Annotated in this window: 48 protein-coding genes and 4 pseudogenes; 27 read left to right on the top strand and 25 right to left on the bottom strand. The window is 58.1% G+C overall.

Going from position 1 to position 57,671, the window contains the following annotated elements; translation table 11 throughout:
- The first annotated feature begins 8 nt into the window (after window positions 1-8).
- The gene (locus AC1DVF_RS13475) at window positions 9-476 is read left to right on the top strand and encodes an anti-virulence regulator CigR family protein (protein WP_175559608.1); all 468 of its coding nucleotides are present in this window, start codon (window positions 9-11) and stop codon (window positions 474-476) included.
- 34 nt (window positions 477-510) lie between these two features.
- Here the strand turns inward: AC1DVF_RS13475 and AC1DVF_RS13470 are convergent, their stop codons facing one another.
- The 5 genes from AC1DVF_RS13470 to AC1DVF_RS13450 form a co-directional block, all read right to left on the bottom strand.
- Entirely contained in the window at window positions 511-2,052 is a 1,542-nt protein-coding gene (locus AC1DVF_RS13470; RefSeq protein WP_477782595.1) for a methyltransferase regulatory domain-containing protein, read from the bottom strand.
- Between the two features lie 36 nt (window positions 2,053-2,088).
- Window positions 2,089-2,799: a phytanoyl-CoA dioxygenase family protein gene (locus AC1DVF_RS13465; RefSeq protein ID WP_477782594.1), complete on the bottom strand. Its 711-nt coding sequence runs from the start codon at window positions 2,797-2,799 to the stop codon at window positions 2,089-2,091.
- 19 nt (window positions 2,800-2,818) lie between these two features.
- Entirely contained in the window at window positions 2,819-3,301 is a 483-nt protein-coding gene (locus AC1DVF_RS13460) for a GNAT family N-acetyltransferase (protein WP_477782593.1), read from the bottom strand.
- Between the two features lie 64 nt (window positions 3,302-3,365).
- Window positions 3,366-4,427 (bottom strand): NAD(P)/FAD-dependent oxidoreductase, encoded by a 1,062-nt coding sequence (locus tag AC1DVF_RS13455; protein WP_477782592.1) that lies wholly within the window; start codon window positions 4,425-4,427, stop codon window positions 3,366-3,368.
- Window positions 4,428-4,531: 104 nt separating this feature from the next.
- The gene (locus tag AC1DVF_RS13450; RefSeq protein WP_477782591.1) at window positions 4,532-5,008 is read right to left on the bottom strand and encodes a hemerythrin domain-containing protein; all 477 of its coding nucleotides are present in this window, start codon (window positions 5,006-5,008) and stop codon (window positions 4,532-4,534) included.
- A 328-nt stretch (window positions 5,009-5,336) separates the two neighbouring features.
- Between AC1DVF_RS13450 and AC1DVF_RS13445 the strand changes: the two genes are divergently transcribed.
- From AC1DVF_RS13445 to AC1DVF_RS13435, 3 genes are all read left to right on the top strand, one after another.
- A complete protein-coding gene (locus AC1DVF_RS13445) occupies window positions 5,337-6,734 on the top strand; it encodes a cytochrome ubiquinol oxidase subunit I (RefSeq protein WP_477782590.1) in 1,398 nt (465 codons plus the stop codon).
- Window positions 6,724-7,734, top strand: coding sequence for a cytochrome d ubiquinol oxidase subunit II (cydB, locus tag AC1DVF_RS13440; RefSeq protein WP_477782589.1), 1,011 nt, complete (start codon window positions 6,724-6,726; stop codon window positions 7,732-7,734). Before AC1DVF_RS13445 ends, cydB begins: the two co-directional genes overlap by 11 nt.
- Window positions 7,735-7,828: 94 nt before the next feature.
- Entirely contained in the window at window positions 7,829-9,055 is a 1,227-nt protein-coding gene (locus AC1DVF_RS13435; RefSeq protein WP_477782588.1) for a zinc-dependent alcohol dehydrogenase, read from the top strand.
- Window positions 9,056-9,117: 62 nt separating this feature from the next.
- Here AC1DVF_RS13435 and AC1DVF_RS13430 read toward each other — a convergent pair whose 3' ends face one another.
- Entirely contained in the window at window positions 9,118-9,321 is a 204-nt protein-coding gene (locus AC1DVF_RS13430) for a PLD nuclease N-terminal domain-containing protein (protein WP_007916127.1), read from the bottom strand.
- Between the two features lie 180 nt (window positions 9,322-9,501).
- A pseudogene (locus AC1DVF_RS13425) lies at window positions 9,502-9,765 on the bottom strand (LysR substrate-binding domain-containing protein); the annotation flags it as partial.
- Between the two features lie 11 nt (window positions 9,766-9,776).
- Here AC1DVF_RS13425 and AC1DVF_RS13420 point away from each other — a divergent pair.
- The 3 genes and pseudogenes from AC1DVF_RS13420 to AC1DVF_RS13410 all read left to right on the top strand — a co-directional run.
- A pseudogene (locus AC1DVF_RS13420) lies at window positions 9,777-10,004 on the top strand (hypothetical protein); the annotation flags it as partial.
- A gap of 175 nt (window positions 10,005-10,179) precedes the next feature.
- Entirely contained in the window at window positions 10,180-11,307 is a 1,128-nt protein-coding gene (locus AC1DVF_RS13415; protein ID WP_477782587.1) for a saccharopine dehydrogenase family protein, read from the top strand.
- A gap of 1 nt (window position 11,308) precedes the next feature.
- Window positions 11,309-11,800, top strand: a complete 492-nt coding sequence (locus tag AC1DVF_RS13410; RefSeq protein WP_477782586.1) for a DUF2269 family protein — start codon at window positions 11,309-11,311, stop codon at window positions 11,798-11,800.
- Here AC1DVF_RS13410 and AC1DVF_RS13405 read toward each other — a convergent pair.
- Window positions 11,784-12,245 (bottom strand): thiol-disulfide oxidoreductase DCC family protein, encoded by a 462-nt coding sequence (locus AC1DVF_RS13405; protein WP_093433359.1) that lies wholly within the window; start codon window positions 12,243-12,245, stop codon window positions 11,784-11,786. The genes AC1DVF_RS13410 and AC1DVF_RS13405 overlap by 17 nt on opposite strands.
- 135 nt (window positions 12,246-12,380) lie before the next feature.
- Window positions 12,381-13,382 carry an acyltransferase family protein gene (locus tag AC1DVF_RS13400; RefSeq protein WP_460128393.1) on the bottom strand — a complete coding sequence of 334 codons (1,002 nt, stop codon included), beginning with the start codon at window positions 13,380-13,382 and terminating at the stop codon, window positions 12,381-12,383.
- Window positions 13,383-13,575: 193 nt separating this feature from the next.
- On the opposite strand from AC1DVF_RS13400, the pseudogene AC1DVF_RS13395 reads away from it, so the two are divergent.
- Window positions 13,576-13,722: pseudogene (locus AC1DVF_RS13395) on the top strand (MFS transporter); the annotation flags it as partial.
- Window positions 13,723-13,901: 179 nt separating this feature from the next.
- On the opposite strand, the gene AC1DVF_RS13390 reads toward AC1DVF_RS13395, so the two are convergent.
- Window positions 13,902-14,639 (bottom strand): GntR family transcriptional regulator, encoded by a 738-nt coding sequence (locus AC1DVF_RS13390; protein ID WP_093433356.1) that lies wholly within the window; start codon window positions 14,637-14,639, stop codon window positions 13,902-13,904.
- A gap of 213 nt (window positions 14,640-14,852) precedes the next feature.
- Between AC1DVF_RS13390 and AC1DVF_RS13385 the strand changes: the two genes are divergently transcribed.
- From AC1DVF_RS13385 to AC1DVF_RS13370, 4 genes are all read left to right on the top strand, one after another.
- Window positions 14,853-15,686, top strand: coding sequence for an amidohydrolase family protein (locus AC1DVF_RS13385; RefSeq protein WP_093433353.1), 834 nt, complete (start codon window positions 14,853-14,855; stop codon window positions 15,684-15,686).
- Window positions 15,687-15,716: 30 nt separating this feature from the next.
- Complete coding sequence (locus AC1DVF_RS13380; RefSeq protein ID WP_460128395.1) at window positions 15,717-17,015, top strand: SLC13 family permease; 1,299 nt, start codon at window positions 15,717-15,719, stop codon at window positions 17,013-17,015.
- A 366-nt stretch (window positions 17,016-17,381) separates the two neighbouring features.
- Complete coding sequence (locus AC1DVF_RS13375) at window positions 17,382-18,539, top strand: HD-GYP domain-containing protein (protein ID WP_477782585.1); 1,158 nt, start codon at window positions 17,382-17,384, stop codon at window positions 18,537-18,539.
- Between the two features lie 43 nt (window positions 18,540-18,582).
- On the top strand, window positions 18,583-22,956 hold the full coding sequence (locus AC1DVF_RS13370) for a response regulator (protein WP_477782584.1): 4,374 nt from the start codon (window positions 18,583-18,585) through the stop codon (window positions 22,954-22,956).
- 132 nt (window positions 22,957-23,088) lie between these two features.
- Here AC1DVF_RS13370 and AC1DVF_RS13365 read toward each other — a convergent pair whose 3' ends face one another.
- Window positions 23,089-23,451: a DUF6124 family protein gene (locus AC1DVF_RS13365; protein WP_320414364.1), complete on the bottom strand. Its 363-nt coding sequence runs from the start codon at window positions 23,449-23,451 to the stop codon at window positions 23,089-23,091.
- A 491-nt stretch (window positions 23,452-23,942) separates the two neighbouring features.
- Between AC1DVF_RS13365 and AC1DVF_RS13360 the strand changes: the two genes are divergently transcribed.
- Window positions 23,943-24,950: an NAD(P)-dependent oxidoreductase gene (locus AC1DVF_RS13360; RefSeq protein WP_477782583.1), complete on the top strand. Its 1,008-nt coding sequence runs from the start codon at window positions 23,943-23,945 to the stop codon at window positions 24,948-24,950.
- A gap of 155 nt (window positions 24,951-25,105) precedes the next feature.
- Here the strand turns inward: AC1DVF_RS13360 and AC1DVF_RS13355 are convergent, their stop codons facing one another.
- Window positions 25,106-25,354: a DUF6555 family protein gene (locus AC1DVF_RS13355; protein WP_077572547.1), complete on the bottom strand. Its 249-nt coding sequence runs from the start codon at window positions 25,352-25,354 to the stop codon at window positions 25,106-25,108.
- Window positions 25,355-25,549: 195 nt separating this feature from the next.
- Between AC1DVF_RS13355 and AC1DVF_RS13350 the strand changes: the two genes are divergently transcribed.
- Entirely contained in the window at window positions 25,550-25,984 is a 435-nt protein-coding gene (locus tag AC1DVF_RS13350; protein WP_099758936.1) for an HhH-GDP family DNA glycosylase, read from the top strand.
- 43 nt (window positions 25,985-26,027) lie between these two features.
- Here the strand turns inward: AC1DVF_RS13350 and AC1DVF_RS13345 are convergent, their stop codons facing one another.
- From AC1DVF_RS13345 to AC1DVF_RS13325, 5 genes are all read right to left on the bottom strand, one after another.
- Window positions 26,028-26,501: a short chain dehydrogenase gene (locus AC1DVF_RS13345; protein WP_477782582.1), complete on the bottom strand. Its 474-nt coding sequence runs from the start codon at window positions 26,499-26,501 to the stop codon at window positions 26,028-26,030.
- A gap of 159 nt (window positions 26,502-26,660) precedes the next feature.
- On the bottom strand, window positions 26,661-27,590 hold the full coding sequence (locus AC1DVF_RS13340) for an MBL fold metallo-hydrolase (RefSeq protein ID WP_477782581.1): 930 nt from the start codon (window positions 27,588-27,590) through the stop codon (window positions 26,661-26,663).
- 54 nt (window positions 27,591-27,644) lie between these two features.
- Complete coding sequence (locus AC1DVF_RS13335) at window positions 27,645-28,847, bottom strand: NAD(P)/FAD-dependent oxidoreductase (protein ID WP_460090719.1); 1,203 nt, start codon at window positions 28,845-28,847, stop codon at window positions 27,645-27,647.
- A 217-nt stretch (window positions 28,848-29,064) separates the two neighbouring features.
- Complete coding sequence (locus AC1DVF_RS13330) at window positions 29,065-29,430, bottom strand: response regulator transcription factor (protein WP_093433326.1); 366 nt, start codon at window positions 29,428-29,430, stop codon at window positions 29,065-29,067.
- 130 nt (window positions 29,431-29,560) lie between these two features.
- Complete coding sequence (locus AC1DVF_RS13325) at window positions 29,561-30,568, bottom strand: GlxA family transcriptional regulator (RefSeq protein ID WP_186624206.1); 1,008 nt, start codon at window positions 30,566-30,568, stop codon at window positions 29,561-29,563.
- Between the two features lie 202 nt (window positions 30,569-30,770).
- Between AC1DVF_RS13325 and AC1DVF_RS13320 the strand changes: the two genes are divergently transcribed.
- The 7 genes from AC1DVF_RS13320 (at window position 30,771) to AC1DVF_RS13290 (ending at window position 43,205) form a co-directional block, all read left to right on the top strand.
- A complete protein-coding gene (locus tag AC1DVF_RS13320; RefSeq protein WP_258709754.1) occupies window positions 30,771-31,442 on the top strand; it encodes a response regulator transcription factor in 672 nt (223 codons plus the stop codon).
- 48 nt (window positions 31,443-31,490) lie between these two features.
- Complete coding sequence (locus AC1DVF_RS13315; RefSeq protein WP_477782580.1) at window positions 31,491-36,959, top strand: trifunctional serine/threonine-protein kinase/ATP-binding protein/sensor histidine kinase; 5,469 nt, start codon at window positions 31,491-31,493, stop codon at window positions 36,957-36,959.
- Window positions 36,960-37,259: 300 nt separating this feature from the next.
- Window positions 37,260-38,660, top strand: a complete 1,401-nt coding sequence (gabP, locus tag AC1DVF_RS13310) for a GABA permease (protein ID WP_477782579.1) — start codon at window positions 37,260-37,262, stop codon at window positions 38,658-38,660.
- 87 nt (window positions 38,661-38,747) lie between these two features.
- Window positions 38,748-39,848 (top strand): choline metabolism transcriptional regulator GbdR, encoded by a 1,101-nt coding sequence (gene gbdR, locus AC1DVF_RS13305; RefSeq protein ID WP_477782578.1) that lies wholly within the window; start codon window positions 38,748-38,750, stop codon window positions 39,846-39,848.
- Between the two features lie 134 nt (window positions 39,849-39,982).
- The gene (locus AC1DVF_RS13300) at window positions 39,983-40,396 is read left to right on the top strand and encodes a PaaI family thioesterase (RefSeq protein WP_095049916.1); all 414 of its coding nucleotides are present in this window, start codon (window positions 39,983-39,985) and stop codon (window positions 40,394-40,396) included.
- A gap of 341 nt (window positions 40,397-40,737) precedes the next feature.
- Window positions 40,738-42,393: an AAA family ATPase gene (locus AC1DVF_RS13295; protein ID WP_477782577.1), complete on the top strand. Its 1,656-nt coding sequence runs from the start codon at window positions 40,738-40,740 to the stop codon at window positions 42,391-42,393.
- A 2-nt stretch (window positions 42,394-42,395) separates the two neighbouring features.
- Window positions 42,396-43,205: a hypothetical protein gene (locus tag AC1DVF_RS13290; RefSeq protein ID WP_477782576.1), complete on the top strand. Its 810-nt coding sequence runs from the start codon at window positions 42,396-42,398 to the stop codon at window positions 43,203-43,205.
- A gap of 197 nt (window positions 43,206-43,402) precedes the next feature.
- Here AC1DVF_RS13290 and AC1DVF_RS13285 read toward each other — a convergent pair whose 3' ends face one another.
- The gene (locus AC1DVF_RS13285) at window positions 43,403-43,921 is read right to left on the bottom strand and encodes a hypothetical protein (protein ID WP_477782575.1); all 519 of its coding nucleotides are present in this window, start codon (window positions 43,919-43,921) and stop codon (window positions 43,403-43,405) included.
- Window positions 43,922-44,081: 160 nt separating this feature from the next.
- On the opposite strand from AC1DVF_RS13285, the gene AC1DVF_RS13280 reads away from it, so the two are divergent.
- A complete protein-coding gene (locus AC1DVF_RS13280) occupies window positions 44,082-44,618 on the top strand; it encodes a DUF6680 family protein (protein ID WP_477782574.1) in 537 nt (178 codons plus the stop codon).
- 149 nt (window positions 44,619-44,767) lie between these two features.
- Here the strand turns inward: AC1DVF_RS13280 and AC1DVF_RS13275 are convergent, their stop codons facing one another.
- The 3 genes and pseudogenes from AC1DVF_RS13275 to AC1DVF_RS13265 form a co-directional block, all read right to left on the bottom strand.
- Entirely contained in the window at window positions 44,768-45,637 is an 870-nt protein-coding gene (locus AC1DVF_RS13275) for a serine protease family protein (RefSeq protein ID WP_477782573.1), read from the bottom strand.
- A gap of 291 nt (window positions 45,638-45,928) precedes the next feature.
- A complete protein-coding gene (locus AC1DVF_RS13270; protein WP_477782572.1) occupies window positions 45,929-46,297 on the bottom strand; it encodes a hypothetical protein in 369 nt (122 codons plus the stop codon).
- Between the two features lie 162 nt (window positions 46,298-46,459).
- A pseudogene (locus AC1DVF_RS13265) lies at window positions 46,460-47,080 on the bottom strand (tyrosine-type recombinase/integrase).
- Window positions 47,081-47,566: 486 nt separating this feature from the next.
- Here AC1DVF_RS13265 and AC1DVF_RS13260 point away from each other — a divergent pair.
- Window positions 47,567-49,000 carry an SEFIR domain-containing protein gene (locus AC1DVF_RS13260; protein ID WP_477782571.1) on the top strand — a complete coding sequence of 478 codons (1,434 nt, stop codon included), beginning with the start codon at window positions 47,567-47,569 and terminating at the stop codon, window positions 48,998-49,000.
- Window positions 49,001-49,124: 124 nt separating this feature from the next.
- Here the strand turns inward: AC1DVF_RS13260 and AC1DVF_RS13255 are convergent, their stop codons facing one another.
- Window positions 49,125-50,984 carry an ABC transporter ATP-binding protein gene (locus tag AC1DVF_RS13255; RefSeq protein ID WP_116255724.1) on the bottom strand — a complete coding sequence of 620 codons (1,860 nt, stop codon included), beginning with the start codon at window positions 50,982-50,984 and terminating at the stop codon, window positions 49,125-49,127.
- Between the two features lie 235 nt (window positions 50,985-51,219).
- On the opposite strand from AC1DVF_RS13255, the gene AC1DVF_RS13250 reads away from it, so the two are divergent.
- Complete coding sequence (locus AC1DVF_RS13250) at window positions 51,220-51,414, top strand: hypothetical protein (protein ID WP_093433302.1); 195 nt, start codon at window positions 51,220-51,222, stop codon at window positions 51,412-51,414.
- A gap of 39 nt (window positions 51,415-51,453) precedes the next feature.
- Entirely contained in the window at window positions 51,454-51,762 is a 309-nt protein-coding gene (locus AC1DVF_RS13245) for a hypothetical protein (RefSeq protein ID WP_477782570.1), read from the top strand.
- Here the strand turns inward: AC1DVF_RS13245 and AC1DVF_RS13240 are convergent.
- Together AC1DVF_RS13240 and tspO are read right to left on the bottom strand one after the other, a co-directional pair.
- Entirely contained in the window at window positions 51,734-52,732 is a 999-nt protein-coding gene (locus tag AC1DVF_RS13240) for an alpha/beta hydrolase (RefSeq protein ID WP_477782569.1), read from the bottom strand. The two genes, AC1DVF_RS13245 and AC1DVF_RS13240, sit on opposite strands and share 29 nt — an antisense overlap.
- Window positions 52,732-53,172 carry a tryptophan-rich sensory protein TspO gene (gene tspO / locus AC1DVF_RS13235; protein WP_007916213.1) on the bottom strand — a complete coding sequence of 147 codons (441 nt, stop codon included), beginning with the start codon at window positions 53,170-53,172 and terminating at the stop codon, window positions 52,732-52,734. The genes AC1DVF_RS13240 and tspO overlap by 1 nt, the downstream gene beginning before the upstream one ends.
- Before the next feature lie 142 nt (window positions 53,173-53,314).
- Here tspO and AC1DVF_RS13230 point away from each other — a divergent pair, with 142 nt between their 5' ends.
- A complete protein-coding gene (locus tag AC1DVF_RS13230; protein WP_477782568.1) occupies window positions 53,315-53,581 on the top strand; it encodes a hypothetical protein in 267 nt (88 codons plus the stop codon).
- Window positions 53,582-53,644: 63 nt separating this feature from the next.
- On the opposite strand, the gene AC1DVF_RS13225 is transcribed toward AC1DVF_RS13230, so the two are convergent.
- Entirely contained in the window at window positions 53,645-55,228 is a 1,584-nt protein-coding gene (locus AC1DVF_RS13225) for an EAL domain-containing protein (protein ID WP_477782567.1), read from the bottom strand.
- Between the two features lie 425 nt (window positions 55,229-55,653).
- Here AC1DVF_RS13225 and AC1DVF_RS13220 point away from each other — a divergent pair, with 425 nt between their 5' ends.
- Window positions 55,654-57,573, top strand: a complete 1,920-nt coding sequence (locus tag AC1DVF_RS13220) for a tyrosine-protein phosphatase (RefSeq protein ID WP_477782566.1) — start codon at window positions 55,654-55,656, stop codon at window positions 57,571-57,573.
- Window positions 57,574-57,671: the final 98 nt, after the last annotated feature.

Here is a 57,671-nt window from a genome sequence, read left to right as displayed (position 1 = left end):
CGCGCCGCATGAACAAGTCACGCACGTTGATTGCAACGATTTCCTCTCTTGCGCTGGTTTTCAGCTCGGCGATGGCATTGGCTGATCCCGGTAATGGCAAGGGCCAGGGCAATGGCAAAGGTAATTCGCAGAATGTGCAGGGCCACGGTAACCAGAAAGGTAACGGCAACAAGGGCAACAACTCGGGTGGTGACTGGAGTCATGGCCCAAATATCGATCGCGGCAATGTGCTCGGGATTGTTGGTGGCTACCGCGACTACTGGAGTCCGGGGCCTGCGCTACCACCGGGCATTCAAAAGAATCTTGCACGCGGCAAGCCATTGCCGCCCGGTATCGCGAAAAAGCTCGATGGGCGTTTGGCCGGTCATCTGCCGCATTACGATGGCTACGAATGGCAGCAGGCGGGCACGGATCTGATATTGGTTGCGCTGGCCACCGGCCTGATTTACGAGGTGCTCAACGGGGCGTTTGATTAAGATTTCCTGCCGCGCTGCGCACCACCTACCCCGATCAGACGATTTTCAAAGCGCTCAGCACGATCAGCGATTGCTCGGCAAACACCTGGGCTTGCTCGGTCAGTGCGGCGATGTTGGCTTCGGCGGTGGTCAGCGTTTTGCCGTCCTTGACCAACACTTCGTTTTGTTCAGCGATGATGCTCCACGCCAGTTGCGCCCACTCCGCCGGGTGCTGTTTGCCCTGGCGGATTGCAATCAGGAACAGTTGCTGGAAGCGGCTGACCATGACGCCACCGCCGGTGACCGGGCTGCTCAACACCTGAATGTCGGCGTTGAACAGCGCGCGCTTGCACAGTTGCAGGTTGAACGCGGCGCAGCGTTCGTACACCCGCGCCTCGGCGGCTTCGCTCTGGCACGGGGCTACCGCACCCATGCCGACCAGGATGGCGAGCGCCTGTTCCAGATCGTCATAGGCGATTGGCGACACCGCATCGAATAACTGCTGCATCGTTTTGGCTTCATACGTCTGGCCCGCGAGGGCATCGAGCAGCGGGCCGTAGATTTCCGCTTGCAAAGACGCTTCGCCAGCGGGGCCGGTGACGCTGGACGCTACGTTTTCTGCAGGTTGCATGAGGACAAAGCGTGTTTTGAGCATGCGCGCCCGGCGCTCGGCGGCGCAGAGCCGGTTGGCACCCCGCACGTACAGATCACGACGGAAAGACTGATTGACGAAGTAGTCACGTGCCTGCTCGCGCATCACCGGGTGCTCGATACCGTCGAGAAAGGTCAGGGCTTCGGCACTCAGATTGAGTGCATCAACCGAATCCAGCGGCACCGCTGTCGTGACGTAATCGAGCTTGGCCGGGGTCAGCGCATCCACCATGTCGGCAAAATACATGCAGTTCCAGTCGCGATTGAAATATTCGTGGGCGACGTATTGGCGGTCCTGACCTTTGATGGTCTGCAGTCGGGCGCCCAGACTTGGCGCGGCGATGGCGTACTTGGGGTTGGCCGCCAGCAGCGCTTCGGAAAACTGCAACGCGGCGTCGATGCGCTGATCTGCGCGCGTCGAGTGATTGGCGAAGCGGTCGTGCAGGCTGAACAATTGGCGCAACGGCGCCGCAGGCGACCAGCCCGGGAATGCGTTGTAACTGACGTACAGATGACCACCCGGTTTGAGGTGGCGCCGAGCGAATTCGACAATCAGCTTCTGGTTGTCACGGCTGACCCAGGTCCAGATGCCGTGCAGGCTGATGCTGTCGAATTGCGGCAAATCATGGCGCGCCAGCAGTTGCTCAAAGCTGTCGTCATAGAGTTTTGCGCCGTTGTTGCTGAGTTCTGCCAGCTCAATGGCATGGGCCGCCTGACCGGGGTGGAAGTCGGTCCCGACGAAGCCGGCAGGGCTCGCCGTGGCGTGGATATTGATCGACACACCCTGGCCAAAGCCGAGTTCACAGTGATAACCGTCGGGATTGTCCAGACCGGCAACGCCGCGCAACAACAGGCAGTAACGCTGGAAAACCGGATTGATTTCCCGGCTATAGCTGTAGGTGTAGCCTTCGTCGGTGAAATAACCTTCGTTCCAGGCGTTGCTCATGGGTGCAGCCTCTTGAATCGTAATAGAAAGTGGCTTTTATACGGGGAAACTTGCGCCGTTAAACCCCTCGGTGTCCATCAGGATGTTGTCGGCAGGATCAAACCATTCGATAGGGTCCATGCGGATATTTCGCAGGCCCACGGTTTGCCGGTGAGATGCGTACAGCGGCTCGGCCCAATAGTTGATCAGTATCGAACGCCGGCGGCCACCCAGCAGGTTTCGGCTGCCGGCATGCAGCAGGTCGACATCGAACACCAGAATATCGCCCGCACGGCCCGTGAGCTGGACTGACCCCGACTCATCATTGACGTCTACCGGTGGCGCTCCCGGCGCCGGGCGATGGCTGCCGGGGACGATGCGGGTCGCGCCGTTGTCGGCACCATAGTCATCGAAAAAAGCCAGGGCCACCGCACAGTCGCCGGGGCGTTGCGCGGACAAGTCGCGATGCAGCTGCTGATGGCCACCCCCCGCAAGCGGTTCGCGACCCTCAACCTGGGACAGGAAGAAGCGCTCGGCGATCAGCTCACCGACCACGGCCAACACCGTTGGCAAGCGGCACACCGCGCGCACGGTCGCATACTCATCAAGCAGCGAATGACGCCAGTCCTGACCCCGTGGGACGGGCCAGCGATCTGACGGCAGCACACCCGCATCGAACGCCTGGCGCAGGTCGTTCAGCCATTCGGCGGGTATGGCATGACGGAGCAGGGCGAAACCTTGTTGATGGAGCTGTTCACGGTTATTCATGATCGGACGTGTCCGCTCCTCACAAACGCACGCCCATCTCCAGGGCACGGGTTTCGAAGCCGAACTCGGCATATATGCGTACCGCGCGCTCGTTGAATGGCCATACCGTCAGGCGCAAGTCCTGAGCATCTTGCTCGATAGCCCAGTCTTTCACCCGTTGAATCAGTGCGCGGCCAATGCCTTTACCCCAGAACGGCTCGGCGACACACACCGAGCCGATGCGCACCACATTCTGCGGTTGCATCAGCGGGCCGGAACTGGCGGACAGGATGGCCGTAATGAACGCCACGGGCCGTTCACCGGCGCTGGCGATGAAGACGATCTGGCCACGCTTTTCGAGTACCCCGGCCCAGTGCGGCAAATCGCGGGCAAAATCTTCGGTGGCGGCGGCGTAGATATCAGGGCGAGCGGCGTGGTGTACCGAGTTGAGCAATTGGCCCAATTCGCTCATTACCGGCGCATCGTCAGCAGTGGCAATGCGATAGGTGATGACTTCTTCCATGATAAAAATCTCTTTGTTGTAGATATTGCCGCAGGTTCTCAGCGGGTAAGAGCAGCGTTGTTTGTCACTTTGCCGCAATTCTGAAAAAACGCTCTGGGCGGCACGGTGCAAGGGCAGCAGATGACTGGTGATCCATCAGCTCTTCACTGACGAGGCGCCCGACGATTGCCGCCAGCGTCACACCGGGATGCATCGCGCAAACGTAAACTCCACCGACCCCAGGCAAGTAACCGACAACGGGGAGGCCATCAGCGGGCATGGGCCGAAGCCCGACGGCGACGGTTTGCGGCGCAATGGAAACCACACCGTGAAGTTCACTCTGTATGGCTTCGGCGGTTTGCCGGGCGATGTCAGTCGGCGAGTTGCCCGGCGCCTCTCCCAGATAATCTTCAGCGGCCAGCAACGTGCCGTCGGCGCTTTGCCGAATTTCCATGACAGGGCTGGAAATGATGCCTTTAACGAGGCCCGGTTGGGTCTGGTAGCGGATGAAAATGTCGGGCGAGGCGTCGATGGGCAGGGAGACGTTGAGCATCTGTGTTAACTGTCGGGTGCCAGTCCCCGCAGCAAGCACAACAAGGTCAGCATCAAACGTGCCCGCTGTGGTTTCAACGCCGGTGACATCTGCGTTGCAGGTTTTGAAAGCGGTCACTCGGGTTTGCGTGAGCAATTGCGCCCCCAGCGCCTGGGCGCCGGCAATCAAGGCGTGGGTGGCCTGCACGGCGTCGAGTGCGCCTTCTTCAGCAAGAAATAACGCGCAGGGTGGGGGATTTTTCAGGTTGGGCTCGCGGGCAAGCACTTCGGCGGACGATAACAATGTCGCCGACGCCGGATACTCTGCTGATTCGCTGTACGACAGCGCTCCGGTCCAGCGAATCTGCAAATCCGGCAGCTCGGTTTCGAGTCGCTGGTAGGCATCTATGGCCATACCGCGCAACTGCGCAATCGGCTCAGCGCCGGCGTGCGTGGCAGCGATCCAGGCGAAAGAGCTTGCCGTCACGCCACTCGCGATCTCGCCGGCCTCGATCAACGTGACCTGCGCACCTCTGCCAGACAGGTGATACGCAAGCGAGGCGCCGACGATGCCCGCACCCACCACCGAAATTCGTCGATGTGTTGCCTGGTTCATTTCAACATTCCCTGTTGTCGATCGGCTGATCCTGCAGCAGGGAGACGCAGCGAGCAACCAGAAAAAAGCCCGGCCAAAAGCCGGGCTCGTACGCTTGCAACACGTTAAGCGGCCATATTCCCTGCAGCCATTTCCTTCTTGCAACTGGCCTTCATGGCTTCCATCTGCGTGCCCAGTTCTTCGAGTTTTTCCTTGCCCAGAAGCTTTTTCGCCTGAGGAAACATTTCCGTCTCTTCCTCTTCGATATGGTGCTCCAGCAGTTCCTTGACCACTTTCACCCGACCGGAAAATTCCGGAGTGCCCGGGTCGGTCAGTTTCAGATCGGGCAAAACCAGCGAGTCGACGGTGCGGTGTTCTTCCTTGGCTTCGAAGTACATGACGTCCTGTTCCTTACTGCCGGCGGCCTTGAATGCGGGATAGAGGATCTCTTCTTCGAGGCGGGTATGGATGAAGATTTCCATTTCAAGTTTGCCCAACAGCTCCACGCGTTTTTTCAGCGCCCGCTCCGTCGAGTCGCTGAGCTGGCTGAGGATGTCTTTGACTTTTGCATGATCGGCTTTGAGAAGGTCGATGGCGTTCATTATGGTTCCTCGGCTGTCACGGAGTGAACACAGACCGTTGTTTCACGGCGCTGTGAATGCTCTGGAACTGTGGCATTTGCCATGCCAATTAATCGGTCCGGAAAAATGCCGCTGCTTCAAAGGCTTACCGCTCTCGCGGCAAACTGCCTTCGTGCAGGCTGCATGACCTGCATCGTGCGGGCATTGCAGTTCACAACCCCGGCTGAATTTGCACGCCGACGTAGCTGTCCAACGCGCATTCGGGTGGTTTTCGAGGTGGACGTCATGCTGAATGAGAAGCTGATCGACGCAAACGGTCAGAGGCCGTTTTCGCCACGGAGCCGATTGAATGGACGCCGTTGATTCCGCCTTGATGGCAGCACGCGCACAGTTTGCGATCACCATCAGTTTTCACATTGTGCTGGCGGCGTTCACCATCGGCCTGGCCAATTTTCTGCTGATCCTTGAAGCATTGTGGTTACGCAGCGGCCGTCAGGTCTTTCTGGATGTCTATCGTTACTGGCTCAAGGTCTTTGCGCTCAACGTCGCGATCGGCGTCGCTTCCGGGCTGATTCTGGAATACCAGTTCGGCCTGAACTGGTCACGGCTTTCAGTGTTGGCGGGGGATATCCTCGGCCCGCTGATGTTCTACGAGGTGCTCGCAGCATTTTTTCTTGAGGCAGGCTTTCTCGGCATCATGCTGTTCGGGCTGAAAAAGGTTGGCCCGCGTCTGCATTTCTTCGCGACCTGTGCAGTGGCGGCAGGGTCGCTGATGAGTGCGTTCTGGATTCTCTCGGCCAATTCCTGGATGCACACGCCGGCCGGCTATTCGATTGGCGCTGACGGGCGTTTCATTGCCGAGGATTGGTGGGCAATTATTTTCAATCCGTCCTTTCCCTATCGACTGGCGCACATGACGCTGGCCGCGCTGCTCGGCACGGCGACCGTGCTGGCGGGCGCGGGCGCCTGGCAACTGTTGAAAGCGCCAGACAACCCGCGGGCACGCCTGCTGTTTTCGATGGCGCTCTGGGCAATCGTTGTATTGATACCCGTGCAGATCGTGGTCGGCGACCTGCACGGTCAGCACAGCTTGAAAGTCCAGCCGCAAAAAGTCGCGGCCATCGAGGGCAGCTGGACACGCCCGCCGCAAGGTGCGGGCGAACCCTTGCGTCTGTTTGCGTGGCCGGACATGACTGAGCGGCGCAATCACTGGGAAGTTGCGATTCCGCGAATCGGCTCCTTGTATCTGAGTCATGATCTGAGCGGCACCATCAAGGCGCTGGATGAGTTCGCACCGCAGGATATTCCGCCAGTGGCGCCGGTGTTTTTCGCGTTTCGTCTGATGGTCGGGTTGGGACTGCTGATGTTGGGGCAAGGCTTGATCGGCCTGATCATGCGTCGGCGGCAGCGCCTCTACCTGGCTCGTCGCTGGTTGTGGGCCAATGTGCTGATGGCGCCGGCCGGTTTTCTGGCCATGCTCAGCGGCTGGGCGGTCACTGAAGTCGGGCGCCAACCCTTTACGGTCTATGGTCTGTTGCGCACGGCCGACAGTCTGTCCTCGGTCTCGCGCCCACAAGTGCTCGGTTCGACCGTGCTGATTCTACTGTTCTACTTGCTGATTTTCGGCATCGGGCTCTGGGTATTGCTGCGCATCCTGCGCGAGCCAGCACATGAGGATCAGCCCGGACCGCAGCCGACGCTGGCCGATGAAACGGGGCACGCCGGGGATCGCTCGCATGGACACTGACTGGATAACCTTGCTGTGCGCCGCCGTCCTCGGTTTCTCGGTGCTGAACTACGTGCTGCTCGACGGCACCGACCTTGGTGTCGGCGTGCTGATGGGACTGACTCGCTGCCGTAATCATCGCCGAGCCATGGCCGTGACGATCCTGCCGATCTGGGATGCCAACGAGACATGGCTGGTGCTCGGCGGCGGCGGTCTGCTGGCGTTGTTCCCGCTGGCCTACGCGATTCTGCTGCCAGCGCTCTACCTGCCGTTCATTTTGATGTTTCTGGCCTTGATGCTCAGGGCGATGGCACTGGAATTTCGCGATTATTCAACCAGCGAACGCATCAAGCGCTGGGTCGATGGCGCCTTGACTGGCGGCTCATTGTTGACCGGCGCAATGCAAGGCGTGGTGCTGGGCACGGTGATACAGGGCGTGCCGCATGAGGGTGGGCAATATGTCGGTGACGGCAGTGAGTGGTTGCGCTTGTTTCCGTGGTTCTGCGGTCTAGTGCTCGTACTGGGTTACACGTGGCTGGGCGCCTGTTGGCTGTACTGGCGAACGGTCGATGAATTGCAACGGTGTTGCGCACGGCAGGCAAAGGTATTAGCGGTGCTGACGGTAGTGGCGTTGATTGCACTGGTCATCTGGAGCGCGACTTTGCACGCACAATATGCGCAACGATTGGCTGATCTACGGATGTGGATCCCGGCGGTAGCGGTTCTGAGCGCATGCCTGCTGGTGTTCTTCTTCGGGTTCGCCGGTCGCTTTGATTTTCTGCCGTTGTTCGCGGCACTGGGTGTCTTCGTGCTGGCCTTCGCGCTGATGCTGGTGGCGCTGTTTCCGTTGATCATTCCACCGGACCTGAGCTTGCAGGCCGCAACGTCGAGCCCGAAAAGCCAGATCTTCATGCTGATTGGATTTGCCGTGCTGATCCCGGTAACCCTGATCTACAACACGTTTGGCTTTCGGGTATTCAGCGGCAAGGTGCGCGTGGCCGGCGATGATGGATCCCACTGATCCGATCGTGAAGAAATTCTCTGAACTCGTTCTGTGGCGAGCCTTCCCAATGTGAAGCAGCAGCCATTTCACTCATCAGTACGAGGACTTTGCCATGCGAGCAATGACTTACCACGGCGCTCACGATGTGAGAGTCGAGACCGTGCCGGATCCGAAACTCGAAGCCCCTGACGACATTATTCTGCGCGTCACGGCCACTGCCATCTGCGGCTCGGACCTGCACCTGTATCGGGGCAAGATTCCGACGGTCGAGCATGGCGATATCTTCGGCCATGAGTTCATGGGCATCGTGGAGGAAACCGGTTCCGCGGTGACAGCGGTACAACCCGGTGACCGGGTGGTGATTCCGTTCGTGATTGCTTGCGGCGATTGTTTTTTCTGTCAGCAGGAACTCTATGCCGCGTGCGAGACCACCAATGCCGGAACGGGGGCGGCCATGAACAAAAAAATCATTCCGCCGCCGGCCGCATTGTTCGGTTATAGCCGCATGTACGGCGGCATTCCCGGTGGTCAGGCAGAATTGGTGCGGGTGCCCAAGGCCAATACCGGCCCCTTCAAAGTGCCAGGCACGTTGTCGGACGAAAAAGTCCTGTTCCTCTCCGACATTCTGCCTACCGCCTGGCAAGCGGTGCTCAATGCGCAGATCAGCCAGGGGGCGAGCGTGGCCATTTACGGCGCCGGTCCGGTAGGGCTGCTCAGCGCTGCGTGCGCAAAAATGCTCGGTGCTGAACGTGTCTTCATGGTCGACCATCACCCATATCGGCTGGATTACGCGCAACGTACTTACGGTGTCGTACCGATCAACTTCGATGACGACGATGACCCGGCGGACACCATCATTCGTCAGACGCCAGGCAGCCGCGGTGTGGATGCCGTCATTGATGCGGTGGGTTTCGAAGCCAAGGGCAGCACCACGGAAACGGTACTGGCCACGCTCAAACTCGAAGGCAGCAGCGGCAAGGCCCTGCGTCAGTGCATTGCTGCGGTGCGTCGCGGCGGAGTAGTCAGCGTGCCGGGCGTCTACGCCGGATTCATCCATGGCTTTCTGTTTGGCGATGCGTTCGACAAGGGCTTGACCTTTAAAATGGGCCAGACCCACGTGCAACGTTATTTGCCGGAGTTGCTTGGCTACATCGAGACCGGTGCCTTGCAACCTGACGCGATCATCACCCACAGGCTGTCGCTCGAGCAGGCCGCCGAGGGCTACAGGATTTTCGACAAGAAACAGGAAAACTGCCGCAAGGTCATCCTGACTCCGGGCAGCAGCGACGTACCGCTGGCGCAGATGGAAGAGATGCCGCCGATGGTGCCTGCCAGTTGATCAATGTTGAACAGCGGGGCGATGCGGATGGCACGCCCCCGCGCGACGGCTGATGAGTTGTCTTAAGACGCCGAATGCTGACTGACATGCTTGGGCCCCGCCAACGCCCAGGCAATCAAGCCGAACAACGGCACAAACACGATCAGCACAATCCATACACCTTTGTTGCTCGCTTTCCCCTCGCTCTTGCGTACCCGATTGATGGCCCAGAGTTCGATTAGCAGAAGAACTGCCGCCAGTACGATCCACACGGTTTCGATTTGCATTGGCTACCTCCTGATGGTCTGTTCGTTAGGTGGCGTGCGGTGCGACGGGTTCATTTATTTTTATTCAGGGCATTGAGCAGGCGGGCCAGTTGCAATGCCACCCGACTGCTGTTGAAGGTCGGCAACAGGTGGGTGAAGGGGACGACAGCGTCTCGTCAATGTGGCAACCAACGGGGGGAGCTATTGGATACGTTCCAGAGCGACAAACTGGCCACTCAACCACGCATAAAGCTGAGACACCGCCGGGGTGATCTGCTTGCGATGCGGGCACACCAGACTCAACGGTGAGGCATTGCCGGGAAAATCCTTCAGTAGCACGACCAGTCGCCCTGCGATCACGTCTGCACTGACGTCCAGCCAGGATTTGTTGGCGATGCCTTCGCCGCTCAACGCCCAGCGGCGCACGATGTCGGCGTCGTCGCTGAACATCGGTCCCGAGACCTGCCGCCGACCAGCGCGCCTATGCACAATTGGTGGTGCCGTATTTACAGGCGCCGTGCATCTGCCTGGGCACCGACGGATTTGGACGCAGCGACACACGCTCGGCGTTGCGCAGTTTCTTTGAAGTGGATCGCTATCACATCGTTTTGGCGGCGCTGGCTTCAGTCGATCCGCAGGCACATGCCGAGGCTCGGGCGAAATACGGCATCGACGCCGACGCCGAAGCCCCCTGGAATTGCTGAGCTTTCACGTCGTGTGTTGTTTCTTTTATCAACCAACAATCGCGACGGCACACTTTGGCTGTCTGCTGCGCAAATGGATCGCGTCGGCTGGCGAACAACTGATCTGAATGGCCTGCTGACGTTCGGCCCTATATCCTTCCCGCCTGTTTGATGAAATGACTTAGGGAAGAATTGCATGCCGTTCAGGGTGATGGTGGTCGGGGGCTACGGAAATTTCGGCAGCATCGTGTGCAGACATCTGGCGCTGATGCCGGACATCGGGCTGGTGCTCTCGGGTCGTGATCCGCGCAAGTTGCAGCGCAAACTCGATGAGCTCAACAGCCATTCGGGAAACGTCTGCGAAGGCTGGTGCGGCGATGCCATGGGGACGGAGTTCGAAGCCGCTTTGCGTGCGCTGAGCATTCAGTTGGTCGTCCATACCGGCGGGCCGTTTCAGGGGCAAGCTTATGCCGTTGCGCAGCGTTGCATCGATGCCGGCGTGAACTACTGCGACCTCGCGGACTGCCGCACCTTCGTCAACGGCATCGACGTGCTCGACGCGCGGGCGAAACAAGCGGGCGTGGCGATCCTCAGTGGTTGCAGTTCGGTGCCGACGCTGTCTTCCGCGATCATTGATGAGCAGCGCCAGCGCTTTTCGCGCATTGACTCGATCGAGCATGGCATTTCTTCCTCGGCAAAAATGCCCGGGCTGTCGACCATCGAAGGCGTACTCGCTTACGCCGGCAAACCGATCAAGCAACTCAAGAACGGCAAAGTCCATGAAGTGTCGGGCTGGCTGGACCTGACCCTGCGCAAGATGCCGCAGATGGGCACCCGATTGCTGGCCAACGTCGATGTCCCGGACATGGACATCTTCGCCGGTCGTTATGGTGCGCAAACCCTGAGCTTCAAGGCCGGCGCCGGTCTCAAGCTCGGCGGTATCGCCAACGGCTTGCTGGCGCAGGCGCTGAAAGTCGGGCTGGTGCGCGACCATGCCTTGTGGGCCGGAAGACTGCATCGGCTGGGCATGCGATTTGAGCGATTCGGCGATGGCAAAAGTGCGATGTACATCGACGTGCAGGGCCTTGGTGTTGATGGCAAACCGCTGTCGATGACCGCGCAACTCACCGCTTTGAACGACAAAGGCCCGGAGATCCCCAGCTGCGCCGCCGTGGCCCTGGCCACGAAAATGGCCCAGGGTTACGTGCCAACCGCCGGCGCCAGACCGTGCGTGGGCGAAATCAGCGTCGCCGAGTACATGGCCGCGATGAACGACCCGGACAACCTGAGCCTGGCCGTGCATTTTTCGGACGGGCAGCGCTGACATGCTCTACCTGTGCCTCAAGTACCTGCACGTCATCGCCGCGATCTTCCTGTTCGGTTTCGGCATGGGCTCCTACCTCTACCTGATCGCCGCCAGCCGCACCGGCAACCCGCACGTGATCGCGCACGTCGCGCGCATGGTGGTGCGCTTCGACACCTGGATCACCACGCCGGCCGGGTTTGTGCAGATCATCACCGGTTATCTGCTGATGCGGCTTTCGGGGTTGTCGATGAGCACCGAGTGGGTGCTGACCTCGCTGATCGTCTTCTTCTGCGTCGGCTCGCTGTGGTTGCCGGTGTTGCTCCTGCAGAAGCGCCTGTATGTGATGGCGTCGAGTGCGAGCGAGGCGGGGACGGGGCTTGATGAGCAATACCAAGGCGTTTACCGGAAGTGGTTCTGGATGGGCGTGCTCGGGTTTACCGGGATGTTTGTCATCGTGCTGATGATGGTGACGAAGATGACACCGGTGCAGTTGATTAGCTTTCTGGCGTAGTTATTTTCAGAAAGCGCTGTTGATGATCCGGGGTTGGCAGCAGGCAGGTGTCGTACTTGCCGAACAGTCGGTAGCGGTTCAGCGCGATGCGGTCGTAGGCCCAGTCGCGCAGGCCGCGCGGAAATACGCGTAGCAGCCGCAATGGCTGCCAGCGGGCGGGTAGTTGGCTGATGACTTCGAAGAACGCGTCTGAACGTTCCCAGTAGTGACGGTCACGGATTACCGCCATGGTGTCGAATTGGTCGACTGGCAGGCCGGCCCACGCGAGCAAGGCTTGTCCCTCCGGCGACTGCACCGCTGCCAGACGCACGCGACGTTGATGATCATGGCGAATCAAAAAACGCGCCCAGCCGTTGCAGAGTTTGCACACGCCATCGAACAGGACCACGGATTCGCCGGGGTTGAGGAACGGGGCGGGGGTAGGGCGGGTTTTTGGCGTGGGCATGGGTTTTGTGTTCAAGACGTCGGGTGTTGCGATCATAGCGCCGCCAGCAGTGGTTCGCGAATGACCGCGCTCGCTTAGGCACATGAATGTGAGAGACAGACCACGTTCAGCAGCGTGATCTGTCGCCTGTCGCCGTCAAGCCGTTGCCTCACTTGCCCGAACGGCCCCCACTCGATCCTTGGCGCCGGCCCGAAGTTTATGCCGAAACTTCAACGCTGGCCGCTCGACGCAGTAATACGAAACACCACTGAGCAAGAACGACAGCACCAACACCGTTGCAACCTTGGACCAATCGAATGAGGTGATCGGCCAGAGGCCGTGCAGGAAGTAAATCACCAGGAAGTGATTGAGGAATACGCCGTAGCTGATGTTCCCGAGAAACTCGTCAATCCGGTGAAATTTGAGTGTTGTCAGCCCGTACACGGCAGGGATGCCCAGGGCAATGCCGGCGGCCACTTCGGCGTTGGACGGCCGACGTTCGATCCAGCCCATCATGATCGCTGCAAAGATCAATGCCGCTGCCGCAGCGGTACCTGCGGCGATTATTAATCCCTTGGCCTGCGGTTTGTAGAGGTAACTGCCGCACAGGAATATAAACAGCACGCCGGGCAACAAGCGGTAGCCGTAGTAGTCGGTGTTGACGAAACCCAGGCACGCGGGGATGAAGACCGCAACGGACAAGGCGAAAGCCACGCCCCGTGCTCGGTAGATGAGCAGGAACGGGATCACCAGATAAAAGCACATCTCAAGCCCGAGCGACCAGGCCGGAGGCAAAATCCACGATCCGCTCGCGCCGAACATATAGAAACCCAACGGCACGATCGCCAGGCTGGCTGCGATGTTTCTGAAGGTCAATTCGGCCCATTGCGGCGTGCCAGGCAGGAGGAAATAGATCACCGCACAAGAGAGGATGAAGTAGAACAGGAATTGCGGGTAAAGGCGCAGGGCGCGGTCCAGGTAGAACCGGCCAACTTTCTCGGGCGCCTGGTAGTTGCGCTCGATCAGTGAGGTCATCACAAAACCACTGATGAGCAGGAAAGAAATCACCGCCACCACGCCCGGGTTGAACCCCATGAACATCTTGCCCATATGCGAAACAGCGACCAGCACGGCCAACAACAGACGATAGGCTCCCACGTGTATCCCCAAACGACCTTGTAGTTATGGCGGGTAAATTACGATGGTTTATGGGTGGATAACAGGTTTTTCTCTGCGTTCGGGCGGCACACGGCTTGGCCAGCCAGCGCTTCGGATACCCCCAGCCCGGTCGCCATCGGCGTCAACAGGCTGGCCGGAAGGTACCCAGCGGGCAGCAAGCCAAACACGGCCTGGCCTTTTTTGGGGGGGGCCGTTGGCGTGGTCGAACTGGGTCGCCAGCGCGGTCCCCGACCAAGCGGAAAGCGCCGGGCGGGTGGTGGTAACGTCTCTACAGTCGGCCATCGCCACAGGCGCAGCTCCTGGTGGGGCAATGTTTAGCTCTCCAAGCGGAGCCGATCCGCCATAGCGGCTATCTACTCCGCCAGCTACCGGCGCCCCAAAGATGACAGAGCTGAGGCTCAGGTTGAGCCTGAACAAGCCGGTTACGCCCCCGGCTGGACCGCCGGCGTAACCCCGACACCCCCGGCTGCTAGGGCGTGGGAGCCCTTGTCACTGGGCTTATGAGATATCGATCTGGTACCTGAACCCCTCGGCCGCCGCGCGGGAAATTCGGTATTCGAGCGGGGAGCGGTCATAGCCGAGGGCGGTGCGCTCGATGGTGACGACCGGGGCGCCTTCTTTGATTGAAAGGGTTTTGGCGGTGGCCCGGTCGGCTTGCTCTACGGTGAGGGTCTCTGTCGCCGAGCCGATACATTGTCCGCACTGGGTTTCATAAAACGGGTAGAGCAGTTCGCCGAAGCTTTCGGATTCAATTTCCAGCAATACGCCGAACCGTGTGGCGGGGAGCCAGATATCCTCGTGAAACAGTGTGCGGCTTTCAACCATCCGCAGCCGTTCCAGGTGCACGACGTCTTCGTCGCCCTGCAATTTCAGGGCTGTTGCCACAGGTTGAGAGGGTTTTTGCCGGCTCTTTGCCAGGATGCGGCTGGTCGGTATTTCGCGCCCGCCAGCGGCATTCACTTGCCTGAAGAATCGCGCCAGTGAGGCATCGAAGTTGGGACGGCGCACATAGGTGCCCCGGCCCTGACTGCGCAGGAGCAGGCCTTCATTGACCAGTGTGTCCACGGCCTTTCGTACCGTGCCGATGGCTACACCATAGTGTTTGGTGAGCTCGGCCTCCGTGGGGATGGGCGCGCCTGGCATCCATTCGCCGGTGGCGATCTTGGCGAGCATTTCTTCTCGCAGGCGCTGATAGAGCGGCAAGCGCTCGTCGTATCCGAGGGTAGGGGCGTTCATTTTTTCTTTGATTCCTTTTCGGCATGCGCAGCCACTTTATCACCTGCGTGAGGTTTGACAGATATCCATCCCTGAATATATGGTGATCTAGTCATATATATGAATTTCAGCTTCTGTACACGTGCTGACGATTGCAGGATTGGGCCAAATAACCTGATTTCTCATGGCGGCAGGTGATTCTCCATAACAACAAACGAACGGGGTTATCTGTTTATGACCAGCCTTCACCCGCCTGCCTTCACCGGTGTGGACACGCACGCCCACGTCTTCCGCCAGGATCTGCCGATGGTTGCCAACCGTCGCTACAGCCCGCGTTACAACGCTTTGGTGGAGCAATACGTGGATCACCTGGATCGCCACGGTTTTTCACACGGCGTGTTGATTCAGCCGAGCTTTCTGGGCACCGACAATCACTTCATGCTCGACGCGTTGCGCCGTTATCCGCAGCGCTTGCGTGGGGTGGCGGTGGTGGATGTCGACGTCAGCGAAACCCTGCTCGACGAATTGGCCGAAGCGGGTGTGGTTGGTATCCGTTTGAATCTCATTGGCAAGGCGCTGGCGGATTACAGCGGCCCAGCCTGGACCACTCTGTTCCAGCGGTTGGCGCTGCGGGGATGGCAAGTTGAAGTTCAGCGCGGCATCGATGACCTGGCGCCGATCGTATCGGCCATCAGGGCCTGCGGTGTGACCGTGGTCATCGATCATTTCGGCCTGCCGACGGGGGGCATCGATGCCGGGAACCCCAACCATCAGGCGTTTCTTGAGTTGCTGAAGGATGACGGGGTGTGGCTCAAGCTTTCCGCCCCGTACCGCAGTCGATCCGATCTTGCCCAGGCATCGCATGGGCTGGCGCTGTTGCGCGACGCGAGTGGCGGTCTCCAGCGACTCGTCTGGGGCAGCGATTGGCCCAACACTCAGTATGAACAGCAGACGGACTATTCCCGGCAAGTGGCTTTCCTCGAAGGCTTGCTGCCGGACGCGGCCGAGCGGGCGCATGTGCTGAAGGACAACCCAGCGAAGCTGTTTGGCTTCGAAATACGCTGCTAAACGATCAATAACAACAATAGGACTTTCATCATGATGAGCCTGCTCGTCGTCGCGGCAATCGTTGTCGCCGTTGCCCTGGGTTACAAGACCAAGATCAACATAGGTCTGTTCGCCATCGCTTTTGCTTACCTGATCGGCTGTTACGGCATGGGGTTGAGCCCGTCCGACGTCATCAGCCTGTGGCCGTTGAAGATTTTCTTCATCATCTTCTCGGTTTGTCTGTTCTATAGTTTTGCCACCGTCAATGGCACGCTTGAAAAATTGGCGGAGCATCTGATTTATCGATGCCGGTCGATGCCTCAATTGTTGCCGTTCGCGGTCTTCTTCACGGCAACCACCATCTCGGCGATGGGGGCGGGCTACTACACAGTGCTGGCGTTCATGGCGCCCATCACGCTGCTGCTGTGCGAGCGCACCGGGATGAGCCTGATCACGGGCGGCATGGCGGTCAACTATGGCGCCTTGAGCGGAGCCAACTTCGTCTCCAGCCAGAGTGGAATCATTTTTCGTGGCTTGATGGCCAATGCTGGCATCCCGGAAAACGAGGCCTTCATCAACGCCGCAGCGATTTTCGCCAGTACCCTGGTGATACCGCTGGCGGTGATTTCGGTATTAGTGTTTCTCACCGGCCATGGCAAGGCGATGAAAGCGTCCGCTTATGCGGTCGCCGTGCCGACGCCGCTGAACCGCGAGCAGACAATCACCCTGTGGCTGACGTTAGCGATGATGCTGATCGTACTGGCGGCACCCGTCGCGCAAATTGTCTTCCCGGAAAATTCCACGGTGAGCTTCATCAATTCGAAGATGGACATCGGTTTGATCGCCAGCCTGTTCTCGGTGATCGCGCTCTTGCTGAAACTGGGCGACGAACGCAAGGCAATGGCGTCTGTGCCTTGGGGCACGTTGATCATGATCTGTGGTGTGGGCATGCTGATCTCGGTCGCGATCAAGGCCGGGACCATCGGCTTGCTGGCATCGTGGATGGGCAATAGCATTGCGCCGATCATGGTGCCGATTGTCTTCGGTGTGGTGGCGGCGTTCATGTCGCTGTTCTCCAGCACGCTGGGGGTGGTGACGCCGGCGCTGTTCCCGTTGGTGCCACCGCTTGCCACGGCACTGGGGCTAGATCCGATGATCCTGTTTGTGGCCATTGTCGTCGGCGCTCAAGCCACCTCCATCTCGCCGTTCTCCTCTGGTGGTAGCTTGATATTAGGCTCATGTGTCACGGAGCAGAGTCGCAGCTCACTGTTCCAGCAGCTCCTGTTTCGCGCAGCGCCACTTGGCTTTGTCGCGGCACTGGTGTTCAACGCTGTCCTCACGTTCCTCTAAGCACGGCTCTTCACGGCCCGGCGCCTTCGCCGAGCCGTTGCATTTGGCACGTCGATCAATCAATAGGGAAAAATGACCATCATTGATGTGCCGGGAAGTGTGCAAGCCATCCGATATCGGTCAAATCGAATGGGGTTGCTTGCCGTCGCCCAGCACGTTAAGGCTTTTATCGCGCTATCTGAACCGGACGCTGAAGCCCATGCTCGTTAATTTACGAGCGCTCTATCCAGAGTTGATCCACCTGATGCCGGGAACCAGCCTACAGATCTCCGCCTAGCGATTGCAGCTTTTATAGCTACGCTTGCCAGCAAGAGACTGGTGCACGTGCGCCAACTCCTTAATTGTCTGGCAAGGGAGCCAACAACCATGGATAGCACTCAGGGCGTTTATCCATCAGCGACCGTTCTGGTGGTCGACGATACCCCCGACAACCTGATGTTGATCGCCGAGTTGCTGAAGGACAAATATCGGGTCAAGGCCGCCAACAGCGGCGAAAAGGCCCTACGCCTTCTGCAGGCCGACCCGCTTCCCGATCTGATCCTGCTGGACATCATGATGCCGGGCTTGTCCGGTTATGACATTGCCGAGCAGCTCAAGCTCGACGTTCGCATTCGCCATATACCGATCATTTTCCTCACCTCCATGACCGCCACGGAGGACGAGATTCGCGGCTTGAGCCTCGGGGCTGCGGATTACATCACCAAGCCGATCATCCCCCCGGTGCTCATGGCCAGGGTCGAGACCCAAATCAAGCTCAAGTCCGTTGCCGATTTCCTGCGCAATCAGAATGAGTTTCTGGAGCGGGAAGTGCAGCGCCGCACCCAGGAGGTGATCGCCATCCAGGATGTCACCATCCACGCCATGGCTTCGCTGGCCGAAACCCGTGACAACGAAACCGGCAACCACATTCGCCGTACCCAGCACTACATCAAACGCCTGGCTGAACTGTTGCGCAACCACCCGCGCTTCCGGCACTTTCTCGACGAGGACAGCATCAAGCTGCTCTTCAAATCGGCACCGCTGCACGATATCGGCAAGATTGGCATTCCCGATCGCATCCTGCTCAAACCGGGACGCCTCACCGCTGAAGAATTCGAGATCATGAAGACCCACACCACATTGGGGCGTGACGCCATCCAGCACGCGGAGGATCAATTAGGCATAAACGTCGATTTCCTTCATTTGGCCAAGGAAATCGCCTACGGCCATCAGGAAAAGTGGGATGGCAGTGGCTATCCGCAAGGCGTGGCCGCCGACGATATCCCGATCAGCGCTAGGTTAATGGCCGTGGCAGATGTCTACGATGCGCTGATCAGCCGCCGCGTGTACAAACCCGGCATGCCTCACGAGCAGGCGGTGAAAATCATCCACGAAGGCCGGGGCTCGCATTTTGATCCGGACATCTGTGACGCGTTTCTCGCCAATGCCGAGCAGTTCCGCGCAATTGCCGAGCGATTTGCCGACAGCGACCAGGACATGGCCAGGCAGTTAGCACTGCTTGAGCAGATTGCCGAACGTCCCTGAACCCCGCGCATTACTCTGCACATCCAGCTGAAAGAGGCCGTTTATGAACAGACTGTTCGAGATGCTCGAGCGCCTGTCTCTGCGCAGTAAATTGATCATCGGCTTCGCTGCGCTGCTGATATTGATCCTGATATTGGGCGTGCAAAGCCTGCGCACGCAGTATTCGCTAAGAACTGAAATGCAGCAGTTGTACCAACAGGATCTGGTAGGTATTCAGCATGTGCAGGAGGTCCGGGTGCAGTTGCCGCATCTGTTGCTCGCCATGCAACGTGCAATCGCGACCAACAACGCAGACATCCGTATCAGCGCCAGAGCCCAGATGGATGTCGCCCAGGCGCGACTCCACGAAGCGCTGGAGCAGGTTCGTCCAACGCTGCGCAGGCAGAGCAGCGTCAGCAGCCTGCTGGAATTCGAAATAGTATTAAAGCGTCTGCAAAAAGACGGCGATGAGGCACTGGAGCTGGCCGGCAAGGGTTCCTTGGGTCAGGCCTTGATGTTGCTCAACAGTAAAGATTTTCTTGCGCTGGAACAGGGCGGCGACGGGCTGCTCAACAAGATCGAGAAAAACAAGGAAGCCGACATCCACGATACAGCGAAGAACCTGGCGGAGTACGCAGAGCGAAGTACTGCGATTACGTCCATCTTGCTGCTGGGTGGGTCGACGCTGGCCTTGCTGTTGACCTGGCTGGTCAGTTATTCCATTCGCGTGCCGTTGAATCGCGTCCGCGTGGCGGTGGACGAATTGGCGTCCGGCAAGCTGGACGGTCACATCCCGCACACCGATCTTCGCAACGAAACCGGCGACCTGGCGCGTGCCATCGCCACGCTGCAGCTGGAAGCTTGTCAGCTTGAGCGCCAGCGCTGGATCAAAAACCACACCTCGCTCCTGCAAGTGGATCTGCAACAGGCGGAGACACCGCAGCAGTTGGCCCAGGCTTTTTTCAGCCACATCGCGCCGCAGTTGGGCATGTGCCAGGGAGCGCTTTACGTTCTCTATGAAGGCGCGGCACGCCTGCGCCTGGTTGGCGGTTATGCGGTGGACAGTGTTCACCCGCTCCCCGCTGAACTTGATCTCGGTGAAGGGTTGCTTGGCCAGTGCGCACTGGATCGCCAGCCCCGCCAGCTTCAGGATCTACCGGAGCCGTTTTGGCATGTGCGCACGCCGTTGGGCGCAGCCCCCGCCAGCGTCCTGTTGGTTCAGCCCGTGATGCGTGGCGAACGCCTGCTCGGGGTGATGGAAATGGCCGGTTTTCGCCAACTGGAAGAGAACGAAGCGCTGCTGCTGCAAGAAGTCCTGCCCCGGTTGGCCGGCGCCATGGCCATTATGGAACGCAGTGAGGCAGCTCAGGCGCTGCTCTTGGAAACTCGCCGTCAGGCAGACGAAATGGGCGCGCAGGCTTTGCAACTGGAGCACCAGGCCAGCGAGCTGGAGGCCCAGCAGGCCGCATTGCGCGCCACCGAAGCCTGGTACCGCGGCATCATCGAGGCAGCACCGGACGGCATGCTGGTGCTGGGCGCCGACGGTCGCATCCTGATGACCAACCCGCAAATGGATACCCTGTTTGGCTACGCCCCCGGCGAGCTGATTGGCGCCAGCATCGAGCGTCTGGTACCGCAGGCTGCCCGCGAGCGCCATGTCAGGTTACGCGACGGCTTCATTGCCAGCGGCGGAACCCGGCAGATGGGCGGCGATCTTGACGATCTGAGCGGCGTACGCAAAAACGGCAGTTTGTTTTCCGTGGAAATCGGCCTTTCCCATCTACCGCGTCTGGAGGGGCGTGGCGTCTGTGTGTGCGCCTCGGTGCGCGATGTCAGTGAGCGCAGGGCGATGGAAGCCAGGCTGCGCACGGCCAGCGATCGTCTGAATCTGGCGCAGGAGTCCGGTGACATCGGGCTGTTCGACGTCGACCTGGTCAGCGGCACAAACTATTGGACACCCCAACTCGAAACCCTGTTTGGTCTGGAGCCAGGCGGCTTCGGCGGTACGCTGGCGCACTGGAAGGCACTGGTGCATCCCGACGATCTGGCGCGGGTCAGCAGCACGTTCGAGAGTGCCGTCCAGAGTGGCGATGATCGCGCCGAGTTCGACTTCCGGATTGTGCGTAAAAACGATGGGCAGGTGCGCACGTTCCGGTCGCTGAATCGCTTCTCACGCACGCCTGACGGCAAGCCATTGCGCGCCACCGGCATCAACATCGATGTAACCGCACTGGCAGAGGCAAGGGCTGCGGCCGAGGAGGCCACGCAGGCCAAGAGCGAGTTTCTCGCCAACATGAGCCATGAGATCCGAACACCGATGAACGCCATCATCGGCATGAGCCACCTGGCGCTGCGTACCGAACTGGATAAGCGCCAGCGCAACTACATTGAAAAAGTCCACCGATCAGCGGAGAACCTGCTGGGAATCATCAACGACATTCTTGATTTCTCAAAGATCGAAGCCGGCCGAATGAGTCTCGAACAGATCCCGTTCCGTCTGGAAGATGTACTCGACAGCTTCGCTGCCATGATCGGCTTGAAGACCGAGGACAAGGGGCTGGAGTTGTTGTTTCAGATCCCGCCCGACCTGCCCACGGCACTGCTGGGCGATCCCTTGCGTCTGGGGCAGGTGCTGATCAACCTCGGCAACAACGCGGCCAAGTTCACCGAGCACGGTGACATCGTGGTCGGCGTTGAAGAAGTTGCTTCTCACAACGAACACGTGCAGCTGCATTTCTGGGTGCGCGATACGGGCATCGGCATGACCGTCGAGCAGTGTTCACGCCTGTTCCAGTCGTTCAGTCAGGCTGACAGTTCGATCACTCGCAAGTACGGGGGCACCGGGCTGGGATTGTCCATTTCGAAGAAGCTGGTGGAGCTGATGGCCGGTCGAATCTGGGTTGAAAGCCAACCGGGAGTCGGCTCCACGTTTCACTTCCAGGTACAACTCGGCGTACAGCAAAATGTTCCGCCGCGTCGCATGTTCAAGGCTGGCGAGCTGTTGGGCATGCGCGTGCTTGTCGTGGATGACAACGCCAGTGCCCGTGAAATCCTTTCAGGCATGGCGCGCAGCTTTGGTCTGGAAGTGGATGTCGCGCAGAGCGGTAGCCTGGCGCTGCGCATGTTGGCCGACGCCGAGCACAAGGTGCTGCCTTACGATCTGGTCTTGATGGACTGGCGGATGCCCGGCATGGATGGCATGGAGGCTGTGAGCAGAATGCATTCCGCCAGCCTGATGCGCACGCCATCGGTGATCATGGTGACCGCTTTTGGCCGCGAAGAAGCCCGCGAAGAAGCCGAGCGCCAGGGCATCCAGTTGCCGGTGGTACTGACCAAACCTGTCACGCCGTCCTCGTTACTTGAAGCCATCGGTGTCGTGATGGGCAGAGACACCCACAGCGATACTCGGGCTGGCGAACGCTCCCTGCACAATGCCAACACCGTCGCCAGCCTCAATGGCGCGCGACTGCTTCTGGTCGAAGACAACGATCTGAATCAGGAACTGGCCAGCGAGCTACTGGAGAGTGTCGGAATACGCTTGCGACTCGCCACGCACGGCCAAGAGGCCCTGGATATTCTCGGCGAGGATGACGACTTCGATGGCGTGCTGATGGATTGCCAGATGCCGGTGATGGATGGCTACACAGCCACCCGGAAAATTCGTCAGCAACCGCGCTTTCGCACTCTGCCAGTGATCGCCATGACCGCCAACGCCATGGACGGTGACCGCGAGCGCGCCCTCGAATGCGGTATGAACGACCATATCTCCAAGCCACTCAATGTCGAAACCATGTTCGCCACAATGGCAAAATGGATCAAGCCACGAGCCGCTCAAGCTTCGCTGAACGCAGGTTTGGTCGATGGATTGCCAGATCGTCTTGAGGGCATTGACCTGGCGGCGGGACTCGCCACCTGCATGGGGCGGCGGGATCTCTACTTACGTCTGCTCTGCAAGTTTCGCGACACTCAGACAGATTTTTCCGAGCAATTCCAGGCCGCACGAATCGATCCGGATTCTGCTGCTGCCGCACGACTGGCGCACAGCTTGCGCGGCACCGCCGGCAACATCGGCGCCAAGGCCGTGGCGCAGGCCAGCACGTTGTTAGAACAGGCCTGTCAGGACGACGAGCCGGCTGAGGTCGTGCAAGCGCTAGCGATGCAGGTCGAGCATTACTTGCTCCCGACCCTGGCGAGTCTGGCGAACCTTGAGGCGGACACACTGGCCTCCACGGAGGGTGACCTGCTGGACGACTCGGGAATCAGCGAGCAACTGAACAGGCTTATTGTTCTTCTGGACGAAGGAGATACGGCGGCTTTGGACGTGCTGGCGGCCCTGCGCAACAGGCCACTCGATCGAGCGCTGGCGGAACGTCTGGCACTTGCCGCGGCGCAGGTGGAGCTGTTCGACTTTGATCGCGCCTTGAAGCTCCTTCAGTAAAATTGAGTTGGGTAAACACGTAGCCGTTTAGTTTTAATTGCAGCTGACGGCTTTTGGCCGAGAGCCGACGCCAAATGCAATCCTGATCCCTTTGTGACAGCAGCCAGAACGCCGCCACAAAGGGATTACTCATCAATCCACCGGCACAACATTATCCAGCGCTTGATTTACCGCCAATTCGCCCAGCATTACCACTTGCGCAATGCCCTGAAGGGTCTTGCGCGCGGGGCCTTCCACCATTCCGATCACGTTGCCCAACATCACCGAAGCAGAGCCTAGCGATTCACTGGCATTGACCAGTAATTCCTCTGTCGCAGTTTTCGGGTTGGCCTGGAACATGGTGCTGGGTCGGTACGGCGTGGCCATTATCCGGTCGGCCGGTTTGAGGTAGTGGTCGAGGGCGCGTTCGGCGGCTTCGTGGAATTTCTTTGAGTCGGGTGATTCGTACGGAGAGGCCGGATCTGTTTCCGGCGGGTTTGGCGTGATCTTGAACATTTCTTCTTTTTCCTGTTGGGTGGCCGCCGCTCCGAGCTACTAAACAGGGGGTGGCAGCTGTACGCAGGTTAGTAGACCGGGGAAAAGAAGAAAGCCGGCGCGCCCGAGGGCGCCCTACGCACAGCCGCCATCAAGTACAGGTAAGTGAATACCTTCTCATGGACGCTTGTGCACTTTCATTTACCACGGGCTACTAAACCCGATCACTGGGAATCAGTGACGCGAACAAAGTTACCGGTGGCCCTTGAGACGCACAAGCCGGCGGATTCTGGCGTAGTCGTAGGCAATGGCGCAAGACGTTGTAGCCTTAAGCAGGTAACGCGACGTGTCTTTTAAACAACCATGAAAGACGCCTAAACACGGCTCATCAACACGCTGTTCAAAATGACATTCGTCGGTCCACTCTCCAGCTCAGGCAGTGGCGGGGAACCCTCACGACAGGGCACGCACCAACACTAGGTTACAACCCCAAAAGACGAGGAAGGATACCCATGTCAGTTCACCCGATTTTGTTCCTGGGTGGTTCCGGCGCCATTGGCCACCGTTCTGCCGAAGCGTTGCGTGCTGCTTATCCCGGCGTCCCGTTGCTGATCGGCGGCCGAGACCTGGCCAAGGCTGAGCAAGCCGCCGAGGAAATGGGCGGGGCGCAGGGCGTGGTCATTGACCCTGCTGCCGATGACCTTGGGCTGGGTGATCGCCCGGTCAGCGCCGTAGCGGTTTTCTATATGGATCATTCCCTTGCCGGGTTGCGTTTCGCGCAGAGGCGACGGGTGCCGCACCTGAGCATTTCTTCCGGCATTTTCGAGATAGCGCCGCAAATCGCGAGCTACATCCACCGCCCTGATGCGGCGCCCATCGTGCTGGGTTACGAGTGGATGGTAGGCGCTACGACCGTTGCGACGCTGCACCTCGCCGAGGCCTTTGCCCGGGTGCGCGATATTCGCATCGATGCGTTGGTCGACGAGCAGGATGGCGGCGGGCCGGCGGTGGCCAAGGATTTCGAACACCTGAACAAGATGCTGCCCGCCGCCCTGACTCGGCGCGAGGGCGATTACCTCTGGCGCGAAGGGGTGGACAAGAACGTCAGCTTCCGAGCGCTGGACGGCACGGCGATGCAAGCCAGCGGCTTCTCGTCCATCGATGTCACCGGGCTGGCGGCGGCCACCGATGCGCCAAATGTTCAGTTCAATCTCGCCAGCGGAGTGAGTTCATCGCGGCGCGCCGGTCGGCCGATGTCGACCGAGATACTTATCGAACTGCTGGGTGAGGATCATCAAGGGCGCCCGTTGCACACCCGGCATGCTCTCGTTCACCCGGCAGGCGCTGCAGCGTTGACGGGTCTGAGCGTCGCCATGCTGCTGGAGCGATTGCTTGGGCTGGATGGTCAGCCGCCGACTCCGGCAGGTCTTTACTTTCCTTATCAGTTGCTTGACGCCGGTGCATATCTGCAGCGTCTGAGTGAAGAGGGTGGTGAGTTGCTTCAACTGAATGTGCAGTAAGGCAGGCCTCTTTCGGAATGCTGATTTTGCTCAATGAGCCGCTGACGAGCCTTTAAGTGCTCGCCAGCGATGATTTGCTCACGGTGACTGCCAAACGCCGCCGTCAGCCACCGGCACCCTCACCCAGATGATCTTACCGATCTGTTTGAACATGACTAAGCCTCCGTCCAGTCCACCGTCGCCGTTTCGCGCCATTTCACCTCGGTGATGCCAAACCGTTCGGCCTGGGGTTTGGAGATGACTTTCAACGGTGGCTTGCCGGGTTTTGGAATCGGCGCAATGCCGGCGTCGCAACTTGCCCAGTGCCATGCGTCAGCGTTGCGCATGGTTTTCGCGCGGATGACGAATGACTTTGGCTGGCCGTGAAGTTTGTATTCGATGACGAAGATGTCGACGTTACTCATGCGCTCCTCCTTACGCTCATACGCAAATGAGTTTTGCCGACGAAAAAAATTCAAAGGATTTTCGGGAGTTCGTTTCAGGCCGCTGGTAGGTGTTTTGCTTTGAACGGTTGGAACCGACGGCAGCCTAACGATCAAGTACTTACCAGGCAGGCAAAGGACGAAAAATCCCCACGATTTCAACTCCGGAGGTTAGCGGTGAACAAGACCATCAGCGCCAGGGATTTGAACATTCAGCTTAAGCACAACGATGACGGTGGCTTGTTCAAATGGCTGCTCGCGAGCTTCTTGATGGGCAAGCGGATACAGGCTGAAATCGCCGCCGAAGCGTATCGGGTGATTGCCGATAAACACGGGCGCGATACGCCGCGCAAACTGGCTGCGTGCAGCCATCGTGAACTGGTCGCGATGCTAGGGGAGGCGCATTATGTGCGTTACGACGAAACCACTGCCGTGCGGCTGCACGCCTTGGCACGCAAGCTTAACGACGAGTACGCGGGCAAGGTCAGCCATATGATCGAGGCAAGCCCTGATCGCCAGGCATTCGAGAAGCGACTCGCGGAGTTCGATGGCATCGGCCCGAAGACCGTGGAAATCTTCATGCGCGAAGCCAGCGCTGTAATCAGCCTTTGATCGCGGGCCGTAAAAAACGGTCACCGCCCGCGTCGTGCAAAGCCTATTTGCCTCGACCGCCAGAACGATTGATCGCCAACAAGCACAGCCCTACCAGCAATGCCGCGCCTGCAACCAACAGCGCAGAAGGTTGCATCGGCTGGCGGCCGGCTGTCGTGTGCCGCTGCGATATCGTCAGAGGTCGGGTTTTAACGGTCACTTCGTCAAACGTCCGCAATGGTGAAACGGCTTCTGCCTGAAACGGCATTTCCTCGATGCTCAGACGCAACCCATCCGTCAGTTCCAGTGTCCGCGCGGTAATCGTGCCAACGATTCTGCCCGGATAAACCGGCTCGCCATTGGGATCGAGTTGGTCATACAGGAAATTCTGTCCTTCAAGCCAGCCGACGGCCGTCTGCAACTCGGGGCCCAGGTAATACTTGCCATCGAGGAAAAATCCAGGAAATTGCGGCGCGCGCTCGACGCTTTCAATGCAGTAACGCTCACCCGGTTTCATACCGGTTTCRGGGGCAATCATGGTCAATCCCTCCACTGTAGGTTCAGTGGTAGAGAACAAGGATCGACCGTCGTTCCATGTAAAGGAGGAAAGGTAGCGGTTGTCCCGGAACGGATCTGTAACAGGCGAAAACAACTTCGCCCGACCAAGGCCGGGCGAAGCGGTGTGGCGCTAGCTCAATCAGTAATCCCAGATCGCCGGAATCCAGCGGAACGCCTCGCCATTGACGGCAACGCGGCCGACCGACGGGAAGGGCAGATGTGTGGCGACAAACAGTTCGCCACTGGCCGCTGCTTCCTGCAGCAGGCGCACGCGCACGCGCACCGCTTCATCAGGATCGTGCTCGAAGCCGTTGTGCCAGTCCGGATGGTCGAAGGCAACCGGGAACAGGGCGTCGCCGGCAAAGGTCAGGCGTTCGTCGCCGGAGTTCACGTAAACCACGCAGTGGCCCGGGGTGTGGCCGCCAGTGAGTTTTGCGACCACGCCGGGGGCGACTTCGAACGCGTCCTCGAAGATGTGCAGTTTGCTTTGGTATTGCTGGATGAAGGCGTTGGCGGTGGACCGCAGCACGTCCGGCACAGGCGCGGGCATGTCGGTGCTGGTGAAGTCCGGCGAGGTCCAGAAGTCGACTTYGGTGGCGGTGACGTGGATGCGCACGTCGTCGTGCAGACGATTTTTCACCGTCTCGACGAGTAAGCCGCCGATGTGGTCCATGTGCATGTGCGTGATGACAATATCGGTGACGTCCGCGAGGTCGATCCCGGCCGCCGCGAGGCGTTTGGGAAACTGCCCGGCGCGAGGGAAACCGGGAAATTGTCCGCCGAGGCCGGCGTCGACGAGGATCACCTGCTCGCCGCTACGCACCACCAGGACATTGAGTGCCCAGTCGAACGCGTCGGGACCCAGATACATCTCTTTGAACCAAGCAGCGCGCTCGGCGGGATCGGCGTTGGTCGACATGGTTTGGGTCGGCAGCGGCAGGACGCCGTCGCTGATTACCATCACGTCGATGTTGCCGAGGCGCAGCGCGTAACGCGATGGCACCAGCTCTTCGGTCGGGGTTTGCAGGGTGGCGTTGTGGGCGGTGAAGGAATCCAGATGTATGGTCATGGTGTTCTCCTTTTTATCAGGCAAGACATCGGTTCTTGGACAATGGGGGCGAGATCAGGCCACCGGAATCATCGGGTCGGCAGCGGCGAGGGCGGTGCGACGGTCAGCGGCCGGCGGGTAGATCCACACACTGTTGATTTGCGTCTTCAGTTCCTTGGCTTCGGCTTTCACCAGCTTCAGTTGGCGATCCCAGCCTTCGGTGTACACCGCGCCCCAAGCACCCAAATCGAGGCAGGTCACGTACTTCGGCTGACGGTAGGTGGTCGGCGTCACGCCAAGCAGATCAGCAATGGCGTTGTTGCCGGCATGACGACCAAGGCTGATCGCGTGCTGGCAGGACATCACCGAGGTATTGCCGACGTCGTCGGTGGCAGCACGGGCGACATCGCCGGCGGCGAACACGTGCTCAAGACCTTGCACTTTGAGATTGCCGTCGACGTGCAGACGCCCTTGGCCATCGCGTTCGGCATTGAGCTGTTCGGTCAGTGGACTGGCGCGGAAACCCACGGTCCAGATCACGGTATTGCTCTCGATGTGGCGACCGTCGGCGAGGGTGACGCCGTTGGCATCCACGGCGGCGACCGTGGCGTCGATGATCCACTCGATGCCCAGTTCTTTTGACGCTTCGATGATGGACGGACGGATGCCGTCGCCCATGGTCGCGGCGATGTCTTTGCTGCGATCAACGATGATCACTCGAATGTCTTGCAGCTCGCCGAGAATGGCGCGCAGACGGTTCGGCATTTCGGTCGCGGTTTCGATACCGGTGAAGCCACCACCGGCGATGACCACGGTGTTGCGCGCGGCGCTGGCCGGTTGGCTGGCCAGCGCGTGCAGGTGGCGCTCCAGGCGTGCCGCCGACTCGATCTGGTCGACGTCGAACGCATTCTCTTTCAGGCCCGGCACTGGCGGACGCGCCAGTTGACTGCCGCTGGCCAGCACCAGGCGATCGTAAGTCAGCTCACCCGGGCGACCGGCCTCATCGCGATAACCGACACGGCGTGCCTGGCTGTCAATGCTCTCGGCGGTGCCTTTGACGAAACGCACACCCACGGCAGCGAGCAGCGCATCCAGCGGCGCGTACATGCTGTGGACATCGGGTTCGTAGAAGCGCGGACGGATGCGCAGTTCGGCTTGCGGGGCGAGCAGTGTGATCTCCACATCGTGGCGGTCATGCATATCCAGCAAACGCGCGGCGCTCAACGTGCTCCACAGCCCGCCGAACCCCGCACCGATCACCAATAATTGCTGTTTCATAATGTGCTCCCTGATGCTGATGGATGGATAACCCGAGTTTTTTCCGACACTGGCGTGATGATCACTGGCCGCCGCAAACTGCTTGCCGTACTGCATGGCGCTTAATCGTCCGCTGTCGAAATCAATGCTATGGCGTGGGCGCTGCGGGCGCAGTTGTCCATCGGTGTGTGCGGATTACGCATGGGGCGAAGGGCGGTATACGAAGGTATCGAACACGCTACAGAGGACGGTTCAGGGCAAAGTCGATGTGGTTGAGAAGGGTGTCGGGCGGGAAGGGTTTGGGCAGACAAGCGATGACGCCGGGCGCGCGGGTGTGGAATTCTTCGGGATGGGCGGTGACGAAAATCACCGGAATGCGCCAGCCTTGTGCGCGTAATGCTTCGTGCAGTTGCGGGCCGCTCATGCCAGGCATCTGGATATCGGAGATCAGGCAGTGTGTCTGCGCCGGGCTTTTTGACTCAAGGAATGCCTGCGCGCCCGGATAGGTGAACACCTGATAACCGAAGGCGCGAAGCAAACCTGCGAGTGCATCGCGAATGGCCTCGTCGTCGTCAACCACCGCAATGACAACCTTATGCTGCATAGGGCTCCCTGGCCGGACGGGCACATATCGCGACTCCTGTCGTTCTTGCACCATACGCCGTCGGCACCGGCGCAAAACTATACCTAGGTATAGTCCGTGGAGACTTTTTGAGCGTCAGCGGTTTTCGGCATCAACCTTCGCGGCTGAAGCGGCTGCGGTAGTCGCGCGGTGAAATCGACAGGTGACGCTGGAAGCAGGCGCGCAGCCGCTCTTCATCACCGAAGCCGCAAAGACGCGCAACCTTGTCGATGGTGTGCGCCGAGTTCTCCAGCATGCGCCTGGCCGCTTCGAGGCGGAACAGTTCGATGGCTTTGGACGGCGTGCGCCCGGTGCTCTGCTTGTAGACGCGGGTGAAATTGCGCAGGCTCATTTTCGCCTGTTCGGCGAGTCGCTCTACAGTCAACTTCGGATCGTCGAGGTGATCGATCAGCCACAAGTGCAACGGGTCGAACTGCGGGCTGTCCTGCACCTGCGCTTGCAGCAATGTGCTGTATTGCGCCTGACCACCGGGGCGCTTGAGGTACACCACTAGCTCGCGGGCAACCTGCAACGCCACCTCGCGGCCGTAATCGGCCTCGACCAGCGCTAAGGCCAGATCGATACCGGCCGTGACCCCCGCCGAGGTCCAGACCTTGCCCTGCTGGATGAAGATCGCATCGGCATCCACGTCGATCGCCGGGAAGCGCTCGCGCAGGTTGTCGCACATGGCCCAGTGCGTGGCGGTGCGGCAGCCGTCGAGCAAACCGGACTGGGCCAGCAGGAAAGCGCCGCTGCACACCGACACCACTCGCCTCGCGACAGGGGCATTACGCCGCAACCACGCGGTAAGTTCGGCGTGCTCGTCGAGGGTCTGGCAGATATCGGGTGCGCCGGGTACGACGAGGGTGTGCAGCGCGGCAATGTCCAATTCGCGCAGCGCTCGGGTGTCCACGGCCAAACCTTCAACGGTATTGACCAAACCACCCTCAAGGCTGGCGGTGTGCAACTGATAACCGGGTTGGCATCTTTCGGCCAAGGCTTTGCTCGCGGCCCAGAACACCGTTTGCGCGCCACTGAGGTCGAGCAGGCTCATTCGCGGGTAGGCAATAAACACCACGTCGCGCGGTTCGGGCGTAGCGGTGAAGGGAATGCTGGACATTGAAATCCTGCCTGTTCAAACGGCTGAAGAAGGAGGGGAAAGGGCATGGCCGATTTTCAGGGGTTTCTGGCCTGTCGGCAATGCGCGTCGACTGCTAGCCTGCTGCGCGACCGTTTGGCTGGCCTCTGGCTGCGTTCGCCATCATGGACTAGATTTATTCACCTGCACATCGCACACGTTGCGATCTCGCCGAGGACTCACGATGACCCTGTGGTCGCATTCCAGCCCCAGCGCAGCCCCGTCCGTGCTGAGGGAACCGGTGGTTTATGTGGTCGACGACGACACCTCCATGCGTCAGGCCCTCGACGGTTTGCTGCGTTCGATCGGCCTGCAGGTGCAGACCTTTGAAACGTCCCGAGACTTCCTCGCTTCGGCCAAACGCGACGTGCCCGGTTGTCTGGTGCTCGATGTGCGTTTGCGCGGTGAAAGTGGCCTGACCTTTCAGGAGCAAATGGAAAAAAACGGCCTGCGCATTCCCGTCGTGTTCATGACCGGTCACGGCGATATCGCCATGAGCGTGAAGGCGATGAAGGCCGGCGCGGTGGATTTCCTGGCCAAGCCTTTTCGTGATCAGGACATGCTCGATGCGGTGGCCAGTGCTTTGGCCCGCGACAGTGCGCGACTGCTCGCCGAACAATCCGGCGCGGCGTTGCGTCAAGCCTACGAAACATTGACGGCACGTGAGCGCGAAGTGCTCGGTTTCGTCATTGGCGGGCTGATGAACAAGCAGATCGCCGCGCAACTCAACCTCAGCGAAGTGACGGTGAAAGTCCATCGCGGGCAGGTCATGAGGAAACTCGCTGCACGTTCGGTCGCCGATCTGGTGCGTATTGCCGAATCGCTGGGCATCGAGCCGGCGCGGCGGACAAGCTGAACCGAGCTTCAGCGCGTGACAGAAACCCCTTTGACGGTGTCGACTCCGATGGCCAGCAAACAACAGATTTTGTGGGACGACGGCGAGCGGGTGTTCTCCCGCAAACGAGGACAGGGGGAGAGCGCCAGCGTGCTGATAGTGCGTCCGGCAATCGCTCAGCCTTTGCCCGCAACCCTCGACCGGCTGGCGCATGAATACGGCCTCAAAGACGCTCTGCACAATGAATGGGCGCTGCAACCGCAAGCCCTTGAACGCGCGGGCGGAACCACGCACTTGTTATTCGACGACCCCGGCGGCGAGCCGCTGTCGCGTCTGCTGATCACGCCGCTGGACACTGAAACCTGCCTGTTGCACGCAATCAACATAGCCGTAGCGCTTGGCCGTTTGCACCTGTGCGGGCTGGTGCACAAGGATCTCAAACCGCAGCACATCCTTGTCAACTGCCATGACGGACAAGCCCGGTTGATGGGGTTCGGTCTAGCCTCGCGACTGCCGCGCGAACGTCAGGCCCCCGCGCCGCCAGAAACCATTGCCGGGACCCTGGCCTACATGGCGCCGGAACAAACCGGTCGAATGAATCGTTCGATCGATTCGCGCAGCGATTTGTATGCCTTTGGTGTGACGCTGTACCAGATGCTTACCGGCTCGCTGCCGTTCAACGCCAACGACCCGATGGAGTGGGTGCATTGCCACATTGCGCGGCAACCGATGCCTGCATGCGAACGCGTGGCCACGGTGCCGTTGATGCTCTCGCGGGTAGTCATGAAACTGCTCGCCAAGACCGCCGAAGCGCGCTACCAAACCGCCGCCGGCGTCGAACATGACTTGCGTCGTTGTCTGGACGACTGGCGTCGGGCGCGGCGGATCGATGTGTTCACGTTGAACGAGCAGGGCGCGATCGATCGCTTGCTGATCCCGGAAAAGCTCTACGGTCGTGAACGCGAAGTGCAAACCCTGATCGATGCTTTCGCCCAGGTGGTGCAGGCTCCTTCGCCGAAGCTGGTGCTGGTGTCCGGTTACTCCGGCATTGGTAAATCCTCGGTGGTCAGTGAACTGCACAAAGTGCTGGTGCCGTCGCGGGGATTGTTCGCCGCTGGCAAGTTCGATCAGTACAAGCGCGACATCCCCTATGCGACGCTGGTCCAGGCCTTTCAAGGATTGGTGCGAACGCTGCTGGGCAAGCGTCGCGAGGTGCTCGCTGACTGGCGTGCGGCGTTGTTGCAGGCACTGTCACCGAGTGCACGGTTGATGACCGAGCTGATCCCGGAACTCAAGTTGATTATCGGTGAACCGCCAGCGGTGCCGGAGCTTGAACCGCAGCAGGCGCAGCAGCGCTTCATGGCGGTGTTGCAGCGTTTCATCGGTGTGTTTGCTCGGCCGGAACATCCGTTGACGCTGTTTCTCGATGATCTGCAATGGCTCGACGCAGCGAYCCTCGATCTGCTCGAAGATCTGCTGACCCGCTCGGAGCTTGGGCATTTGCTGCTGGTGGGCGCGTACCGCAATAACGAGGTCGATGCCGACCACCCGCTCAGCGGCAAACTCAAAGTGCTGCGTAATGGCGGCGTGCATATCGACGAGATCTGCCTGACCTCGCTGGCCAGCGTGCACATCGAGCAACTGATCGCAGAATCCCTGCGCTGCCCACCCGCGAGCATCGTTGCCCTGGCGCGCCTGGTGCTGGAAAAGACCGGCGGCAATCCGTTTTTCGTCATCCAGTTTCTTCACGCGTTGGCCGAAGAACAGCTGCTGATCTACGACCACCAATTCAACCGTTGGCGCTGGGATCTGGCACTCATCAACGCCAAGGGCTACACCGATAACGTGGTCGATCTGATGGTTGGCAAACTGGCGCGTCTGCCGTTGGACACGCGTCAGGCCCTGCAACAATTGGCCTGCCTGGGCAACGTAGCGCGCATTGATACGCTGGCCACCGTGCTTGACCTGCCGACGGCGCGGGTGCACGCGGCGCTGTGGCCGGCGGTGCGCCAGGAACTGGTGGAGTTTCACGACGGTACTTGTGCGTTTGTCCATGACCGTATCCACGAGGCGGCATACTCACTAACCGCGGAAACCGAACGTGCGCAAACTCATCTGCGTATCGGCCGTTTGCTCGCCCTGCAGACGCCAGCGGAGGGGCGTGAAGACGCGATCTTCGAAATCGTCGGGCAACTCAATCGCGGCGCCAGTCTGATCAGCGCGCGGGCCGAACGCGAACAGCTGGCCGAATTCAACCTGCTCGCAGGTCAGCGTGCCAAGGCTTCGACCGCTTACACCTCAGCATTGAGCTACTTGGGCACGGGTGCTGCGTTGCTCGGCGAGCACGGTGATGACCGTCGCCATGAACTGGGGTTTGCTCTGGAGCTGAACCGCGCCGAGTGCGAATTTCTCACTGGGCAACTGGCACTGGCCGATGCGCGCCTGACTGCCCTGGCCGAGCGCGTCGAGACCACGGTAGAGCGGGCGGCAGTCACCTGTTTGTTGATGGATGTCTGCCTGCTGCTCGACCGCAGTGACCGTGCGGTGAATGTGTGCCTGACGTATTTACGTCAGGTCGGCATCGACTGGACGGCGCATCCGGACGATCAGCAGGTGCGCGCCGAATACCAACAGATCTGGAGGCAACTGGGTGAGCGCAGCATCGAGCAGTTGATCGACCTGCCACTGATGGAGGATCCGGCCACGCTGGTGACACTGGAAGCGTTGAGCAAACTGCTGGCCCCGGCGTTGCAGTCCGATGCGAACCTCGCCTGCCTGACCATATGCAAAGCCGTTAACCTGAGCCTGGAGCACGGTAATTGCGACGCCTCCTGCATGCTCTACGCCAATGTTGTGCGGGTTGCCGGGCGGCGCTTCGGCGATTATGCCAGCGGTTACCGCTTTGGCCGCTTGGGCTGCGATCTGGTCGACCGCCGTGGCCTTGCGCAATACGAAGCGCGTACCTACCTGTGCTTTTCGATCTTCGTGGTGCGCTGGATGCGCCCGGTGCGCGAGTGCCGCGAATTGCTGCGGCGTGCGCTCAGCGCCGGCAACCGCACCGGCGATTTGCCCTATGCAGCCTACGCTGGCAATAGCCTGATTTCCGACTTGCTGTTCATTGGCGAGCCGCTGGCGGAAGTGCAGGTGCAGGCTGAAACGGGTCTGGCTTACTCGCAAAGAATCCGCTTCGGTCTGGTGATCAGTTTCATGAGTTGCCAACGGGCACTGATCCGCATGTTGCGAGGGCAGACCCCGGTGTTTGGCAGTTTCAATGATGAAGAATTCGATGAGACACGCTTTGAGGCGAACCTCGCTGCTCCGGACCTGGCCTTGGCTCGGGGCAAGTACTGGGTGCGCAAGTTGCAGGCGCGTTATCTGGCCGGGGATTACGCAGCGGCCGCCGATTGCGCGGCGCAGGCCCGGGAACTGTTGTGGGTGATCTCCTCGTTTTTTGAAGAGGCCGAATTTCACTTTTACGCAGCGTTAACGTTGGCTGCCCACGGCGAAGCCGATACCGACCGATTGCAACGCTTGGGCGAGCACCACGATCAACTGCAAACCTGGGCGCAACAGTGTGCGGAAACCTTCGCCAGTCAGACGGCGCTGGTCGCAGCCGAAATCGCTCGGGTCACCGGGCAGTTGATCGAAGCCGAGATGCTGTACGAGCAAGCGATTCAGTTGGCCAGGGACAACGGCTTTGTGCATGTCGAAGCCTTGGCCAACGAACTCGCAGCGCGGTTCTACAGTGCCCGTGGTCTGAGCAAAATCGCCCGCCTGTACCTGCAAGATGCGCGCTACGGTTACTTGCGCTGGGGGGCAGAGGGCAAGGTGCGGCAACTGGAGCTACAGCACCGTTATCTGCGCAATGAAGATACGGTGCCCGGTCCGACTGCGACCATCGCCACCCCGGTCGAGCATCTGGATCTGGCCACGGTTCTCAAGGTGTCCCAGGCCGTTTCAGGCGAGATCGTGCTGGATCGACTGATCGAAATGGTCATGCGCACCGCTATCGAACAGGCTGGCGCCGAGCATGGCCGGCTGATTCTGATCGAAGGCGAGGCGCCGTATATCGACGCGAAAACCAGTGTCGGTGACGACAGCGCGCTGCTTTGCCATGAGCCGGTAAGTTCATCGATGCTGGCCGAATCGGTGCTCTACCAGACCCTGCGCACCGGTGAAAATCTGTGTCTGGACGATGCCGTCGCCGATCCGGCATTTGCCGCTGATCTGTACATTCATCAACGCGGCGCTCGCTCGATCCTGTGCCTGCCGTTGATGAATCAGGGCCGGATTGCCGGGGCGCTGTACCTGGAGAACAATCTATCTGCGGGTGTGTTCAGTCCGGCGCGCATTGCCGTATTGCGATTGGTGGCTTCGCAGGCGGCGATCTCGCTGGACAACGCGCGGCTGTATCGAGACGTCGCCGAGCGCGAGGCGAGGATTCGCCGGTTGGTCGACGCCAATATCATCGGCATCATCGTCTGGAGTGTCGACGGTGAAATCATTGAGGCCAACGACGCGTTCCTGCGCATGGTCGGTTACGAGCGCGACGATCTGCTGTCAGGCAGGGTGCATTGGCGCGACATGACACCGCCGCCACTGCGCATGAAAAGTGAAGCCGCGCTGGCGACGGCAATCCGCACCGGGCGCGCCCAGCCGTTCGAGAAGGAATACATCCGCAAGGACGGCACTCGCCTGCCGGTGATCGTCGGTCTGGCCGCATTCGAAGCCAGTCAGCAGCAGGGCGTGGCCTTCGTGCTTGACCTGAGCGAACGCAAACAGGCCGAAGAGCAAGTGCGCGAAGGCGAGCGCCGATATCGCCAGGTACAAGCGGAACTGGCCCACGCTAATCGCGTGGCGACCATGGGCCAGTTGGCAGCGTCCATTGCCCATGAAGTCAACCAGCCAATCGCCGCCACCGTGATCAATGCCAACGCGGCGTTGCGCTGGCTCGGCGCGCAACCGCCGAACACCGATGAAGTTGAACAGGGCCTCAGACGCATCATCAACGACGGTAACCGCGCGGCCGACGTGCTCGGACGTATCCGCGCATTGATCCGCAAAACACCGCCGCAACGACATCCGGTGGACCTCAACGCGGTAGTGGGCGAGATGGTCGGGTTTACCCGGGGTGAAGCGGCCCGCTATGGCGCGGCGGTCACCACGCGCCTTGTCAACGATTTGCCTGCCGTGCTGGTTGACCGCGTCGAGCTGCAACAGGTGCTGCTCAATCTGATCATCAACGGTCTGGAGGCCATGGCGGTGATCGAGGAGGGCGAGCGTCGGTTAATCATTGTCAGCGAGTCTGTCGGGAAAGACGTGCGGATTGTCGTAAGCGACTCGGGACCGGGATTTGCCTGCGATCAGGTGGAGGAGGTTTTCACCGCGTTCTACACCACCAAAGTCACCGGGTTGGGGATGGGGTTGTCGATCTGCCGGTCGATCATCGAAGCCCATGACGGTCACTTGTGGGCGGAGGCGAACGCGCCGTGTGGGGCGCGTGTGGTGTTTACGTTGCCGGGGTGTGCGGGGAGGTGAGGGCGAGATGAGGGTATCTGTCGTCAGATACTGGGTGACTTATCGGTATTCATTGCGACCGATTGGTTTCGATATGTCGATATCAGACACAACCATGACGCAATCAGGCTACTGAATCATCTGACAGGCCGGGTAAGGTGACGCGTCTTCACATCAAAATAATCCCATCCAGATCATGGGGTTGATAAGAACTGCGGCGGTTGAAGGGGGCTTCTTTCGGGGGGCTCGGCAGGCAACGACAGTGCTCGATTGCCTTGGTCAACTCGCTAGAATGTCGTTCAGCAGAGAATAAAAAAACCAATGATCAGCCCGAACTCAACGGATTCGAGTAGCCAATTGGCGCAGGGCTTCAAGCCTCGTCACGTCACTATGTTGTCCATTGCCGGGATTATCGGCGCCGGATTGTTCGTAGGTTCAGGACATGCCATTGCGGCGGCGGGGCCGGCGGTTCTGCTGGCTTATCTGTTCTCCGGTTTGCTCGTTGTGCTGGTCATGCGCATGCTCGGCGAGATGGCGRTGGCTAACCCCGACACTGGCTCTTTTTCGACCTATGCCGACCAGGCCATCGGACGCTGGGCCGGCTTCACTATCGGCTGGTTGTACTGGTGGTTCTGGGTTTTGGTGATTCCCATCGAAGCGCTCGCCGCCGGCCATGTGCTGAACCAATGGTTTCCGCAGGTCGATGCCTGGCTGTTCGCGTTGGGCTCAATCATTGCGCTGGTGGTGACCAACCTGTTCAGCGTGGCCAAGTACGGTGAATTCGAGTTCTGGTTCGCCATGGCCAAGGTCGTGGCGATCATCGGTTTTATCGGCGTCGGTTTTGCCGTGTTGATGGGCTGGGTGCCGGATCGTGAAGTCAGCGGCTTGAGTGGGTTGATGGCCGAGCACGGTGGGTTTGCACCCAACGGCTTGTCAGCGGTGGTCGGTGCGTTCATCACCATCATGTTCAGCTTCATCGGTACCGAAGCGGTGACCATCGCCGCCGCCGAATCGAATGACCCGTCGCGAAACATTGCCAAGGCCACCCGTTCGGTGATCTGGCGCATTGGCGTGTTTTACCTGCTGTCGATCTTCGTGGTGATCTCCGTGGTGCCCTGGAATGATCCGTTGCTGGCCTCGGTCGGCTCTTATCAGCGCGCTCTTGAAATCATGAACATTCCCCACGCTAAGTTCATGGTCGACGTCGTCGTGCTGATTGCCGTGGCCAGTTGCATGAACTCCTCGATCTACATTGCTTCGCGGATGCTGTACTCGCTGGGCCGGCGTGGCGATGCACCGAAAGCGCTGAAGGCGACCTCTTCTGACGGTGTGCCGCGCGCAGCGGTCATCGCCAGCACCGTGCTCGGTGCGTCGATCACTGTGTGGAGCTACTTCATGCCTGCCGGGCTGTTTGAATTCCTGCTGGCCAGCTCCGGAGCGATTGCCCTGTTGGTGTACCTCGCCATCGCGGTGTCGCAGTTGCGCATGCGGCGGATATTGCAACAGCGCAACGTCGAGCTGACCTTCCGCATGTGGCTGTTTCCCTGGTTGACATGGCTGGTGATCGTATTCATCTGCGCCGCGCTGGCGGTGATGATGATCACCCCGCAACACCGCACTGAAGTCACCACAACCATTGGCCTGGCGCTGGCGATTTCCTTCATTGGCCTGTTGACGTCGCGTCATCCCGCGCCAGCGGCGAGGGTCACGTCGGTGGGGTAGGCGGTTGCGCCAAACCTGATACTCCCTCCACGTATGTCGGAGGGAATGGCAGACGCCTGCGTCGCGACCGATTTTTATGAGGCCATGATGTCATCGATCCCCTCCGTAGCCGACGGTGCAACCCAATCCGTAGGGTTTCTGCTGTTGGACAAATTTACCCTGATGTCATTGGCGTCCGCCGTCGAGCCCTTGCGCATGGCCAATCAACTGACGGGGCGAACGCTGTATCGCTGGCATACCTTCAGCCCCAATGGCGCGGCGGTCTGGGCCAGCGATGGCGTGCCGATCACCCCGGATGGGTCGTGGAGCAATCCCTCCGTGGCCGACACGGTTATCGTCTGCGGTGGCGTCGGCATCCAGAGCGCAATTACCCGCGAGCACACGACGTGGCTGCAAGCCTTGGCGCGACAGTCCAAGCGCTTGGGCGGGGTGTGCACCGGTAGCTGGGCGCTCGCCAAAGCCGGGTTGCTCGACGGCTACGAGTGCAGCGTGCACTGGGAATTTCTGGCGGCGATGCAGGAAGCTTTTCCGCGCGTCAATGTCAGCACCAGTCTGTTTACCCTCGACCGCAACCGCTTCACCAGCTCCGGCGGCACCGCGCCGCTGGACATGATGCTGCACCTGATTGCGCGCGATCATGGTCGTGAACTGGCCACCGCCATCTCCGAGATGTTCGTCTACGAACGCATCCGCAATGAGCAGGATCACCAACGCGTACCGCTCAAGCATGTGGTCGGCACGCATCAGCCCAAGTTGCAAGAAGTGGTGGCGTTGATGGAGGCCAATCTTGAGGAGCCGATCGACCTGGATAACCTGGCCGAATACGTCGACCTGTCACGTCGACAGCTGGAGCGGCTGTTTCAGAAATACCTGCAATGCACGCCGTCGCGCTACTACTTGCGGTTGCGGCTGATTCGCGCACGACAACTGCTCAAACAGACGTCCTTGTCGATCGTTGAGCTGGCGTACGTGTGCGGGTTCGTCTCAACACCGCATTTCTCCAAATGCTACCGCGAGCATTTTGGCGTGCCGCCGAGTGATGAGCGCTCCGGCTCTGAGATGAGTCGCAAACCGGTAGCGCAGCCGTCAACAATCAAACCGCTGACGACGCTCGACCAAGCGCGCAACGAATCGACGTTTGCCAGTGTTCGAATGATGGAACGTGGCGATCTGGCGTCCACGGGATGATCGGTCGGTCCTGCTTCGACAGTTGATCACTGGAGATTCCGCATCCGTATAGTTCTTGCCCCATCAGACGATTGCCAATAAACCCTCCCATTAAGGTCAATGAAGCCGGTGAGTCACCGGCACCAGGAGGGACCATGGACGCCATCGCAATTCCTGAAGGTTTCACCGCGTTTACCCGCAGCAGCCCGTTGCTTGATTTGCTGGGCCCGATCTACGCGAGGGGCAGCGGGCTGCAACTGGAACTGGGTTTGTTAACCGACTCACGCCATGCGAATGGCCGTGGCACCTTGCATGGCGGCGTATTGGCAACGTTGGCCGATGTCGGGATGGGTTACGCCATGGCGTTTTCCAGCGACCCTCCACAGCCATTGATCACGGCGAGCATGACCCTGGATTATCTCGGCGCCGTGCAGATGAACGAGTGGCTGGAAGTCCGTTTGGAGTACTCGAAAAAAGGCCGGCAACTGGCGTTTGCTGCTGTTAGTTTGCATGTTGGGGAGCGTACGGTTGCGCGGGCCAGTGCGGTGTTTGCGGTGCCGATGGGTTGAAAATGTGTGTTCATCAAGCGGTGGGTCATCGATGGACTGCGTCTTGGGCAATAGCGGGTGAGTGTTTGCATGTCTTGGATGAGGCGATATCCGCTCACAAACGACTGCTGTCGGCCAAAAGCGGACGTTCGCAACCGTCCGCTGACGACCAGAAGCGGTCATTCAGATGCGTCCATGGACCCCGGGGCGATTCAGACTATCCAAACCAGCTTTTACATTTGCCAGTGAAGCTGCTCTCATCACTCTCGTCCTGTGGTTGCTTGATCAGGTGCCACTCTTAAGTGTCAAAGTGCTAGTATCGCGGCCATTCAAGGTTGCGAGAACACGGAAAGGAGTAAGGCATGTCATGGACTATTAAGCTAGAGGAAGTACCCGAAGGTCTTGATAAATACATATATATAGGCCCCTCAAAGGCTGGCTGGAATGATTTCGGATATAACTACCACGCGTCGATGCACTTTAACTACAAAGGTAGGACTATCATTCTCAGCGGATTTGTAATTCCGTTGAATATTGAAACACAAGAGCCTTATGGCTATCTCTCCGGCGCACCTCGGGGCGAGATTCGGCGTTTTGTAAGTTTGCTGGCTAACCCTATGGAGTACAGGGATTTGGCCCGCCAGCTCTCTATAGAGGCTTATAAATTTGTGCTAGAGGCATTGCATGAAGTATCTTACTGCCGCTATGCTGGCATAGAAAGTTATACTCATGTTATCCAGGCGGAGCCATTCAGACTCGGCATTCTTCGCTATCAGGACGCCTATTTATCCCTGATTAATGGTGCTGCTAATGCTTTCGTCCAGCCTCCCATGGGAGATGCAAAAGTTCCATTTAGTTTCAGTACTTTGCTTCCTGGAACAGACAATTTTATAAATCTTGATGTAAGTTTTCGCGAGCATAAATATTTTGATGACAGGGTTCACTGCCTAATAGGTGTAAATGGTACAGGTAAAACTAATCTGCTAGCGCGGCTTGCTGTTGAGGCCGCTTCCGTCTCGAATAATGAGTGTGTCGGCCCACCCACAATTTTATTTTCAGAAAAGGGAATGGTAGAGAGGTTTGATGGATCCACATTGAACACCCCGAAAGGCTTTAGATTTAATCGGGTGGTATCCTACTATTCAGACCCTTCCTCTGCTTTACCCCGCTTCAGCAAACTCGGAAGCTTTGAGTATCATGCTTTCAATACGACCTCCAAGAAAGAAAGTGAGGAGTTTCATCAAAACCTTTCTTATTTGTTGGTTACCTTGTTAAGGCTTACGGATGACCAGTTCGCGCGGGAGAAAAGTAAAATTTTCAACGATGCGCTGTCTGGGTTCATGCCAATGCATTTGCTAGCTATACCAGTTACCGCGGATTGCCCTGGAAACTCCTGCGTAAAAGATAAAGATGGCAATGGCTGGAGTTTCGTTAATCAGATAAATGGTGAGCAGCGCACCTTGGATGTTCTCGGGACTATCGATACTGCGCGGGAGCCTGGTTTTTTAACTGCTAACGAAAGCAAAGTAATCGATTTGAGCAGTGGACAACGCAGCATGTTCCATTTTGCACTGCATTTTCTCAATATGGCTGGTGAAGGTACGCTGCTGATTATTGATGAGCCGGAGACCTATCTCCATCCAAATCTCGTAAGTGATTATATGATGCTTCTTTACAATATCCTGGAGCGGACGTCGTCAATTGCCATAATCGCCACGCATTCTGCCTACGTTGTGCGCGAAGTTCCAACCCATTGCGTGCATATTCTAGAGCGAAACGGTAGAACTGCATCCATTAGTCGGCCGTATCTCCAAACTTTGGGTGCGAACGTTGCGGAGATTTCTTTGGCTGTTTTTGGTGATAGCACCGTAGACGCCTATCACCGAAAGGTAAGTGAAGCTATTTCTAGAACGAATATGTCATTTGAGAAAATATTGGTTGAGTATCGAGATATTTTCAATGTTGACATGTTGATGGAGATTAAGGATCGAATGAGCAATCCGGAGGAGTATGATTGATCATGCAACCGTTCAGTCATGTAAATCCGATTGATGATTTGAAAAACCTTAACTCACTCACAAATGGCTATGGAGATTTGCACGGAACCTACGCGAAAATAGAGAAAGCTTACAAAGGTTACGTCGTAACCTCTGGATCACCCCACTTGAAAGCGATAGGTTTGTCAACGACGCAACAAAATTGTTTGCACGCAGCCTATACGAACGCGGCTAAAAAATTCGGGCTGGATTGGATTCCGCTACTGCGATCTGAGTTACTTGGCTCATGTCCTATGTGCGGGAACTCAGCACTAGGGACGGTTGAGCATTATTTGCCAAAAACACCGTTCCCTGAGTTTTCCGTATTCAGCTTAAATCTTGTTCCGTCTTGTAGTTCGTGTAATCAAAAGCGGGGCAGTAAGCACGCAAACGGCGTGAAACATCAGTTACTGCATCCGATATTTGATGAGGACATGCTGAAAAAATTAAGGCTGGTGACACAATTCGATACCTCGGAGTCTGTTCTAAAGTTCGAGATAGGTTTCAATAGTCAAATATTCACAGTTAATGAAGGGGATCGAATCTGGGCTCATATCAATATGTGTGTGGATCTTTCTGCATTCAAGCGGGCTACGATGGTACAAATTAGTAAGACTGCAGCGCGAGTTAAGAGGAAAGGCGTCGCCGACTGGAAATCAGTTATCTTGGAAGACTTGGAAACAATGTGTGATGCGAGTTTGGAGTATGGTTGGGAAGCTTCATGTCTACGTGGACTTCTAGAAGTGGATAAGAGTCAACTATCTAGCGTGTTGCTGCCTAAAATGCTGCGCTGAATAAAGTTGATATAAAGGTAGATCCTGACAGAAGATTTTTAGGCGGAGTTCAATAAAAAGCGGACTGATTTATTTCCAAGATATAAATCAGCCCCTATTTCAGTTGAAGCGGCCATTCATGCGCCCAACAGCAATAAGGTTTTACATCAGAGGGTCAATCCGGCCGACGAGTTCTTTTGTTGGAAAGTACAATATACCTAGGGTTGCCAGTGCTCTTCAATTTGCCACAACGGACCATTGCTGGCAATACTGCGGATACTTTGAATAAGTTGTTCATATTGCGTGCGGTCTAAATTTTGCCACTTGTATTGCTTGCTCAGTTTTGTACCTTTTACTGAGTCTATTGCTTGAAGAAGAATACTATCGATGGGAGGGTGGATTTGGCTGGCAAGTCTGCAATTTTGGCTGCTGTGAAGGACCCAGGCGCCTTTCAAATAAACTGAGATCAACTTTGCCAAAACACCGAAGCTGACTTCCTTCTGATGCTCTGTCTTTAGAAAAGCGATAGCTCGCTCGACCCAATTGTAAAATAACGCATCAAACTGTTCCGCCGTCGGTGCTGGAGCTGGTTTCTGGGTCAGGTACTCAATGGCGCCGCTGCGTTGGAGTGCGCCCAGGAGCTCCTTCCGCCGAGCCTTCGCGGAACCCGCCTGCGCCGCACGACAGGCCGCCCATGAGTAGAAATGTTTCTGAGCGACCGCGAGTGAGTATGTCATGTAGAACTCTAACGTTTGGTTATCTAAGGAGTATGAGAAAGACCAAGAATTGACTAAAAGTTCATAGATTGCAATCCTTGAACATCCTTGCGGGATCAACTATAAGGATAATGAGGTCTCGTTCGCACATCGGACCACTGCCTTGATGGGGAGAGTTTACATGACACCAGAAGCACTAGCTCAAGCCCAACTAGAATTAGCGCAACTTCAGCTTTGGGTCACGGCAATCGCCATTTTTGCCGGGCCACTCGCGGGAGTCGTTTTTACACTCTGGTTTCAAACAAGGAAAGACAAACTGGAAGCCAAGCGTAAATTATTCCTTACTCTTGTCGCGGAGAGAAAAGGGCTTCTAATTTCCCAGCAAGTCGCCCAAGCACTAAATACTATCGATGTAGTGTATGCTGACAACAAAAATATCAAAGCGCTCTGGCATAAATATTATGCTCTGCTATCTCTTCCGCCTAGCCAGGATCGCGACCATACTTGGATTGAGCTTATTGGCGCGATGTCRCAAGAATTAAAATATTCAAAGTTCAGTCAAACCGACATTGATAAATTCTATATCCCTCAAGGGCACGCGGATGACATAGAATTTCAGAGAAAAATTGCACAGCAGTGGTCGAGGGTTCTTGAGAATACTGAAAACATTGTTGTTACAGCTCGAAAGGATGGGGGCAGCAATACACCTGAAAAATGAGCCTGCAAGATAGTTTGTTTTTTAAAATCTAAATAATCTGGCTTTCCGACTCCAGTCGTCGGAACCTCCTGCAGGCGACCAAACGGCCATCCGGATGAGCAATAATGACGATTAATCTCAGTAATGTTAGCGGGCAACTGCCATGTAACTCACTTGCTGGCGACACTAGTTCTTTTTTTCATATCGGCAGCAGCTGCGGATAGAATTTCTTGAATTGCACTCACGTGCCAGACCCGCCCTAAGTCGGACTCCGAATTTACTCTCCCAGAATAAATACCAAGAAATTCCCATGTTTTAATATTGTTCATGACGGTATGAATTTTTCCATCCTGTATTTTTCGATAGCCTTGAGGTCTGTAGGCTATTACGGGAGAGCCCGATTGTCCCTGGCGGGAACGGCAATCAATTAGAAACACAGGGTTGTCATTGGTGACAAGGCTGAGTTCCTGTGCTAGAAAACCCGTTGCCCAAATTGGAAACTTCCCGACAGAGGAAAGTCCAAAAGGGAAGCCTATCACACTGACTGGTTCAGCGGGGCTAATAACCATACCAACCCTATCCAAATTGAGTTTCAAAAAATATGGATATTTAGCTATATCATCCCCCCACTTGATATTTAGCGCTACCACATCGACGGCGGGGCCGAGACGGGGATGCTCGATCCAGTAAGGCGTTCCATCTGGTCTGTATAGGGGGAGTGTAAGAGGTAGCCAATCTCCTATTATGGTCGAATTTTTATGAAAATAAATTACCATATTGTCTGGTACCGCTGCATATTTACTTAAGCAAGCGCCGGTATCCTGATTTCGCCCAGTTACGTTGTGTCTATTTGTAATAAGTGCACAATGAGATTCTTTGTCGTCAGAAGCAAGAATTGCTGTCCCGCTACTTAGCAACGTTTCTCCAAAGCGCATTTCGATATAAAGAGACTTTGCGGTAGGAACTTCTATTTCAAATGTTTGGTTCTTGTTCGACTCCGCTTGGGAGTCAGTAGTTGGAGTTACGCTATTGATATCCATGAGACTCCTAGACTCTTCACTCGCAGGTAGGAGCATAGCTACCTCAGTGATTTCGTCCATAGACACTGCACTGCCGAGGCGATTGATCGAACGAAATGTATGTCGGAGCTCAGTATTTGATTTCTCGCCGAACAAAATTCCTGGCGCGAAATCAATGTCGGAGTCGCCGAAAACACCCTTATCGCGGTTTGGAGGGAGCCTCCTTGATAGGATTCGTACTGCCTCTAAATTTTTCCATACTACGTTTATCAATCGTCCGCTTTTGGCCGATTGAAGCCTTTCAGAAGCGTCCTAAAGTTGATCTGTCTCAAGCGCCAGTACCCAGCGGTTGAACGGCGCTGAGCCCGCCAAACCCAGCACGTCAAAGAACACCCATTTCCGAGTCTTTACCGAAAAAGACTGAACGGCTTGTCCGGGGGTAACCCTCTGTGCATTGCTGGTCGATATGACCTCACCAGACGCGCTTCCAATGTAAGGAGAGTTTCTGGGGTCAAGCATACCGACTTGCAACGTCCCGCAAGCGTCCGGAAGGTTCAAAGATAATGTTTCACCCGTTTCCAGGCGGCCCACGAACGTTCCATCAAACAAAATTGCCAGCGGGATAGCCTGGCCATAGGCGCTGTCAAACATTCCTTTCTTGCGCTGAATGGTGATGTCCATGTGCTGTCCTTAAGGTGCTCACTACACAGAGTGTAGTCGCACGCTTACGACGCACTGCGAGCGCGCGCACCGAGGTCTGAAGCGCCCTAATTTGGCAGGCAGGTGGAATGACCGCTTCTGGCCGGTAAGCGACGGTCAGGGCTAGACCGCCGCTGCGCATATTCACACCTCGGTCTGTTCCGCCATCTCCAGGGCGTCGTCAACTTCAATTCCCAGATATCGAACGGTGCTCTCCAGCTTCGTATGGCCAAGCAGCAGTTGAAACGCTCGCAGATTCTTCGTCCTGCGATAGATCAGCGATGCCTACGTACGCCTCATTGTGTGAGTGCCATACATGGCTGGATCAAGTCCAACGGCTTCCACCCAGCCTTTGACGATACGTGCGTATTGACGTGTTGATAGATGGTCTGAGGTACGCAGCTGGCTCGGAAAAAGGCAGTCCTCGCTCCGGAGTTGAGCCTGGTGTATCCAAGCCGCGATAGCAAACCGCGTTTTTTCCGTGATCTCGAACTGCACTGGCCTCAGCGTTTTCTGCTGCATCACCATGGCACGTGGCGATACGTGCTCGCCATGGGCGACGTCGCGCACACGAAGCCTGATTAAGTCGCAGGCCCGAAGCTTGCTGTCGATGGCCAGATCGAAGAGCGCAAGATCACGGGTTCGTTCTGCAATTTGAAGCCTTACCCGGATGGCCCAGATATCTCTCAGTCTGAGTGGAGCTTTCTGCCCGACCAGCTTTCCTTTGTTCCAAGGCTGGCGGCTGCAGGTAGCGAAGATGTTCATGACTAGTCCTCCACGTGTCGAAGGACAAGGATGGCTGACCAGAGGAAGGGTCGCTAACCGGCCAGAAGCGGTCGCTCAATCTCGAGTTGCTAGCCGTCCATAGAGAACTTTCGCAGGGGGCGGCTATTATCTGAACCTATCCCTTAAACTTCCCCAGCTTTGTCCTAAAGATTATTCCGTAATTTCTCAGTGAACAGCAGACAGGGTTTGTCTGACATGCTGCCACCCCGTGACGACCTGATTGGTCACACGCAGCATTGACGATTCAAAGCGCTGCGGTAGTCGTTGGGCCTTGTGGAAAATATCCGGCGGCCTCGGGGCTGGTCGTCGATATCTACTCTCTCGGTACCCTTTTCTGAAGAGCAATTGGAGGGGTGTAAAAAAATAACGTGTATTCTCTACCAATCCGTAGTGGCTATCTGATAATTTCGGGAGACTGGTATAACGTACAGCCAGAAAACCCACCGCTACAAGAAGGATTAATTCATGAGTGACGCGCAATCACCGAAGCTATTCATCTCATATAGTTGGTCTACACCGGATCATGAAGTGTGGGTGATGGCATTAGCTACTGAACTCAGGGAGTCTGGCGTTGATGTGATACTCGATAAATGGGACCTTAAAGACGGGCACGATTCGATCCAATTTATGGAATCAATGGTGACTGATGAGACTGTCACAAAAGTTATTATGGTTTCGGATAAAATGTACGCTCAGAAAGCCGATGGACGTGCAGGAGGGGTGGGCACAGAGACTCAGATCATATCAGCAAAAGTGTATGAGACGGCGAAGCAAGATAAGTTTGTAGCCGTGATTGCTGAAAAAGAGGACGGTAAAGCTTGTTTGCCAACGTTCTATGGAAAGCGTAAATATATAGACCTAAGCGAAGCTGAAGACTACGCAAAAAACTTTGAAATGCTGCTTAGATGGATCTTTGATAAACCGCTACATGTCAAACCAGAAATCGGCGCGCTTCCAGCGTTTTTGTCAGAGTCAACCGCTATCAACTTGGGAGCGAGTGCCGCTTATCGGCGAGCATTGGACGCGGTAAAGCAAGGCAAGCCGTTTGCAGCCGGCGCTGTTGACGAATACTTTCGCGCGGTCTCGGAAGGATTTGAAAAGATTAGGATTCAGAAAGAAAACGAAAAAGAGTTCGATGACCAGCTTGTTGAAAACATTGAAGCCTTCATTCCTTATCGTAATGAAATAGTTTCCTTGATTGTTGCGATTGCACAATACAATGCGCTGCCAAATATGGATCAAAAAATTCATCGATTCTTGGAGTCATTGTTGCCGTATGTTGATAGACCTGCACATATCACCCAGTACAGAGAAGGTGACTTCGATAATTTTAAATTTTTAATTAATGAAATATTTTTATATGTCGTTGCAGTTTTCTTGAAGTACGAAAGATTTGATTCGATACAAATGTTGCTGTCTACGCCTTACTATATTCATGAAAGAAGTAGGAGTGGGCAAACAGGGGCGTTTGGATATCAGGCGTTTTACGAGTACGTCCGGACGCTCGATTATCGTAGCCAACGTTTAAGTCTCGGCCGACTATCACTGGCAGCAGACCTGCTGAAGGACCGTTCACAGTCATCGGGCCTGGACTTCAATCAGCTTATGCAGGCTGACCTGGTGCTTTTCTTGAGGGGGACTCAAGATGGTGAGCGTTGGTTCCCTAATACACTGTTGTATGCAAGCAGGTCGTATGGTCCTTTCGAAATATTCGCACGATCGATGTCGCAGAAATATTTTGATTCTGTCAAAACCCTAATAGGAGTTGCGGATAAGCGAGAGCTTGGTGCGCTGCTGCTTAATTTCAAGGGCCCGCAGTCTCAACTGCCTCGCTGGCAGTTTGATACGTTTAATCCTGAGGTACTGGTGGGCTACGATATGCTCGGCACTCGTCCCTAGATATCGCTTGTCGGGGAGCTGCAGCACGCCAATGAGTGTGTAGACACTCAAATGGGAATGAGCGTCCGCTTTTGGCCGATAGCAGTCACCCACAAGCGACTGCTCCCCACTCAGCCCCACACCCTCAAGCCTGATCCATCGCCGTCGCCACGCCCTGATCCTCACCCAGAAACCCGCCACTCTGATGCTGCCAGAGCCGCGCATAAATACCGTTTCTGCTCAGCAACTCAGTGTGCGTCCCTTGCTCGATAATCCGCCCCTCATCCATGACAATCAGTCGATCCATCGCGGCAATCGTCGACAGCCGATGCGCAATGGCGATGACGGTCTTACCCTGCATCATTTCATCGAGGCTTTCCTGGATGGCGACTTCGACTTCCGAGTCCAGCGCGCTGGTGGCTTCGTCGAGCAGCAGGATCGGCGCGTTCTTCAGCATCACTCGGGCGATGGCGATGCGTTGGCGCTGGCCGCCGGAGAGTTTGATGCCGCGCTCACCGACCAGAGTGTCGTAGCCGCTGTGGCCTTGCTTGTCGCTCAGTTGGCTGATGAAGCCGTCGGCCTGCGCATTGGCGGCGGCGCGGCGGATATCTTCGTCGGTGGCGTCCGGGCGGCCGTAGGCGATGTTGTCGCGAATCGAGCGGTGCAGCAGCGACGTGTCTTGGGTGACCATGCCGATGGCGCTGCGCAGACTGTCTTGCGTCACGTGCGCGATGTTCTGGCCGTCGATGCGGATCTCACCGCTGTCGACATCATAGAAGCGCAGCAGCAGATTGATCAGCGTCGATTTGCCCGCACCGGAGCGGCCGACCAGGCCGATTTTCTCGCCAGCGCGGATGCTCAGGCTCAGGTTGTCGAGGACCTGACGTTCGCCGTTGTAGTTGAAATTCACCTTGTCGAACGTCACCGCGCCGCCCGCCGGCACCAGCACGCCGGCGTTTGGCGCGTCCTGCACTTTAGGGCCACGGGTGAGGGTGGCCATACCGTCCTGCACGGTGCCGATGTTTTCGAACAGCGACGTCATCTGCCACATGATCCAGTGCGACATGCCGTTGATGCGCAGCGCCATGGCGGTGATCGCCGCCACTGCACCGGTCCCGACCTGGCCCAGATGCCACAGCCACAGGGCATAGCCGCCGGCACCGATAATCAGCCCGACCACCAGCGCCTGATTGACGATCTCGAACTGGCTGACCAGACGCATCTGGCGGAACCCGGTGAGTTTGAAATCCTCCATCGCCGCACGGGCGAAGTGCGCTTCACGCTTGGAGTGCGAGAACAGTTTTACCGTGGTGATGTTGGTGTAGGCGTCGGCAATGCGCCCGGTCATCGACGATCGCGCATCAGCCTGCTCCTGACCGACCTGGCCCAGACGCGGCACAAAGTACACCATGGCCAACCCGAACAACGCGACCCAGATAATGAATGGCAGCATCAGTTTCAGGGCAAAGCCGCCGGCCAGGGCGATGATCGCAATGAAGTAAACGCCAATGCCCGGTGCGATTTCGATGAGGGTGAACAACACTTCACGCACGGCCAGTGCGGTCTGCATGACCTTGGTCGTGACCCGCCCGGAGAACTCATCCGAAAAGAACGAAAGGCTTTGCCGCAGCATCAGCCGATGGAAGTCCCAGCGCAGCCGCAACGGCAGATTGATCGCCAGGATCTGGTGCTGAACCATGGTGCGCAGCGCCACCAGCCCGATGCTGATAAACAGCACAATACCGATGCCCCACAGCACGCGACTTTCCTGCGCGTTGACTCCACCGCCGGCCTGCCACGTCGAGAGCAGATCGACGACCTGGCCGAGAAAAGAAAACAGCCAGGCTTCGTAGATCGACACGCCGGCACTGAGCAGCGCCAGCGCGAGGATATAACCGCGTGCACCGCGCGTGCAGGCCCACAGGAACCGCATCAGGCCGACGGGCGGAGGCGGTGCTTCGTCGGGAGGAAATGGGTCGAGCCGTTGTTCAAACACGCGCAGCATTGTGGTCTCCGAAATCATCAGGGTCAGGGGATTCTGCCATTGAATGGCGGACTTGAGGGTTTGCATGTCACCGACTTGTCCCCACCCAGTGTTATCGCCCCGGGACACTGCGGCGGAGACCCCCACGGATTCCGGGGGCATGCCGATCAGCTAAGCTGTCTGCTCAGACGACTTGAGCAGCGCGCGATGCAGCGAACAAATCCGGTTTCATGTTGGGAGTCGATGGACAAAGGAAATGTTTAATTTCTTTTTGACGTTTTTGTTCGTGTTGATCCCCACGGCGTCGTTGTCACTCGACAGTTACCTGCGTTACCGAGTCGCCAGAAACAAACCGGTGAGCAATGTCTGGAAGGGCTGTAATCATTTGCTTTCCATTCTGCTGCTCATGCAGTTGCTTGGCTTGGCGCTGTACTTCTTCTACATCGCCTGAGCACGGTGATTGTCGTCCTTCCAGGGAGAGGAACCGTACGTGATCCCGAATTATCGAATTCGCTTCTACTCGCTCATCGGCGCGCTGTTATGTCTGCTCGGGGCGTGGGCCAGTGCTGATGCGATACACAGCGCCGCGACCCTTTGGCAGTTCGACGTCACCACGGGGCGAGGCGTTTCCAAAGTCCGAGAGCACTTGGTCTTCGATCAACAGCCATGGCGCTTCGTTTTTTATCTGCTGATGACCATTGCCGTTTTTATTGCCTCGACGGGTGCTGGGCTGTGGTTGTGCTGGGGTGTTTTGTGCGGGCGGCGGGCGTTCAAGCGTTGGAGTGGGAAGTTTCGTTAGGTACCGCAACGGCCTCGATGCGTGCCGAAATCCATTGCCGACTGTACGCCAGCACACCCTCGGCGATGGCCGTGGGAAAGTGGATAAAACCGTGGGGCGAGGAGGGCAGCAGGTACATCTCGACCGGCGCCGATTGCGCCCAGCGCCTGGCGATGTCGAGGGTGTCGTCGCGCAGTGGATCGAGTTCGCCGGCAAACAGCAGCGCCGGTGGGAAACCGGCGAAGTCGCCGTACAGCGGTGACAACGGTGGCTGGCGGCGCTGCTCGTCAGTCATCTCAGGCGTCAGCAAGCGTAACGCCTCGACCATGCCGGGGCCGTCCAGCACCAGCGTGTCGGCGGGCGCGCTGCGCACACTTGGCGTGCCGGTCAGGTCGTAGACGCCGTAGTACAGCAATGCGCCGCAGATTCTTTGCAGCAGATCGGGCCATTGTTTCAGCGCCAACAGGGTCGCCGCCGCCAGATGGCCGCCCGCCGATTCACCGATCACCACGACGGGCAGGCCGGCAAACTCCTCCTCGTGGAATAACCAGCGAGTGGCGTTGAGGCAATCTTCCAGCAGTCCTTCGATGGGCGTGGACACGGCCAGTCGATAATCCACCGAGACCACGGTCACCTGGCAGCTGTCGACGATGGCCGCGTTGAAGTTGTCGTCCATTTGCGCGTTGCCGATCACCCAGCCGCCACCGTGAAAATCCAGCACCACGCCTTTCGCCGGGCCCTTGGGGCGGATGATCCGCACGGGCACTTTATCGATCAGTCGGCGCTCAGCTGTCAGGCCAAATTTGCGCAACACGCCGGAGCCGCCGATCTGGCTGACGCGCAACAGCGCCTGAATCAAGCGTGGCGTCAGGCGGTTGCGGATCTTGAAACGCGGCAGCCAGGCGAGTTTACGGTTGAAGGCGCGCACCTGCGCCAACTCGCGCTCGCCCTGCGGCCATGGCGTTGCACTGCCCCGATTGGCACTGGGCATCAGCGGTTCTTGATCAGGATGGAAAAATTCAACGCCGCGGCAACGCACAGCCACGCCAGATAAGGAAACAGGATCAAGCCAGTGATCAGGTCCAGTTGTATCGCCAGCACCACCATCGCCGCGACCACCAGCCACAACACGGTGAGAATCACCATCGCCGCCAGCACCTGATGCGCGCCGAAGAACACCGGCGTCCACAGCGTGTTCAGCGCAATCTGCGCCGCCCACAACGCCAGCACGGTCTGGCTGCCGGGGATCAGGCTCAAGCGGTAACCGGCCCAGGCCAGCAGCAGATAGATAATCGTCCAGGCCACCGGGAACGCCCAATTGGGCGGGGTGAAACCGGGTTTGTTCAGCCCTTCGTACCACGGCCCTGGTTTGAACATCACGCCGGTGGTTGCCGCCGCAGCGCAGGCCAGAAGAAAAATGAAAAAGGTCATCGCCAGTCCTTGGCTGAAATCAGCCGGTTGGGGGTTTAAGAAAGGGACGCCTCGGCAAGGAAAAAGTTTGCCATGAATTCCAGATTGGCCAGAGAGGCGATTCAATTTGAWCTAAAAACTGACCATCGCGTCAGGATAATCAGTGCCTTTTCCTACTGACGTGGATGACATCATGTACACCTATCACATCAAATATCTATTCAACGGCGAGCCTCGGACTTTTCTGCTTGAACTCAAGGAGCAGCAGTTGGCCGAGCATGAGGCTGCGATGCATCTGCTGGAACTGCATCTGGGCGATGCGGAAAACGGCTTGATCATGCCTACAGCGGATTCAACGCCCGAGCAGATTCTTGAACATGCCGAGCGAGTAGGAGTTACGGACATTGAGGTTGTCAGCCAGACCAACTGAAGCAGGCTGACGGCAAACCCATCGCGCCGCCGAAGATGGGTTTGCCCGCGTGTTTATGCGCGCTTAAACCGGCATCGCTGCTTCCTGCGCATCGTGCTCCACTTGCGCGCACTCTCGATAGAACCGTAAAAACTCCTCCGCCGGCATCGCCTTGGCAAAAAGCCAACCCTGCCCAAACTGCACACCCTGACGGCGCAAGTAGTCGCGCTGCGCTTCGGTCTCGATACCTTCAGCAACGATCTGCAAACGTAAACTCTTGGCCATTTCGATGATGTGGCCGGTCACGGTGCCGGTCGCGGCATCCTGATCGATATTGTCGACAAACGACTTGTCGATCTTCAGCACGTCCAGCGGCAGTTGCTGCAAATGCTGCAGGCTGGAAAACCCGGTGCCGAAATCATCGATAGCCGCCAGATAACCCAGCTCACGGGCGCGATTGACGGTGGCGCGGGCAGCATCAATCTCAACGAAGCCGCGCTCGGTGGCCTCCAGCCAGATCTGCTTTTGTTGCACGTCGGCGCGGCGTAACGCAGCGTCGAGTATCGGCAGAAAGCGGCCGCTGCTGACGTCCTTCGCCGCCAGGTTGATCGCCACGTGCAAGCTGCGCTCCTTGACCAGCAACGGGCCGAGGTCACGCATCACATTGTCGATGACCTGATCGGTGATCGGCAGAATCAAACCGCTGTGCTCGGCCAGCGGAATAAACGCATCGGGGCACACCCGCGAGCCATCCGGATGCTGCCAGCGCACCAGTGCCTCAGCGCCAACGCAGGCACCGTCGCTGAGGCGGATGATCGGTTGATAGTGAACAACGAACTCGCGATTGCGCACCGCCAGTTGCAGTTCCGCCAGCGGCGACAGACGTTGCCGGGTGCGGCGCACGATCAGCAACACCAGCACGCCGGCGAGCAAACCACCGATGGGCAACAGCAGTAACTCCCGGCGGATCAAGCCTTGCATCAGCTCATGGCGCGACAGCGCGGCGATGGCGACCCAGTCGCCGCTGTGCACGAGGGTGTAGAGATAGCCGTCGTCGAGCCCCGAGTGCGGACCGGAATGCACGCGAGCAAGAAAGTGTTCCGCGCCCGGGCGCGAGGCGCTGACCAGTTGCCCGGCAGCGGTGCCGACGGCCAGGTGCAGATCCTCATCGAGCGTTACATGCAGGAACTGCTGGGGATCGACCAGCACGTTGAACGCCGCATACTGCAGCGCCATCATCGGTTTCGCCGCAACGATGCGCGACTGCACGTCGAGTGAAACGCGCACGCCGTCCGATGTGGTGAAATCCTCGCGCCATGGCGTCGCGTGCTGCCCGACAGGTCCCCAGGAACCACAGGCGTAAATCTCTTCTTCGACGTAGCCGATCGACTTCACCGAGAGGGTGTTGATGGTCAGCAGACGCATCTCGTCGATGCTTTCCGGGGTGCACGGCGCTAGACGCGATCCAGCGATGGATTTCAGTGCACCGGCCGCTTCACTGAAAGTCCCGTGGGCGCGACTAGAGGCGACGGAAGCGAGGGTTTCCAGGCGTTGCTGCGCAGCCGCCAGATTCAACATCCAGGCGACGTAACCCATCAAAAGGAGCGGAAGCAAGACACACGGAAGGCCCAGGAGAATGCTCCCCCAGACAATGCGTTTTTTGTTCATTTAGCGCCACCTTGGCCACAAGGCCTGTGACGTGCGCACAGCACGGCTTTTTTGACCCACCGCTATCGCGAGCAGGCTCACTCCTACAAAATTTGTGTCAAATCCAGGATATCCAGCAATCCCGAACTCCTACTGTTTTTGTGTGAAAACCGAGATATCCAGCATCCCGAAGAACCCTGTGGGAGCGAGCTTGCTCGCGAAGGGGCCCTGTCAGCCAATATCACCTTAGCTGACCCTCCGCATTCGCGAGCAAGCTCGCTCCCACAGGGTCGCCGCTCAAACTCCACCATCCGACCCGATGGACAATTCACGCACCCCACGGCCCATTCGCGCAGGCATTTTCGCGCTACGCGAATTTGTCATATTTCGTGTCAGTTCAGTGCAGATAGTAGGCAGCCCAACGCTAACCGAAATGAGGCTGCACTGTGTTTCAACGTCTTCTGTGTTCGCTGTCCGTACTGAGCCTTTCCATCGCCGCCGCCCATGCTGCCGAGTCTGTGCCGCTCGACACGCCGCGCCTTCAGGGCATGGACAATTTCCGTGATGTCGCTGGCACCACCACCGCGTATTCCACCGCACACGATGGCACGATGCGCGCTGGCGTGTTCTACCGCGCCAACGCGGTAACTCCGACGGCCTCCGACCTGGCGATCCTCAACAGCCTCGGCATCAAAGCCGTCTACGACCTGCGTACCCCCAGCGAAATCGCCGCCACCCCCGACACCATGATCAGCGGCGCAACCTGGCAGAACATCGACATCATCGGCAGCACCACCTCCGGCTCGAACATTACTAACATCTCCTTCAAAAGCGCCGCCGACGCCATCGCCATGATGGAGCAGACCAACCGCGCTTTCGTCAGTGACGCCGGCATGCGCGGCCAGTTCGGCAAGCTGTTCAATGAACTCGCCAGCGTCGATGCCGCGCAACTGTTCCACTGCACCGCCGGCAAGGATCGCACCGGCTGGACCGCCGCTGTGTTGCAGAGCATTGCCGGCGTCGACAACGCGACCATCATGGCCAATTACCTCGCCACCAACGACTACACCGCCGCCCGCGTCGCCGCCACGCTCAAAGCGCTGCCGCCGAGCATGGCCGCCATTTACGAGCCGCTGCTCGGCGTGCAGGCCAGCTACCTGCAGGCCGGCCTCGACGAAGTCACCGCGCAATACGGCAGCATGGACAACTACCTCAAACAAGGCCTCGGCCTGTCGCAGGAAACCATCTATGTGCTGCGCGGCAAACTGGTCGAATACAACAGCCTGCCGGGTCAGGCCGGGCTGATCGGCAACGCCGCCGCTGGCGCCGAACTGCTCAGGCAATTGCAGAACACCAACCTGTCCGGCACCTACAGCGCCTACAACTACTACCTGCAATCCGCCATCGACGCCGGCACCCTTGGCGGTGTCGAATCGCAGGTCGGCGGCCAGGTGCACGCCGATGCCGCCAGCTACCTGCTGCGGCAAAACGCGATGATCGAACAAGCCGCCGCGCCATTCGCCAGCGGCACTGACCTCAAGGTCGGCCAATATCGCCTCTGGACCACCGCGCTCGCCGGCTACCTCGGCACCGACGGCTCGGCCCACGCCGAAAGCAGCAACGAACACAGCCAAGGCCTGATGGTCGGCATCACCCAGCGCTTCAGCGAACAGCTCAGCGCACGTGGCGGCTTTGGCTACAGCAAAGGCACGGTTGGCGGCGCGGGTGGCGAAGCCGACACCGACTTCACCTTCCTCAACATCGGCGCCCGCTACGGCTTCACCAGCCTCGAACAAGGCCTGTTCCTCGACGCCAACGCCAGCGCCGGCTACATCGACTACGACAGCAAACGCGACCTCGGCGGCGGCCTCGGCACCGCGAAAGGCAACAGCCACGGCAACCTCACTGGCGCCACCGTCGCCCTCGGCTACCGCGCCCCGGTCAACGGCATGATCTTCGAGCCAAGTCTGGGCTTCCGAGTCAGCCACCTCGATCTCAACGGCTTCAAAGAGAAGGGCAGCGAACTGTCCCTCGACGTCGACGACAACAGCGCCACCCGCCGCAGCGCCGTCGCCAACCTCAACGTAGGTTTCGCCCCGGTGACGATGGGCGCATGGCAACTGGTGCCGGGCGTACAAGTGGGTTACGAACGCACACTGGGCGACAACCAGGTCGACAGCCAAAGCCACCTGCTGGGCCTCGACATCGAACAACGCGCGGCTTTTGATAATCGCGATCAGCTCAGCGGCGGCGTCAACCTCATGGCCAGCCTCGGCGCCCTCAGCCTGGGCGCAGAAGTTGGCGCCAACGACGGCGGTGATAGCCACGGCTTCAACGGCGGCCTCAAAGCCAGCTACGCCTTCTAAAACAAAACGGCGTCAAGGATGACTCCACTCCAACTACCCCCCCCAAAAACCAATGTGGGAGCGAGCCTGCTCGCGAAAGCGCCAGATCAGCCAACACC

It is taken from the genome of Pseudomonas sp. P4_D7, from assembly GCF_056401755.1.
The sequence above is the reverse complement of the archived record's forward strand: the minus strand, read 5'-3'. Positions and strand labels throughout refer to the sequence as shown.

What these genes read in the sequence shown, in the direction of transcription:
- AC1DVF_RS13475 (WP_175559608.1), top strand. Translation starts at nt 9, where the DNA reads ATGAACAAGTCACGCACGTTGATTGCAACGATTTCCTCTCTTGCGCTG.
- AC1DVF_RS13470 (WP_477782595.1), bottom strand. Translation starts at nt 2,052, where the DNA reads ATGAGCAACGCCTGGAACGAAGGTTATTTCACCGACGAAGGCTACACC.
- AC1DVF_RS13465 (WP_477782594.1), bottom strand. Translation starts at nt 2,799, where the DNA reads ATGAATAACCGTGAACAGCTCCATCAACAAGGTTTCGCCCTGCTCCGT.
- AC1DVF_RS13460 (WP_477782593.1), bottom strand. Translation starts at nt 3,301, where the DNA reads ATGGAAGAAGTCATCACCTATCGCATTGCCACTGCTGACGATGCGCCG.
- AC1DVF_RS13455 (WP_477782592.1), bottom strand. Translation starts at nt 4,427, where the DNA reads ATGAACCAGGCAACACATCGACGAATTTCGGTGGTGGGTGCGGGCATC.
- AC1DVF_RS13450 (WP_477782591.1), bottom strand. Translation starts at nt 5,008, where the DNA reads ATGAACGCCATCGACCTTCTCAAAGCCGATCATGCAAAAGTCAAAGAC.
- AC1DVF_RS13445 (WP_477782590.1), top strand. Translation starts at nt 5,337, where the DNA reads ATGGACGCCGTTGATTCCGCCTTGATGGCAGCACGCGCACAGTTTGCG.
- cydB (WP_477782589.1), top strand. Translation starts at nt 6,724, where the DNA reads ATGGACACTGACTGGATAACCTTGCTGTGCGCCGCCGTCCTCGGTTTC.
- AC1DVF_RS13435 (WP_477782588.1), top strand. Translation starts at nt 7,829, where the DNA reads ATGCGAGCAATGACTTACCACGGCGCTCACGATGTGAGAGTCGAGACC.
- AC1DVF_RS13430 (WP_007916127.1), bottom strand. Translation starts at nt 9,321, where the DNA reads ATGCAAATCGAAACCGTGTGGATCGTACTGGCGGCAGTTCTTCTGCTA.
- AC1DVF_RS13415 (WP_477782587.1), top strand. Translation starts at nt 10,180, where the DNA reads ATGCCGTTCAGGGTGATGGTGGTCGGGGGCTACGGAAATTTCGGCAGC.
- AC1DVF_RS13410 (WP_477782586.1), top strand. Translation starts at nt 11,309, where the DNA reads ATGCTCTACCTGTGCCTCAAGTACCTGCACGTCATCGCCGCGATCTTC.
- AC1DVF_RS13405 (WP_093433359.1), bottom strand. Translation starts at nt 12,245, where the DNA reads ATGCCCACGCCAAAAACCCGCCCTACCCCCGCCCCGTTCCTCAACCCC.
- AC1DVF_RS13390 (WP_093433356.1), bottom strand. Translation starts at nt 14,639, where the DNA reads ATGAACGCCCCTACCCTCGGATACGACGAGCGCTTGCCGCTCTATCAG.
- AC1DVF_RS13385 (WP_093433353.1), top strand. Translation starts at nt 14,853, where the DNA reads ATGACCAGCCTTCACCCGCCTGCCTTCACCGGTGTGGACACGCACGCC.
- AC1DVF_RS13380 (WP_460128395.1), top strand. Translation starts at nt 15,717, where the DNA reads ATGATGAGCCTGCTCGTCGTCGCGGCAATCGTTGTCGCCGTTGCCCTG.
- AC1DVF_RS13375 (WP_477782585.1), top strand. Translation starts at nt 17,382, where the DNA reads ATGGATAGCACTCAGGGCGTTTATCCATCAGCGACCGTTCTGGTGGTC.
- AC1DVF_RS13370 (WP_477782584.1), top strand. Translation starts at nt 18,583, where the DNA reads ATGAACAGACTGTTCGAGATGCTCGAGCGCCTGTCTCTGCGCAGTAAA.
- AC1DVF_RS13365 (WP_320414364.1), bottom strand. Translation starts at nt 23,451, where the DNA reads ATGTTCAAGATCACGCCAAACCCGCCGGAAACAGATCCGGCCTCTCCG.
- AC1DVF_RS13360 (WP_477782583.1), top strand. Translation starts at nt 23,943, where the DNA reads ATGTCAGTTCACCCGATTTTGTTCCTGGGTGGTTCCGGCGCCATTGGC.
- AC1DVF_RS13355 (WP_077572547.1), bottom strand. Translation starts at nt 25,354, where the DNA reads ATGAGTAACGTCGACATCTTCGTCATCGAATACAAACTTCACGGCCAG.
- AC1DVF_RS13335 (WP_460090719.1), bottom strand. Translation starts at nt 28,847, where the DNA reads ATGAAACAGCAATTATTGGTGATCGGTGCGGGGTTCGGCGGGCTGTGG.
- AC1DVF_RS13330 (WP_093433326.1), bottom strand. Translation starts at nt 29,430, where the DNA reads ATGCAGCATAAGGTTGTCATTGCGGTGGTTGACGACGACGAGGCCATT.
- AC1DVF_RS13325 (WP_186624206.1), bottom strand. Translation starts at nt 30,568, where the DNA reads ATGTCCAGCATTCCCTTCACCGCTACGCCCGAACCGCGCGACGTGGTG.
- AC1DVF_RS13320 (WP_258709754.1), top strand. Translation starts at nt 30,771, where the DNA reads ATGACCCTGTGGTCGCATTCCAGCCCCAGCGCAGCCCCGTCCGTGCTG.
- gbdR (WP_477782578.1), top strand. Translation starts at nt 38,748, where the DNA reads ATGTCATCGATCCCCTCCGTAGCCGACGGTGCAACCCAATCCGTAGGG.
- AC1DVF_RS13300 (WP_095049916.1), top strand. Translation starts at nt 39,983, where the DNA reads ATGGACGCCATCGCAATTCCTGAAGGTTTCACCGCGTTTACCCGCAGC.
- AC1DVF_RS13295 (WP_477782577.1), top strand. Translation starts at nt 40,738, where the DNA reads ATGTCATGGACTATTAAGCTAGAGGAAGTACCCGAAGGTCTTGATAAA.
- AC1DVF_RS13290 (WP_477782576.1), top strand. Translation starts at nt 42,396, where the DNA reads ATGCAACCGTTCAGTCATGTAAATCCGATTGATGATTTGAAAAACCTT.
- AC1DVF_RS13285 (WP_477782575.1), bottom strand. Translation starts at nt 43,921, where the DNA reads ATGACATACTCACTCGCGGTCGCTCAGAAACATTTCTACTCATGGGCG.
- AC1DVF_RS13275 (WP_477782573.1), bottom strand. Translation starts at nt 45,637, where the DNA reads ATGGATATCAATAGCGTAACTCCAACTACTGACTCCCAAGCGGAGTCG.
- AC1DVF_RS13270 (WP_477782572.1), bottom strand. Translation starts at nt 46,297, where the DNA reads ATGGACATCACCATTCAGCGCAAGAAAGGAATGTTTGACAGCGCCTAT.
- AC1DVF_RS13260 (WP_477782571.1), top strand. Translation starts at nt 47,567, where the DNA reads ATGAGTGACGCGCAATCACCGAAGCTATTCATCTCATATAGTTGGTCT.
- AC1DVF_RS13255 (WP_116255724.1), bottom strand. Translation starts at nt 50,984, where the DNA reads ATGCTGCGCGTGTTTGAACAACGGCTCGACCCATTTCCTCCCGACGAA.
- AC1DVF_RS13250 (WP_093433302.1), top strand. Translation starts at nt 51,220, where the DNA reads ATGTTTAATTTCTTTTTGACGTTTTTGTTCGTGTTGATCCCCACGGCG.
- AC1DVF_RS13240 (WP_477782569.1), bottom strand. Translation starts at nt 52,732, where the DNA reads ATGCCCAGTGCCAATCGGGGCAGTGCAACGCCATGGCCGCAGGGCGAG.
- tspO (WP_007916213.1), bottom strand. Translation starts at nt 53,172, where the DNA reads ATGACCTTTTTCATTTTTCTTCTGGCCTGCGCTGCGGCGGCAACCACC.
- AC1DVF_RS13225 (WP_477782567.1), bottom strand. Translation starts at nt 55,228, where the DNA reads ATGAACAAAAAACGCATTGTCTGGGGGAGCATTCTCCTGGGCCTTCCG.